Annotated in this window: 55 protein-coding genes (1 of these 55 cut by a window edge); 20 read left to right on the forward strand and 35 right to left on the reverse strand. The window is 72.5% G+C overall.

Going from position 1 to position 55744, the window contains the following annotated elements:
• The 8 genes from TR49_RS43555 to TR49_RS05165 form a co-directional block, all read right to left on the reverse strand.
• Positions 1 to 486, reverse strand: a 486-nt coding sequence (locus TR49_RS43555) for a DUF5134 domain-containing protein (protein WP_160311537.1), incomplete at its 3' end; no start/stop codon positions are given.
• Complete coding sequence (locus TR49_RS05135) at positions 483 to 1457, reverse strand: hypothetical protein (protein WP_152627075.1); 975 nt, start codon at positions 1455 to 1457, stop codon at positions 483 to 485. The genes TR49_RS05135 and TR49_RS43555, both read right to left, overlap by 4 nt.
• Positions 1454 to 2743 (reverse strand): vWA domain-containing protein, encoded by a 1290-nt coding sequence (locus TR49_RS05140; protein WP_052434025.1) that lies wholly within the window; start codon positions 2741 to 2743, stop codon positions 1454 to 1456. The genes TR49_RS05135 and TR49_RS05140 overlap by 4 nt, the downstream gene beginning before the upstream one ends.
• Positions 2736 to 3671, reverse strand: coding sequence for an AAA family ATPase (locus tag TR49_RS05145; protein ID WP_084724572.1), 936 nt, complete (start codon positions 3669 to 3671; stop codon positions 2736 to 2738). Before TR49_RS05145 ends, TR49_RS05140 begins: the two co-directional genes overlap by 8 nt.
• Complete coding sequence (locus tag TR49_RS05150; RefSeq protein ID WP_236653225.1) at positions 3668 to 4672, reverse strand: XdhC family protein; 1005 nt, start codon at positions 4670 to 4672, stop codon at positions 3668 to 3670. Before TR49_RS05150 ends, TR49_RS05145 begins: the two co-directional genes overlap by 4 nt.
• The gene (locus tag TR49_RS05155) at positions 4669 to 7059 is read right to left on the reverse strand and encodes an aerobic carbon-monoxide dehydrogenase large subunit (RefSeq protein WP_042377550.1); all 2391 of its coding nucleotides are present in this window, start codon (positions 7057 to 7059) and stop codon (positions 4669 to 4671) included. Before TR49_RS05155 ends, TR49_RS05150 begins: the two co-directional genes overlap by 4 nt.
• Entirely contained in the window at positions 7056 to 7559 is a 504-nt protein-coding gene (locus tag TR49_RS05160; RefSeq protein ID WP_042377551.1) for a (2Fe-2S)-binding protein, read from the reverse strand. Before TR49_RS05160 ends, TR49_RS05155 begins: the two co-directional genes overlap by 4 nt.
• Before the next feature lie 2 nt (positions 7560 to 7561).
• Positions 7562 to 8464: an FAD binding domain-containing protein gene (locus tag TR49_RS05165; RefSeq protein WP_042377553.1), complete on the reverse strand. Its 903-nt coding sequence runs from the start codon at positions 8462 to 8464 to the stop codon at positions 7562 to 7564.
• Between the two features lie 183 nt (positions 8465 to 8647).
• On the opposite strand from TR49_RS05165, the gene TR49_RS05170 reads away from it, so the two are divergent.
• From TR49_RS05170 to TR49_RS05180, 3 genes are all read left to right on the forward strand, one after another.
• A complete protein-coding gene (locus TR49_RS05170) occupies positions 8648 to 9652 on the forward strand; it encodes a LysR family transcriptional regulator (RefSeq protein WP_042377555.1) in 1005 nt (334 codons plus the stop codon).
• A gap of 71 nt (positions 9653 to 9723) precedes the next feature.
• A complete protein-coding gene (locus tag TR49_RS05175) occupies positions 9724 to 10419 on the forward strand; it encodes an SRPBCC family protein (RefSeq protein ID WP_042377556.1) in 696 nt (231 codons plus the stop codon).
• A gap of 280 nt (positions 10420 to 10699) precedes the next feature.
• A complete protein-coding gene (locus TR49_RS05180) occupies positions 10700 to 11152 on the forward strand; it encodes a hypothetical protein (protein WP_042377558.1) in 453 nt (150 codons plus the stop codon).
• A gap of 4 nt (positions 11153 to 11156) precedes the next feature.
• On the opposite strand, the gene TR49_RS05185 is transcribed toward TR49_RS05180, so the two are convergent.
• Complete coding sequence (locus TR49_RS05185) at positions 11157 to 11882, reverse strand: SDR family NAD(P)-dependent oxidoreductase (protein WP_042377560.1); 726 nt, start codon at positions 11880 to 11882, stop codon at positions 11157 to 11159.
• Positions 11883 to 12091: 209 nt separating this feature from the next.
• Here TR49_RS05185 and TR49_RS05190 point away from each other — a divergent pair, with 209 nt between their 5' ends.
• The gene (locus tag TR49_RS05190; protein ID WP_042377561.1) at positions 12092 to 12352 is read left to right on the forward strand and encodes a hypothetical protein; all 261 of its coding nucleotides are present in this window, start codon (positions 12092 to 12094) and stop codon (positions 12350 to 12352) included.
• A gap of 13 nt (positions 12353 to 12365) precedes the next feature.
• Here the strand turns inward: TR49_RS05190 and TR49_RS05195 are convergent, their stop codons facing one another.
• Positions 12366 to 12680, reverse strand: a complete 315-nt coding sequence (locus tag TR49_RS05195) for a UBP-type zinc finger domain-containing protein (protein ID WP_084724574.1) — start codon at positions 12678 to 12680, stop codon at positions 12366 to 12368.
• 37 nt (positions 12681 to 12717) lie between these two features.
• On the opposite strand from TR49_RS05195, the gene TR49_RS05200 reads away from it, so the two are divergent.
• Positions 12718 to 13194 carry a hypothetical protein gene (locus TR49_RS05200; protein WP_042377566.1) on the forward strand — a complete coding sequence of 159 codons (477 nt, stop codon included), beginning with the start codon at positions 12718 to 12720 and terminating at the stop codon, positions 13192 to 13194.
• Positions 13195 to 13231: 37 nt separating this feature from the next.
• Here TR49_RS05200 and TR49_RS42455 read toward each other — a convergent pair whose 3' ends face one another.
• The 3 genes from TR49_RS42455 to TR49_RS05215 are packed head-to-tail and all read right to left on the reverse strand — an operon-like array spanning position 13232 to position 14378.
• Complete coding sequence (locus tag TR49_RS42455; RefSeq protein ID WP_042377570.1) at positions 13232 to 13486, reverse strand: hypothetical protein; 255 nt, start codon at positions 13484 to 13486, stop codon at positions 13232 to 13234.
• Positions 13487 to 13526: 40 nt separating this feature from the next.
• Entirely contained in the window at positions 13527 to 13763 is a 237-nt protein-coding gene (locus TR49_RS05210; protein ID WP_042377571.1) for a hypothetical protein, read from the reverse strand.
• A gap of 48 nt (positions 13764 to 13811) precedes the next feature.
• Positions 13812 to 14378, reverse strand: coding sequence for a hypothetical protein (locus TR49_RS05215; protein ID WP_236653226.1), 567 nt, complete (start codon positions 14376 to 14378; stop codon positions 13812 to 13814).
• Positions 14379 to 14772: 394 nt separating this feature from the next.
• Between TR49_RS05215 and TR49_RS05220 the strand changes: the two genes are divergently transcribed.
• Positions 14773 to 15987 carry a M23 family metallopeptidase gene (locus TR49_RS05220; RefSeq protein WP_439654076.1) on the forward strand — a complete coding sequence of 405 codons (1215 nt, stop codon included), beginning with the start codon at positions 14773 to 14775 and terminating at the stop codon, positions 15985 to 15987.
• Between the two features lie 12 nt (positions 15988 to 15999).
• Here TR49_RS05220 and TR49_RS05225 read toward each other — a convergent pair whose 3' ends face one another.
• The 7 genes from TR49_RS05225 to TR49_RS05255 all read right to left on the reverse strand — a co-directional run bounded on the left by TR49_RS05225 (position 16000) and on the right by TR49_RS05255 (position 25691).
• Positions 16000 to 17280 carry a phenylacetate--CoA ligase family protein gene (locus TR49_RS05225; protein WP_042377574.1) on the reverse strand — a complete coding sequence of 427 codons (1281 nt, stop codon included), beginning with the start codon at positions 17278 to 17280 and terminating at the stop codon, positions 16000 to 16002.
• Positions 17281 to 17364: 84 nt separating this feature from the next.
• Positions 17365 to 19893 carry an acyl-CoA reductase gene (locus tag TR49_RS05230; RefSeq protein ID WP_042377575.1) on the reverse strand — a complete coding sequence of 843 codons (2529 nt, stop codon included), beginning with the start codon at positions 19891 to 19893 and terminating at the stop codon, positions 17365 to 17367.
• Positions 19890 to 21062 carry a LuxE/PaaK family acyltransferase gene (locus TR49_RS05235; protein ID WP_042377577.1) on the reverse strand — a complete coding sequence of 391 codons (1173 nt, stop codon included), beginning with the start codon at positions 21060 to 21062 and terminating at the stop codon, positions 19890 to 19892. Before TR49_RS05235 ends, TR49_RS05230 begins: the two co-directional genes overlap by 4 nt.
• Positions 21059 to 22204, reverse strand: a complete 1146-nt coding sequence (locus tag TR49_RS05240) for a GNAT family N-acetyltransferase (RefSeq protein ID WP_042377578.1) — start codon at positions 22202 to 22204, stop codon at positions 21059 to 21061. Before TR49_RS05240 ends, TR49_RS05235 begins: the two co-directional genes overlap by 4 nt.
• Before the next feature lie 382 nt (positions 22205 to 22586).
• The gene (locus TR49_RS05245) at positions 22587 to 24104 is read right to left on the reverse strand and encodes an FAD/NAD(P)-binding protein (RefSeq protein ID WP_084724576.1); all 1518 of its coding nucleotides are present in this window, start codon (positions 24102 to 24104) and stop codon (positions 22587 to 22589) included.
• Between the two features lie 34 nt (positions 24105 to 24138).
• Positions 24139 to 24708: a cysteine dioxygenase family protein gene (locus TR49_RS05250; RefSeq protein WP_439654077.1), complete on the reverse strand. Its 570-nt coding sequence runs from the start codon at positions 24706 to 24708 to the stop codon at positions 24139 to 24141.
• A gap of 77 nt (positions 24709 to 24785) precedes the next feature.
• Positions 24786 to 25691, reverse strand: a complete 906-nt coding sequence (locus tag TR49_RS05255; RefSeq protein WP_042377876.1) for a LysR family transcriptional regulator — start codon at positions 25689 to 25691, stop codon at positions 24786 to 24788.
• 234 nt (positions 25692 to 25925) lie between these two features.
• Between TR49_RS05255 and TR49_RS05260 the strand changes: the two genes are divergently transcribed.
• Positions 25926 to 26567: a DUF4230 domain-containing protein gene (locus TR49_RS05260; RefSeq protein ID WP_042377579.1), complete on the forward strand. Its 642-nt coding sequence runs from the start codon at positions 25926 to 25928 to the stop codon at positions 26565 to 26567.
• Here the strand turns inward: TR49_RS05260 and TR49_RS39645 are convergent.
• The gene (locus TR49_RS39645; RefSeq protein ID WP_084724577.1) at positions 26554 to 27147 is read right to left on the reverse strand and encodes a DUF3515 family protein; all 594 of its coding nucleotides are present in this window, start codon (positions 27145 to 27147) and stop codon (positions 26554 to 26556) included. The genes TR49_RS05260 and TR49_RS39645 overlap by 14 nt on opposite strands.
• Before the next feature lie 630 nt (positions 27148 to 27777).
• Here TR49_RS39645 and lexA point away from each other — a divergent pair.
• Together lexA and TR49_RS05275 are read left to right on the forward strand one after the other, a co-directional pair.
• A complete protein-coding gene (lexA, locus tag TR49_RS05270; RefSeq protein WP_042377881.1) occupies positions 27778 to 28509 on the forward strand; it encodes a transcriptional repressor LexA in 732 nt (243 codons plus the stop codon).
• Positions 28510 to 28650: 141 nt separating this feature from the next.
• Positions 28651 to 29328 carry a lysophospholipid acyltransferase family protein gene (locus TR49_RS05275; RefSeq protein WP_042377580.1) on the forward strand — a complete coding sequence of 226 codons (678 nt, stop codon included), beginning with the start codon at positions 28651 to 28653 and terminating at the stop codon, positions 29326 to 29328.
• Between the two features lie 89 nt (positions 29329 to 29417).
• Here TR49_RS05275 and TR49_RS05280 read toward each other — a convergent pair whose 3' ends face one another.
• Positions 29418 to 29840: a VOC family protein gene (locus tag TR49_RS05280; protein ID WP_042377588.1), complete on the reverse strand. Its 423-nt coding sequence runs from the start codon at positions 29838 to 29840 to the stop codon at positions 29418 to 29420.
• 175 nt (positions 29841 to 30015) lie between these two features.
• Here TR49_RS05280 and TR49_RS05285 point away from each other — a divergent pair, with 175 nt between their 5' ends.
• Entirely contained in the window at positions 30016 to 30744 is a 729-nt protein-coding gene (locus tag TR49_RS05285; RefSeq protein ID WP_042377590.1) for a class I SAM-dependent methyltransferase, read from the forward strand.
• A 130-nt stretch (positions 30745 to 30874) separates the two neighbouring features.
• On the opposite strand, the gene TR49_RS05290 is transcribed toward TR49_RS05285, so the two are convergent.
• From TR49_RS05290 to TR49_RS05305, 5 genes are all read right to left on the reverse strand, one after another.
• Entirely contained in the window at positions 30875 to 32317 is a 1443-nt protein-coding gene (locus TR49_RS05290; RefSeq protein ID WP_042377593.1) for a hypothetical protein, read from the reverse strand.
• Positions 32299 to 32547 (reverse strand): hypothetical protein, encoded by a 249-nt coding sequence (locus tag TR49_RS05295; protein ID WP_042377595.1) that lies wholly within the window; start codon positions 32545 to 32547, stop codon positions 32299 to 32301. The genes TR49_RS05290 and TR49_RS05295 overlap by 19 nt, the downstream gene beginning before the upstream one ends.
• A 606-nt stretch (positions 32548 to 33153) precedes the next feature.
• Positions 33154 to 33309 carry a hypothetical protein gene (locus tag TR49_RS43560; RefSeq protein ID WP_160311538.1) on the reverse strand — a complete coding sequence of 52 codons (156 nt, stop codon included), beginning with the start codon at positions 33307 to 33309 and terminating at the stop codon, positions 33154 to 33156.
• Between the two features lie 237 nt (positions 33310 to 33546).
• Positions 33547 to 34044, reverse strand: a complete 498-nt coding sequence (locus tag TR49_RS05300) for a hypothetical protein (protein ID WP_152627077.1) — start codon at positions 34042 to 34044, stop codon at positions 33547 to 33549.
• A 163-nt stretch (positions 34045 to 34207) separates the two neighbouring features.
• On the reverse strand, positions 34208 to 34402 hold the full coding sequence (locus TR49_RS05305; RefSeq protein WP_042377600.1) for a hypothetical protein: 195 nt from the start codon (positions 34400 to 34402) through the stop codon (positions 34208 to 34210).
• Between the two features lie 324 nt (positions 34403 to 34726).
• Here TR49_RS05305 and TR49_RS05310 point away from each other — a divergent pair, with 324 nt between their 5' ends.
• Positions 34727 to 35383, forward strand: a complete 657-nt coding sequence (locus TR49_RS05310) for a DUF4360 domain-containing protein (RefSeq protein WP_042377601.1) — start codon at positions 34727 to 34729, stop codon at positions 35381 to 35383.
• Between the two features lie 120 nt (positions 35384 to 35503).
• Here the strand turns inward: TR49_RS05310 and TR49_RS05315 are convergent, their stop codons facing one another.
• The gene (locus TR49_RS05315; protein ID WP_042377602.1) at positions 35504 to 36205 is read right to left on the reverse strand and encodes a hypothetical protein; all 702 of its coding nucleotides are present in this window, start codon (positions 36203 to 36205) and stop codon (positions 35504 to 35506) included.
• Between the two features lie 181 nt (positions 36206 to 36386).
• Positions 36387 to 37559, reverse strand: a complete 1173-nt coding sequence (locus TR49_RS05320) for a low temperature requirement protein A (RefSeq protein WP_160311539.1) — start codon at positions 37557 to 37559, stop codon at positions 36387 to 36389.
• Positions 37560 to 37923: 364 nt separating this feature from the next.
• On the opposite strand from TR49_RS05320, the gene TR49_RS05325 reads away from it, so the two are divergent.
• The 4 genes from TR49_RS05325 to TR49_RS05340 are packed head-to-tail and all read left to right on the forward strand — an operon-like array spanning position 37924 to position 42299.
• The gene (locus tag TR49_RS05325; protein ID WP_201776149.1) at positions 37924 to 38943 is read left to right on the forward strand and encodes a GlxA family transcriptional regulator; all 1020 of its coding nucleotides are present in this window, start codon (positions 37924 to 37926) and stop codon (positions 38941 to 38943) included.
• Positions 38940 to 40673, forward strand: a complete 1734-nt coding sequence (locus TR49_RS05330; RefSeq protein WP_042377606.1) for a thiamine pyrophosphate-binding protein — start codon at positions 38940 to 38942, stop codon at positions 40671 to 40673. Before TR49_RS05325 ends, TR49_RS05330 begins: the two co-directional genes overlap by 4 nt.
• On the forward strand, positions 40645 to 41298 hold the full coding sequence (locus TR49_RS44885; RefSeq protein ID WP_042377607.1) for an SRPBCC family protein: 654 nt from the start codon (positions 40645 to 40647) through the stop codon (positions 41296 to 41298). The genes TR49_RS05330 and TR49_RS44885 overlap by 29 nt, the downstream gene beginning before the upstream one ends.
• Complete coding sequence (locus TR49_RS05340; protein WP_042377608.1) at positions 41295 to 42299, forward strand: 3-oxoacyl-ACP synthase III family protein; 1005 nt, start codon at positions 41295 to 41297, stop codon at positions 42297 to 42299. The genes TR49_RS44885 and TR49_RS05340 overlap by 4 nt, the downstream gene beginning before the upstream one ends.
• Positions 42300 to 42317: 18 nt before the next feature.
• Here the strand turns inward: TR49_RS05340 and TR49_RS05345 are convergent, their stop codons facing one another.
• The 6 genes from TR49_RS05345 to rhaI form a co-directional block, all read right to left on the reverse strand.
• Positions 42318 to 43100: a LutC/YkgG family protein gene (locus TR49_RS05345; protein ID WP_236653228.1), complete on the reverse strand. Its 783-nt coding sequence runs from the start codon at positions 43098 to 43100 to the stop codon at positions 42318 to 42320.
• Positions 43097 to 44539, reverse strand: a complete 1443-nt coding sequence (locus tag TR49_RS05350; RefSeq protein ID WP_042377610.1) for a lactate utilization protein B — start codon at positions 44537 to 44539, stop codon at positions 43097 to 43099. Before TR49_RS05350 ends, TR49_RS05345 begins: the two co-directional genes overlap by 4 nt.
• Complete coding sequence (locus TR49_RS05355) at positions 44536 to 45312, reverse strand: (Fe-S)-binding protein (protein ID WP_042377611.1); 777 nt, start codon at positions 45310 to 45312, stop codon at positions 44536 to 44538. Before TR49_RS05355 ends, TR49_RS05350 begins: the two co-directional genes overlap by 4 nt.
• 41 nt (positions 45313 to 45353) lie before the next feature.
• Positions 45354 to 46895: a rhamnulokinase gene (locus TR49_RS05360; RefSeq protein ID WP_042377885.1), complete on the reverse strand. Its 1542-nt coding sequence runs from the start codon at positions 46893 to 46895 to the stop codon at positions 45354 to 45356.
• 41 nt (positions 46896 to 46936) lie between these two features.
• Positions 46937 to 48976 (reverse strand): bifunctional rhamnulose-1-phosphate aldolase/short-chain dehydrogenase, encoded by a 2040-nt coding sequence (locus tag TR49_RS05365; protein WP_042377613.1) that lies wholly within the window; start codon positions 48974 to 48976, stop codon positions 46937 to 46939.
• 90 nt (positions 48977 to 49066) lie between these two features.
• On the reverse strand, positions 49067 to 50233 hold the full coding sequence (gene rhaI, locus TR49_RS05370) for an L-rhamnose isomerase (protein WP_042377615.1): 1167 nt from the start codon (positions 50231 to 50233) through the stop codon (positions 49067 to 49069).
• Between the two features lie 232 nt (positions 50234 to 50465).
• On the opposite strand from rhaI, the gene TR49_RS05375 reads away from it, so the two are divergent.
• From TR49_RS05375 to TR49_RS05395, 5 genes are all read left to right on the forward strand, one after another.
• Positions 50466 to 51986: a sugar ABC transporter ATP-binding protein gene (locus TR49_RS05375; RefSeq protein ID WP_042377617.1), complete on the forward strand. Its 1521-nt coding sequence runs from the start codon at positions 50466 to 50468 to the stop codon at positions 51984 to 51986.
• The gene (locus TR49_RS05380; RefSeq protein WP_042377618.1) at positions 51983 to 53068 is read left to right on the forward strand and encodes an ABC transporter permease; all 1086 of its coding nucleotides are present in this window, start codon (positions 51983 to 51985) and stop codon (positions 53066 to 53068) included. The genes TR49_RS05375 and TR49_RS05380 overlap by 4 nt, the downstream gene beginning before the upstream one ends.
• Positions 53061 to 54140 carry an ABC transporter permease gene (locus tag TR49_RS05385; protein ID WP_084724580.1) on the forward strand — a complete coding sequence of 360 codons (1080 nt, stop codon included), beginning with the start codon at positions 53061 to 53063 and terminating at the stop codon, positions 54138 to 54140. The genes TR49_RS05380 and TR49_RS05385 overlap by 8 nt, the downstream gene beginning before the upstream one ends.
• Before the next feature lie 147 nt (positions 54141 to 54287).
• On the forward strand, positions 54288 to 55397 hold the full coding sequence (gene rhaS, locus TR49_RS05390; RefSeq protein WP_042377620.1) for a rhamnose ABC transporter substrate-binding protein: 1110 nt from the start codon (positions 54288 to 54290) through the stop codon (positions 55395 to 55397).
• A 182-nt stretch (positions 55398 to 55579) separates the two neighbouring features.
• Positions 55580 to 55744: the 5' end (the start) of a LacI family DNA-binding transcriptional regulator gene (locus TR49_RS05395; protein WP_042377622.1), read on the forward strand. 867 nt of this gene lie beyond the right edge of the window; the window shows 165 of its 1032 coding nt (coding positions 1–165); it begins with the start codon at positions 55580 to 55582; its stop codon lies off the right edge, out of view.

The following is a 55744-nucleotide window of genomic DNA, read 5'->3' on the forward strand; positions in this document are numbered from 1 at the left end:
GTCCAGGACGGTGACCGCGTAGCCGCACAGGAACAGCGCCAGCAGCAGGGCCGCGGTGGGATACCGCGCGGCGGAGGCCGAGGCCGTGCCCATCCCCGTCCCGGCGCCTCCCGAGCCTGCGGCGCCGCCGGGAGCCGCGACGTACATGTAGAGCATCGCGCCGGACAGGACCAGGTGCGGCAGATGGCGCCGGAGCGACGCCGCGCGCCCGCCCGGCTCCGAGCGGTGCCACACCAGGACCGTGCGCGCGGTGAACCACAGCGCCGTCGCGGCGAAGACACCCGTCCAGACGGCTCCGCCCAGCGGGTCCAGGCCGGGGACCAGCATGCCGGCCATGGCCACGCCCGTGAGCACGTGCACGACGTCGATCTCGTGCTCCACACTCCGGCCCAGCCGACGGGCGAGCAGCAGCCGTCCCACGCAGTAGGCCGCGGTGACCAGCATGACGGCGGCGAAGCCGTCCGCGAGCCAGAAGGGGATGGTCACGACGCCGCCCTCCCTCGGCCTACGGGCACCCGAACCGGCGCTGGAGCGGCCGAGGCGCCGGGCCAGTACGCCAGGGCGATCAGGGCCAGCAGCGGACCCGAGTCGGGATCGGTGGCTTGGCCGCCGATCATGCCGCCCAGGCCCTCGCCGACGACCCAGACCAGGGCGGCGACCACCACGGCCACGACGATCAGGACGCGATGCGCGCTCGCCGGGAGCAGCACCGCGACGGCGACCGCGACCAGCAGCGCCGCCAGCACGAGGGAGGCGGCCAGGCCCCGGTGGGCCGTCAGCGCGGCGGCGTGGTCCATGACCGAGCCGAGCCAGCCCGGCCGGTCCGGAGCCCTGTCCGCGATGACGTCGTGCAGGTACTGCGGCGCGGTGTCGGCGGGCTGCAGGGTGAGGAACGCCAAGCCGCCCCAGAGCAGCAGCCACAGCACCCGCGCGGCCGTGACGCCCACCGCCCGCGCCGCCTGGAAGGGACCGTCCCGGTCCGTGGGCCACACCAGCACCGCGAGCAGCGCGTACAGGACCACCGCCCCCGGCGCGCCGGACAGCACGCCGGCCCGGCCGGTCAGCACGCTGCCGAGCCCCTCGCCGAGCCACCACACGGTCAGCGACCACGCCACCGACGCCGCCAGCGCCACCCGGACGGTGGGCCGCCACGCGATGCCCAGGCCCAGCAGCAGTTGGCCGACCGCGAACGCCGCGTTCAGCGCGGCCGGATGGTGGCCGACCAGCGCCGCCGCCCACAGGACCGGCACCGCGACCGGCCCCGGATTGCCGTGTGCGGCGGGCGCCAGGACCTGCGTCGCGAACGCCCGGCTGAACATGAAGGGCTGGAGCTGCAGCAGCCCGTCCAGCAGCCACAGCGTCGCGAGCGCGAGCTGGAGCGCGCGGCGCGCGTCGGCGGGCCGCCGACCGGTCCTCGGGCGGGCGGCGGCGTCCGGGATCCGCACCGGGCCGGTCATGGCCGTCGCCCCGCCCCCTGCGGGACCGAGGCTGCGCGTCCCTGCGGCCAAGGGCTCCCCGGATCGGCGATCGCCGCCATGACCTCCCCCAGCGCAGCGATCGTGTGCCCGCTCACGAAGGCGTCGCAGTACGGCAGCGCGGCAGCCATGCCGCCGGTGAGCGGGGCGTAGCCCGGGGCCGCCTTACGGGGGTTGACCCAGACGATGCGGTGCGCCAGGCGGCGCAGCCGAGCCATCTGCTGCCCGACGCCCGCCGGGTCCGCCGCCTCCCAGCCGTCGGAGAAGATCACCACGACCGCGCCTCTGGCCATGCCGCGGGGACCGAACCCGTCGATGAACGCGGCCAGGCAACGGGCGATCAGCGTGCCGCCGGACCAGTCCGAGGCGGTTCGGCCGGCGGCCCGCAGCGCCGCGTCTGGGGTGGTGTGCCGCAGGACGGGTGTCAGCCGGGTGAGCCGGGTGGCGAAGACGAACGACTCGACGGCGATCCGGCCCCCGGCCCGGGCGGTGGAGCCGAGCTTCGCGAAGAACAGCAGATAGGCGCGGGTGTACGGCTCCATGGAGCCGGAGATGTCGCACAACAGGACCAGCGGACGCCGCCGCATCCGCCCGTGCGAGCGGGCCAGGGTGAGCGTCTCCCCGCCCGTGCCGAGGCTGCGGCGCAGACTGCGCCGCAGATCCACGCTGCGCCCGTGCGGGTCGCGCTGCCGGCGCCGGGTGCGCCGCAGCGGCAGCCGGAACGCGAGGGAGTCCAGGAGCCGGTCCAGATCGGCGACGTCGTCCGCGCCGAACGTGCCGAGGTCCCTGTGGGCGAGGAGCTCCTCGCGACTCCCGAGCAGCCGGAGCGCCGCCCCGGTTTCCGTGCGCTCACGGGCCGCGGCACGCTCCTCGGACCGGTCCGCGCGCGGCACGCCGTGCGGCAAGGCGGAGGTGGCCAGGCCGGGTGGGGGAGCCGTGGGGGCGCGGTCGGCCGAGGCGGGCGGTCCCGGCTCCTGCCCGGGCAGCAGGACGTCGCCGACGCGCGCGGCGGCGTCTCCGGGCCCGCCGAAGAGCCGCGCGAAGACCCGGTCGAACGGCTCGATCTGCTCGCGGCCGGTGACGAACGCCAGTCGTGCGCTCCAGTACAGCGCCGTGCGGTCGACGGGGGGAAGCAGACGCGACGCCTCCTGGAACCGGGCGGCACGCTCCGGGTCGGCCGGCAGGCCCGCCCGGCGCAGCTCCGCTCCGAGCCGGGCGGCGAACTCCGCCCGGTCGAAGGCCGGTGGGGCGACGTGGGACTCAGTCATCGCCGGTGCCGACCAGCCAGTCCAGGCCCCGGGCCCGCACGAGGTCCTGGTCCTCGCGGTACTTCACGAGGAGTCCCAGCGTGCGGTCCGCGGCGGCTGCGTCGACCTGTTCCACGCCCAGCAGGGTCAGGGCGCGGATCCAGTCGATGCCTTCGGCGATGCCGGGCGCCTTCTGGAGCTCGGGCAGGCGCAGCCGGCGCACCGCCGTCGCGACGCCGGACGCGAGCGTGAGCGGGCTGTCCGGGACGCGGCGGCGCAGGATCTCGGCCACCCGCTCCACGTCGGGGTAGTCGATCCAGTGGTAGATGCACCGGCGCTTGAGGGCGTCGTGCAGGTCGCGGGTGCGGTTCGAGGTCAGCACGATGACCGGGGTGACGGTCGCCCGGACGGTGCCGCGTTCGGGGATGGTGACGGCGGCCTCGGCGAGCACCTCCAGCAGGAAGGCCTCGAAGTCGTCGTCGGCCCGGTCGATCTCGTCGATCAGCAGGACGGCCGGCACCGGGCCGGGATGGGTGAGGGCGGCGAGGATCGGGCGGCGCAGCAGGAAGGCGTCGGAGAACAGGTCGGCCTCGGCCAGGGGCGTCCCCCGGCTCTCGGCGAGGCGGATGTTGAGCAGTTGCCGGGGGTAGTTCCACTCGTACAGCGCCTCGGCGACGTCCAGCCCGTCGTAGCACTGAAGGCGGATCAGCGGGGTGTCCAGAGCGGCCGCGAGAGCCTTGGCGGCCTCGGTCTTGCCGACGCCGGGCTCGCCTTCCAGCAGCAGCGGCTGGGGCAGCCGCAGGGCCAGGTAGAGGGCCGTGCACAGCCCCGTGTCGGTGAGGTAGCCGACGGAGTCGAGCGAGGCCCGCAGGGTCTCCACGTCCGGTGCGGCGCGGGCGACGGCCACCCGGGCGTCCAGGCCCGGGGCCGACCGGACGTCGTCGGTCATGGCGAGCCCGGGTACCCGGCCGGGTCGGCGGCGAAGCGGTCACGGCACCCGGTGGAGCAGAACCAGCGCGTCGCGCCCGCCGCGTCCGAGGCGGGGGTGTCCGCGAGGACGGCCACGGTCATCCCGCAGACCGGGTCGACCGCGGTCCGCGGGCCCGGCCGCCCGGTGTCGCCCGTCCCTGCGCTGTCATCAGTGGCGTCGGCGCTCTCGCCCGACGTCACGGGCACCGCGTGCCGCGACGCGACCAGTTCGGCGAGGATCGAGATGGCGATCTCGCCCGGCGTTCGCGCGCCCAGCCACAGGCCGGCCGGTGTGTGGATGCGCGACCGCTGCCCGTCGGTCAGGTCCAGCCCGGCGAGCACCGCGGCGCCGCGCCTGTGGCTGGCGACCAGCGCGACGTAGGGCACCTCGGCGCGGGCCGCGAGCGTCAGCAGCTGCTCCTCGTCGCGGCCGTGGGAGGCGACCACGACCGCCTCGACGTCCTCCAGCCGCTCGGGCGCGACCTCCTCGGGCGTGAGACCGCGCAGGTCGTAGTCCAGCCCCGGACCGAGCGCCAGCAGCGCCTGCGCGATGGGCGTCCGGCCGAGGACGAGGACGGTGGGCGCGGGGCGCAGCGGTTCCAGGAAGATCTCCAACTCGCCGCCGGACAGGCAGGGGTTGGTCACCACCAGAGCGCCGTCGTCGGAACCGCGGACTTCCTCGGAGTCCGCGCCCACCGGGGTCGGCGTCGGCGGAGGCGGCGCCTCGGGGGCGTCCGGGGAGATCCGCAGCAGCAGCGACTCGCCGCTGGTGAGCAACCGCAGCGCCTGGAGGCGCACCGTCGCCTCGGTGCACACACCGCCGACGAAGCCCTCGATCCGGCCGTCGCCCAGCACCAGGGCGGTGTCCCCGGGCCGTGCGCTGGCCGGCCGCCGGGTGCGCACCACGGTCGCCTTCACGAACGGCACGTGATGGGCGATCAGATCCGCCATCCGCGCGTCCAGGGCCGCTCCGGGTCTCACTGCGGCGCTCCCACTCCGCCGTGCATGGCCTGCCAGACGCGGCCCGGGGTGAGCGGCATGTCGGCGTGGCGCACGCCGATGGCGTCCATGACCGCGTTGACGACCGCAGGCGGCGAGCCGACGGTGGCGGACTCGCCGATGCCCTTCGCGCCGATGGGGTGGTGCGGGGAGGGGGTGACGGTGTGGTCCAGCTCCCAGGCGGGCACCTCCAGGGCGGTGGGCAGCAGGTAGTCCATGAAGGACCCGGAGAGGCAGTTGCCGTCCTCGTCGAAGGCGATGATCTCCATCAGGGCCATGCCGACGCCGTCGGCGAGGCCGCCGTGCACCTGGCCCTCGATGATGGTCGGGTTGATCCGGGTGCCGCAGTCGTCCACCGCGACGAACCGGCGGACCTTCACGACTCCCGTGCCCGGGTCCACGTCGACGACGCAGATGTAGGCGCCGTAGGGGTAGGTGAGGTTGGGCGGGTTGTAGACCGTGGTGGCCTCCAGATGCCCCTCCACGCCCTCGGGCAGTTCCAGGGCGCCGTGCGCGGCGAGTGCGATCTCCGGGATCGTCTTCGCGTTGCCCGGGTCGCCCTTGACGAACCACCGGCCCTTCTCCCACTCCAGGTCCTCGGGGGAGATCTCCAGCATCGCCCCGGCGATGATCCGGGACTTGTCGCGGACCTTGCGCGCCACGACCGCCGCCGCGGCCCCGGACACCGGCGTCGAGCGGCTGCCGTAGGTGCCGAGCCCGAACGGGGTCTGGTCGGTGTCGCCGTGCACGACCTCGATGTCCTCCGGCGGGATGCCCAGCTCCTCGGCGACGATCTGCGCGAACGTCGTCTCGTGGCCCTGGCCCTGGCTCTGCACGCTGATCCGCAGCACCGCCTTGCCGGTGGGGTGGATGCGCAGCTCGCAGCCGTCGGCCATGCCGAGCCCCAGGATGTCCATATGGGCGCGCGGTCCGGCGCCCACGGTCTCGGTGAAGAACGAGACGCCGACGCCCATCAGCTCGCCGCGCGCTCGCCGCTCCGCCTGCTCGCGGCGCAGCTCCGCGTACCCGGCGACATCCAGGGCCTTGCGCAGGGTGGCCGGGTAGTCCCCCGAGTCGTACTCCCAGCCCGTCTTGTTGTGGTACGGGAACTGCTCGGGCCGCAGCAGGTTCTTCATCCGCAGCTCGGCCGGGTCCTCGCCCAGCTCGTCCGCCAGGCAGTCCACCATCCGCTCGACCAGGTACACCGCCTCGGTGACGCGGAACGAGCAGGCGTACGCGACGCCGCCGGGCGCCTTGTTGGTGTAGACGCCGGTGACCTTGCAGTGCGCGGCCTCGATGTCGTAGGAGCCGGTGAAGATGTGGAAGAAGCCGGCCGGGTACTTGGTCGGCTGCGCGGTGCCGTTGAAGGCGCCGTGGTCGGCGAGCACGTTGACCCGCACGGCCAGGATGCGGCCGTCGCGGCTGGCCGCGATCTCGCCGTGCATGTGGTAGTCGCGGGCGAAGGAGGTGCTCATGAGGTTCTCGGAGCGGTCCTCCACCCACTTGACGGGCTTGCCCGTCAGGATCGAGCCCACGACCGCGCAGACGTAGCCCGGGTAGATGCCGACCTTGTTGCCGAAGCCGCCCCCGATGTCGGGGGAGACCACCCGGATCTTGTGCTCCGGCAGACCCGCGACCATCGCGTACAGGGTGCGGTGGGCGTGCGGCGCCTGCGTGGTCTCCCACAGCGTCAGTTTGCCCTCGACCGGGTCCATGTCGGCGACGCAGCCGCAGGTCTCCAGCGGCGCGGGGTGCACCCGGGGGTAGAGCATGTCCTGGGCGACGACGACGTCCGCGCGGGCGAAGACCGCGTCGGTGGCCTCCCTGTCCCCGGCCTCCCAGTCGAAGATGTGGTTGTCGGTGCGCCCCTCCTGGTCGTCCCGGATCACCGGCGCACCGGGGTCCAGGGCGTGCCGGGCGTCGATCACCGGGTCCAGCGGCTCGTACTCGACGTCGATCAGCTCGACGGCGTCCCGCGCCGCGTAGTGGTCCTCGGCGACGACGAACGCGACCTCCTGGCCCTGGAAGCGCACCTTGTCGGTGGCCAGCACGGCCTGGGTGTCCATCGACAGCGTCGGCATCCAGGCCAGTCCCAGACCCTCCAGCGCCGCGCCGGTGATGACGGCCTTGACCTTGGGGTGCGACTCGGCCGCCGAGGTGTCGATCGACACGATCCTGGCGTGCGCCAGCGGACTTCGCAGCACCGCGCCGTGCAGCATGCCGGGCAGCTGGATGTCGTCGACGTAGTGGCCCTTGCCCCGCACGAACCGCGGGTCCTCCTTGCGCTTGAGCCGGCCGTAGCCGATCGGGCGCTCCTCGGGCGCGGACGCCGGCTCGGGTGCGGGCGCGCTCTCCTCGACGGTGGTCATGCCGCCCTCCCCGCGTTCTGGGCAGGCGCCTCGGCGGGTGCTGCCGGATGCTGGGCGGCCCACTGGACCGCGCGGACGATGTTCAGGTAGCCGGTGCACCGGCACAGCTGCCCGGAGATGGCCTCGCGGATCTCGTCCTCGGACGGGTCGGGGTTGCGGTCGAGCAGCGCCCGCGCGGTCATCATCATGCCGGGGGTGCAGAAGCCGCACTGCAGCCCGTGCTTCTCGACGAAACCCTGCTGGACCGGGTCCAGACCGTCGGGCCCCTCCAGGCCCTCCACGGTCCGCACCTTGTGGCCCGCGGCCATGGCGGCCAGGACGGTGCAGCTCTTGACGGGCTCTCCGTCCATCAGCACCACGCAGGTGCCGCAGTTGCTGGTGTCGCAGCCCCAGTGGGTGCCGGTCAGGCCGAGGTCGTCGCGCAGGAAGCGCACCAGCAGGTGTCGCGCCTCCACGTCGGCGCTGTGGTCCTCGCCGTTGACGTTGATGGTCACCTGCATGGTCAGCCGTCCTCTCCGGCCGCTCCCGCTGCGAGCGCGGCCACGGCGGCGCGGTCCGCCGCCCGGCGCAGCGCCCGCCTGGTGAGTTCGTCGGCCAGGTGGCGTTTGTATTCGGCGCTGCCCCGCCCGTCGGTGACCGGGTCGCAGTCCTGTGCGGCGGCCCGCCCGGCTGCGGCGAAGGCCTGCTCGGTGGGTTCCTGCCCGAGCAGCGCCTGCTCCGCGCGGACCGAGTTGACCGTCGCGGCCCCCAGCGCCGCCAGCGCGATCCCGGCCTGCCCGATCCGGCCGCCGTGCAGCGACAGGGCGGCGCCCGCCGCGGCCACCGCCCAGTCCCCGGCCTTGCGTTCGACCTTCTCGTAGGCGCTGCCGGAATGCGGCACCAGGGGCAGCCGGATCTCCACCAGCATCTCGGCGGGGCCGACCGCGGTCTCGTAGGGGCCGCGGTAGAACGCGGCCATGGGGATGGCGCGCGTCCCACCCCGGCCCCGGACCACCAGCGTGGCCCGCAGGGCGGCGCACACCGCCGAGAGGTCCTCGGACGGATCGGCCTGGCACAGCGAGCCGCCGATGGTGCCGCGGTTGCGGACCGGCGGGTCGGCGATGACCCGCTCGGCGTCGTGGAAGATCGGGAAGTGGCTGCCGACCAGCTCCGACTCCAGCAGGCTGCGGTGGCGCGTCAGCGCGCCCACGCGCAGCTCCCCGCCCTCGACCCGCAGGTAGTCCAGGTCGCTCAGGTCGTTGATGTCGATCAGGTACTCCGGCCGGGCCAGCCTGAGCTTCATCATCGGCAACAGGCTGTGGCCGCCCGCGACGACCCGTGCCTCCTCGCCGAGCGTCTCCAACAGGGCGAGCGCGTCCTCGACGCTCGACGCGCGCCGGTACTCGAATGCCGCGGGAACCTGCACGGCCGCCTCCTCGTCCTCGGCCCGTGACCGGGCCGATCGGTGCCTGGCGTTGCTGCCGCTTGGTCGCACTGTGACCCCGGTGAACCCGCCGGTCAACGGTGACTGAAGTGAATGCTTAAGAGGCTCGGCGCAGACTGGAAGAAGCGGCGCCCCGGAGGCGGTGGCGGTGCTGCGGGAGGCGGCGTGACTCTCACCCAACTGCGCGCGTTCGTCGCGGTGGCCCGACTGGGCTCGGTCAAGGCCGCTGCGGTGTCCCTGCGCGTCAGCGAGCCCGCCGTCTCGGGCGCTGTCGCCGCGCTGCGGCGCGAGCTCGGCGACCCGCTCTTCGTCCGCGCCGCGGGCGGGATCGCGCTGACGCCCGGCGGCCGACGTCTCGCCGCCGGAGCGGCCGAGATCGTGGGGCTGGCCGAGGACACCCGCCGACGCGTCCGCGAAGCCGGGACCGGCAGCTCCTACCTGCGGGTGGCGACCACCGAGTCCAGCGCCGAGCAGATCGTGCCGCCGCTGCTGGAGGCCTTCGTCCGGCGCCAGCCCGACGTGGACACCACCACCATCGCCATGCCCGCCGCCCTGCTCGACCAGGTCCTGCGCGACCGTGGCGCGGACGTCGTGATCGGCGCCGCGAGCGAGGCCCTGCCGACCGACGAGGCCGTCGAGCGCGTCCCCTTCCTCCGTTTCCAGCTCGTCGTCATCGCCTGCCCGGCCCATCGGGGGGAGCGTCCGCCCGGGCCGGGCACGTCCCGGGCGGGCGGCGGGCGGCCGCGCCTGCTCGACAGCGGGTTGCCCAGGGAGCACTGGCTGCTCGGGCCGGGCGGCCTCGACCCTGGCACCCCGGCCGGGGCGTTCCTGGCCCGGCACGGCGTCGGCGAGGCGTGCGCGTCGATCTTCCCCAGCGCCACCGCCGCCTGGAACGCCGTCGCCGCGGGGGACGGCGTGTCGATCGCCCCCGTGCACCTGGTCCGCGACCAGTTGCGACACGGAGCCCTCACCGTCGTCGACGTCCCGGGAACGCCGGTCGACGGCCTGCACTACGCCGCCGCGCTCGGCGGGGACCGCCGCTCCCAGGCGGCCTCCGCGCTCTGTCGCTTCGTCACCACCCCGGCCGCGCTGGAGAGCCTGCTCACCCGGGCCACCGGCGTCCCCGTGGGCCACTACCGGCCGACCGTCCACGTGACGTTGTGGAGCTGAGCCCGGGAGTGGCCGCAGACATCAGCACACCGTGAGGACACACACCGTGAGGACAGGAGGCGCCTTCCGCCATGGAGTTCAGCAACGAGTTCCGCGTGAGCCTGCCCGTCGAACCTGCCTGGGACCTGTTCACCGACGTCGAACGGCTCGTCCCGTGCATGCCCGGCGCGCAGCTCACGGAGACCGACGGGGACGTCTTCCACGGCACGGTCAAGGTGAGGGTGGGACCGGTGACCGTGCAGTACAAGGGCGTCGCCTCGTTCGAGGAGGTGAACGCCGAGGACCGCACCGTGCGGATCAAGGCGTCCGGACGCGACACCCACGGCCAGGGGAACGCCGACGCCCACGTCACCGTGAAGCTGCGCCCCGACGGCGACGGCACCGGTGTCACCGTGAACACCCGGCTCAGCGTCACCGGGAAGGCCGCGCAGTTCGGCAAGTCGGTGATGGAGGACATCAGCAGGAAACTGATCGCGCAGTTCGTCGACTGCCTCGAGAGCAGGCTGGCGCAGCCGCAGGAGGCGCCCTCGCCTCCGGCCGAGGAGCAGCCGGCCGAGAGCGGGCCGGTGGTCGAGCCCGGGACCGCGGAGCGCGCACCTGCGGCCGGGCCGGAGGCGACGGGCGGGTCCGAGGCGATCGACCTGCTCGGTCTCGCCCGGGGGCCGGTGCTGAAGCGCTTCGCCCCGGTCGCCCTCGGCGGGCTCTGCCTCCTCGGCTTGCTTCTGTGGCTGAGGCGGCGCCGAAACTGCCGGAAAAACAGGCACTGACCTGGGCTTTCTTGGGACGGCAGCCCGGCGCGGCGTCGTCTGCGGGTCTCACCGTGTGCGATCGACCCCTTGCTCCCCGGCGCATCATGTCTTGCCATGTGGGACAAACGGGAGGGACGTGGCGTACGCCACATAAGCCCCATACCTTATTCGAACGGGCACGACCGACCCCGGAAGTCGGCCACCAGAGGGTCCCAGCGCGCGCATGGCGCGGCACCGCATTCAAGGCGGTGCGCCACACGAAAAGCCCGCCGTACGCGCACTCAGAGGAGTACGGACCATGCTCTCCACCAAGATCGTCGGACTGGCGCTGTTCAGCGCCGCAGCCGCTGTCACCGCCGTCGCGGCCCCCGCGCTCGCGGCACAGCCCCACCAGGCCCCGGCCACGACCGCCGTCGTCCTCGACTGCGCGGGCCAGGCGCAGACCCAGCCCGGCACGTTCCTGGTCGCCTGCGGCGACGGCAACAACTACCTCTCCGGTCTGCACTGGACCGACTGGGGCAGCGCCACCGCCACTGCGACGGGCACCGACAACGCCAACGACTGCACGCCGAACTGCGCCGCAGGAGCCTTCCACCAGTTCCCGGCGACCGTGACGCTCACCAAGCCCGAACCGTGGGCCGGACACCCCGGAAGCACCCGCTACACGGAGCTGGACGTGCACTACACCGGCGCACGTCCGACCGGCCTCCCGGCGGACCTCGCCGTCCACCTGATCGCGCCGCCCGCCTGAGCCGTCACAGCTCGGTGTCCGTCTCCTCGGCCAACGCCCGGACGAGGCGTTCCTGGAACGCCTCGTCATGGACGGCGTGGTGCGGCTCCTGCCGCTGCCGGTGGTACCAGTACCCGCCGGAGGTCCGTGCCTCGGGCTCGTCGCTGACGGCCAGCCACTCCTGCGTCCGGTGGCCGAGTTCGAGGTCGTCCGGGGCGTTCGGCCCGCCCATCCGGGTCGGCACCCAGCCGGGATCGACGGCATTGCTCAGCACCCCGGGGCGCAGGCGCGCCACCGCGGCCGCCAGGGCCGTGACGAACAGCTTGCTGTCCGCGTACGAGCCCGTGCTCCGGCCCCGCCAGTCGACCCCGGCGACCGAGGGACGCCCGCCGAAATGCGAGCCGCTGCTCAGGTACACCAGCCGGCGCGGCCCGGGAAGCAGGGCGGTCAGCAGGTAGGGCGCGACGATGTTGACGGGCATGACCGCCCGTCCGCTCCACACGCCGGCGTTGTGGATCACCGCGTCGAACGGCCGCCCGTCGCCGAGCTCCGCGGCGCAGCGTCGCACGGCCTCCCGGTCGGCGAAGTCGCCCACGACGATGCCTGCCCCGCGTCCGACCAGAGCGTCCAGGCTCGCCGCGCGCTCCTGACTGCGGGCGTGCACCACCACGTCGTGACCCGCAGCCAGCAGCGCCTCCGCCGCAGCACGGCCCAGCCCCTCCGTGGAACCGGTCACCAGGACCCGACTCATGCTCGCTCCACTTCTCGTTCGTGCGCGGCCCCGCCAGGAGCGCCGCCCAGTCGAAGCGTAGGCCCCGCGCCGGCTGCGCACCCCCGCGCCGACCCGTCGGCCGCGCCGGCGCAAGCGATGCGCCAACGATGCCGAGGGAGGCGTCGAGGGGGGCCCGTCACGCTGGACGCATCGAGGAACCACATCGGGAGCACGCCCGGGAGGAAGCCATGACCGGTCACGTCGTCCCCGCATCCCAGGCCCCGCGGCAGGTCCGGCCTCCGGGCCGCCCGGAGGAACTGGCCCGCCCGGAGGAACTGGCCCGCCCGGAGGAGACGCCCGAGTGCGAGTCCTCCACCTGCGGGGGGATCTCCGTCCACGACCCGGTCCACCAGCACGACGTGTGGTGGAACTGGGTGGGACTGTTCGGCCTGGCGGTCCTGGTGCTGGGCACCGTCGGATTCATGATCGGACGGATCATCGCCTGGTGAATGTCACGGGAACTCAGCCCTGTTCCAGGAACACCTCGTCGACGTAGCACCACCCCCACGTCCGACCGGCCTTCAAGGTGCGGGCCAACGGGTGTCCCGTGCCCGCGAAGTGCTCGTACGCGTGCCGGCCCGGCGAGCTGTCACAGCAACCCACCGCACCGCACTGCAGGCACGCCAGCAGGTTCACCCAGGAGCCGCCCGAAGTGAGGCACCGGGAGCATCCGGCGACCTCGACCGGCCGGGCGAGCCCGACGTGACGGCACGTTCGCTCACGCGCCGCACCAGGAGGCTGTGTCACCCGCCATGTCGCGGATCCTTCGCTCACCATCACTCCATCATGCCGCCCTCGCCGTACGGAGGACGCGATGCAGCAGCTGAACGGCAGACCCGGAGCGCGACGCCTTGCGCTGCCCCGCGCACGGCCCCGTCGAAGGCCCCGACCCCAGGGCGCGCTGCTCCTGCTGTGGCGCGTCGCCGCCGTCTTCTTCCTGGCGTTCTCCTCGGTGTCCGCCGCCTTCCAGGCCGCGTCGTCGGTCGAAGGCGGCCTGGGCGGCCCGGGAGCTGCCCTCGGCACGGACGCCGTCGTCCTGGGAGCGGCCGCGGTCGTCGTCGCGGTGACCGCTCGACGAGAGGCGCGTCTGGGGGTGGCCGTGGTGGCGGCCGTCCAGCTCGCCGCCGTCGCGACGGCGCGGGAGGCGGGCGGCCTCTCTCTTGTCGGGCCCGGCGACAACGGGGAGCAGGTCATCCGGCTCCTGTGCGGCGGAGCCGCCGCGGTGGTGAGCCTGGCGCTGCTCGCGTGGCTCGACGGGCGCGAGAAGGGTGCGTCCGGCCAGGGCGCCTGAATCCTCTTCGCGGGGGCGCTCCCCGGCCGCCGCCCGGTCAGGGATCGGGCTCGCGCGGGCTGCCCTCCGCCCAGACCTGTTCCAGCGCCTCCATGTGGGTCCAGCACTCCCCGCACCGGCGCGGCGGCGTGATCGCGTGGGCGTCGGTGATCGGCCGAGTGACGGTGGTCAAGGGGAAGACGCGGCCGCACAGTGCGGAAGCCGAGCCCTGCCGGACGACGTGCCAGCTGACGGCCTCCGGTCCGGCCGGATCGGCGGGCCGCTGCCGGGCCCGCAGTTCGTAGCCGCTCATGCCGGCCTCCTGTCTGTCGCCCGGCTGCCGTCCGCCCGGATCAGTGCCACACCTCGGGGCCGCCGCCCTGCCACTCCACCAGCCGGGGGTCGTCGAGGTCGCCCTCCTCGAGCCCGGCGCGGCGGATCAGGTCCAGGACGTCCTCCAAGCGGTGCGCGACGCCGACATGCGCGGTGACGATGTCCACGCGCCGGAACGGCTGCTCGTCCGCGTCGGTGACGGGGTGGACGACGACGTGCGCGGCATGGCCGCGCGTCTCGGGCCGTGGCTCGCTCATACGTCCAGCCTGCGGCCACCGGCACGCCCGTGCATCCGCGGCGGCGGCTCAGCGGGCCGGTCCTGCGGCGAGCCGCTGCCGCCCGTGGTCGGCCGTCACCTTGGCCAGCTCGTGCCAGAAGGGGACGGCGGTCAGGTAGGCGCCGAGACCGGACAGGATGCCCAGCGAGAGGTCCACGCTGACGCGTCCCTCCTTGGCCCAGTAGACGTCCTGGAGGTCCAGCAGCAGGGCGAACTCGTCGGCGATCAGTGCCGTGCCCACGCCGTAGGCCGCGCCGACCCCCGGGTGGCCGGTGAACTTCGCGTCCCCGCGGACGGCGACCAGCCCGACCCCCGCGAGCGTGGCGATGCCGATGTTGTAGTGGTGCAGATGCCTGCCCCCGGCGGAGATGTTCCCCCATGGCAGCCAGCCCCCGCGGATCCCGTGCGTGATCAGGCGGACGGCCCCGAACGTCACACCGAACGACAGCCACGTCGCCAGCAGCGACCGCTGGACGGGGGAGGTGTGCCGGTCCAAGGTCCCCCGCCAGCGAGCCGGCAGGCTCGAACCGGCAGAGTGCTCCTGCGCCCCGGGCGCACCCGATCGCCGCCGGTCGTCCCCGGCCCCGTCCGCCATGACGCCTCCCTGTACGCGCGGGCATGCCCTGCTCCGATCGTCCCCCCACCCGCACGGATCCGCCCACGTACCCGGGCCCTCCTGCCACCTGCGCCTCCGCCTCGGCGTCGCGCGGCGTCGAGACCCGCGAAGGGGTGCCGTGGGTACAGGGTGAGGCCGGGAATCACCTCGCCGTGTACCGCCACCTGGCTGACGCTGCGTCAAAGACGAGTGTCGTCGGACCGACGGCGCGCCGGAGGCCGCGCATGATGGCGGGACGAGAGGCGGCCGTCCTCCGATGAGGGTGCCGTCTCCCGTTCGGCGCCGACCGGTCGGCGTCCCGGCCGCGGCCTCCGCCCAGGAACAAGGCTTCCGCCCAGGAACAAGGGGTGTCATGCATCGCCTGATCAGTCGCATGCTCAGCGTGACTCTGACAGCCCTGACGGTGGCGGCGACGGCGGTGGCGCCCGCCCACGGCGGCGTGCCGCGCGCCCTGCCGCCGGGCACCGCGTTCACCCCGCTCACCGCCTCGCTGATCACCACGCCCGCACCGGTGAAGGCGGTGGACGGAAGGATCCACCTCTCCTACGAGCTGTTCGTCACCGACGCCGTGCCGGCGCCGGTCCGGCTCGACCGGGTCACGATCCGCGACGCCCGCACCCACCGCGTGCTCGCGTCGCTGAGCGGCGGCACGCTCGCCTCGTCCGCCAACCCCGTCGGGAACCTGCCGCCCGGCGAGGGCACGGACCTGGCGCGGACCATGCCCCACCCGCCCGTCGTCCGCAGCTCCACGCAACTGGTCGTGTGGATCGACGTGGCGCTCGCCGCGTCGACGCGCCTGTCAGGACAGGTCGAGCACGAGCTCGACGGAGCGCTCCTGCTCCCGTCCGGGGGGTCGCCGTTCCGGGAGACCGTGGCCCGTACCCCGCTCGCAGCGCGGGCGCCGCTCGACCTGCTGGCGCCGGTCCGCCCCGGCACCTGGTACGTGAGCGAGGGCTGCTGCGGCAACACCCACCACCGGCGCGGCCTCGCGCCGGTCAACGGGGTCCTGGACGTTCCCCAGCGGTTCGCCGTCGACTGGTTCAGGGTGGGGCGCGGGAACCGGACCTGGGAGGGCGACCCTGGCAGGCTGACCAGCTATCTGAGCTTCCGCCAGCCCGTGGCGGCCGCGGCGGGAGGGCGGGTCGTCGAGGTGCAGGACGGGATCGCGGACAATCCGCCGCCGGTGCCGCCCACCGTCCCGCCGATCCAGGACACCGTCGGCAACCACGTGACCCTGCAGGTGGCCCCGGGCCTCTACCTCCTGTACGCGCACCTGGAACGTGGGTCCGTCAAGGTCCGGTACGGGCAGCGGGTGGCGCCGGGGCAGACACTCGGCCTGATCGGCAACAGCGGCAACTCGACCACTCCGCACCTGCACTTCCAGGTGATGACGACGCGTGAGTTCTTCCCGACCGACAGTCCGCCGTTCACCTTCCGCAGCTTCGTCCTGCTCGGTCAGGTGAGGCCGCGGATCTGGGACGACAACCTGGGCCTGCAACCGACCGGTGTGCTGCCGGTCGCTCCGTCGCCCTTCCAGGGTCGCCACCGCGACGAGATGCCCCTGGACCGCGAGGTCATCCGGTTCTGAGCTCCGCCGCGGTCAGCCCATGCGCTCGTCGAGGAGGCGGACGAGCTTGCCGGTGCGCGGGTTGACCGTCAGGTCCGCGGCGGTGACCCACTCCACCGCGAGGGGGTGGATGAGGCCGCGGCGGACGTGGTCGTCGAACATCGGGCGGGTCGTGGTGAGGCGGTGGGCGATGTCGTGCGCCAGTGCCTGGCGGTCCCCTTCGCCCGGGGTGGTGTCGGCGAGACGAAGGACGAGTTCGTCGAGTTCGTCGCGGTGGCGCAGCACGATCTGGAGGTCCGCGACCCGGTGGTGCGGGTCGGCCGCGGCGACGACGGCGCGCAGGTCCTCCAGGTAGATGGTGACCGGGCCGACGCGGGCGCCCTCCTCCGAACGGCCGAGCAGGCGGAACCGGCGCCGGGGGAAGTCCGTCCACTCCGCCAGGTCGCCGACCGGGTAGCGGATGACCGGCATCAGCCGACGGGCGAGGTCCGTGGCGACCACGCGGCCGGGGCGGCCGGGTTCCACGATCGGTTCGCCGGTGACCGGGTCCAGCAGCTCGACGATCTTGTCCGTGGTGAAGACCTGGTGGATCCGCGCGTCGGACTCGCCCGACACCGGTCCGGCCAGGACGCCCGCGTCGACGCTGGCGTAGCCGATGGAGCGGACCTGGGCGGCGGGGAAGGCCCGTGCCAGCAGGGCGAGTTGGTCGCCGTAGAAGGCCTCGCCGCTGAAGAGGACCAGCCGCACGTCCGGCAGCGTGCCCGGCCCGGCGACGACCTCGCGGGCCAGTCGGCACAGCGAGGTGGGCGGGGCGGCGAGCACGGTGGCGGAGAAGTCGCGCAGGGTGGAGATGGTGGTGTCCAGCGGCGCGGCGCCGCCGATCGGCAGCTGGACGGTGGGGATCGGCGCTTCCTGGAGCAGGTTGAGCGTGAAGACGAAGCTGGAGTACAGCTCACCGGCGTAGAAGAGGTTGGCCACGCGGTCGCCCGGGAGCAGCCCGGCGGCGGGCAGGCCCTCGCCGAAGCGGTGGCACATCGCACGCCACTCCTCGCGGGTGTAGCGGGAGACGCGCGGCGCGCCGGTGGTGCCGCCGGTCTTGAAGACGATCCCGTCGTCGTGGGGCCCGGTCAGGACCTGGCTGTCGGTGGTGCCGTGGGCCTGCCAGAAGGCCGTGTGGTCGACCAGGGGAAGGGCCGTCAGATCGGCGGTCGCGGCGGGCAGACCGGCGTAGAGGTCGCGGTAGAAGGGCGAGTGCTGCCGCACGAAGGCGATCAGGTCCGCCGTCGTCCGGTCATGGTTCTGCTGAGGGTTCATCGGTCCGGGTCTCGTCCGTGTCGTCTCTGGGATGGGTCGGCGCCCGGGTCGGACGGCACAGGGCCGGTCCGACCCGGGCGGCGGTCAGCGGTTGCGGATCCGGCGCTCGACCACGGCCGGGAGCTTGCCGCTCGCGGCGGTGCGCTCGAAGGCGTCCGAGGCGAGGCGCTCCACGAACAGGTCCACCAGCTGGTCCCGCACCACCGCGGCGGCGAGCTCGGGGTAGCCGTCCAGGAAGGCCTGACGTTCGGCGTCCGCAGACAGGTGCTCCCCGGCCCCGGCCTCGGCCTCCAGCCGCACGGTCAGCGACTCGCTGGTGGCGTCCTCGTCCAGCACGATCTGCAGGGCGCCCCGGTGGCCCAGGGACTCCTCGGCCACGGCCACGAACCGGCGGACGTTGAGGAAGTGGCTGCCGCTGCGGAAGATGTCCCCGAACCGGCCCAGCAGCTCGAAGCGGGGCGTGCGACGGCCGCACGGGCAGTCGCCGGGCGTCCAGCGGCCCAGGTCGCCGATCTCGTAGCGGTCCAGGCGCTGCCCGCGCCGGGTGTGCGCGGTGAAGACCAGGCGGCCGGTCTCGCCGACGGCGGCGGGACGGTCCTCGTCCAGGGCGAGGATCTCCAGCGTCTGCAGGCCGCTGAACAGGTGGTGCACCCGGTCCGGCGCGTCCGGGCACTGGTAGCCCAGTGGCCCGGCGTCGACGCTGCCGTAGGCGGCCGAGCGGATCACCTCGACGCCGAACTCGGTGCGCAGCCAGTCCCGCTGCGCCTGCGGGAAGTGCTCGCCGCCGTAGAACACCTTCCGCACGCCGCGGTAGGCGCGCAGCTCGGCTTCACCGGCCGCGAAGACGCGCAGCAGGTAGTTGGGCATGCCGAACAGGGTGTTCACCCCGTGCTCGACGATCGAGCGGGCGACCAGCGCATGGTCCTCCTGCGCGGCCATCGGGTACTGCACGGCCTGCAGGGTCTCCAGCACCGAGAAGAAGCTGGAGAAGCCGCCGTAGAGCAGACCGCCGAAGAAGAGGTTCATCGCGCGGTCGGTGCGGACGTCGAAGCCCGCCGCGAGCAGCCCCTCGGCGCCGGAGCGCATGTGCTCGTGGTAGTCGTCCCAGGTGAACGCGGACAGCTTCGGCGCGCCGGAGCTGCCGCCGCTGCGGAAGAACACCTCCGCGCGGCTGAGGTCGTCCTGGAGCAGCTCGAAGTCGCTCTTGGAGACCACCTCGACCTTCGGCGGCGCGAGTTCGCGGGCCGCGACCAGGTCGTCCAGGCACGCGTCGCCGGTGAACCTGTCGTCCAGCTGGACGTCGACGCGGCGGCTGTAGCGCTGGAGCGCGTAGACGCCGTCGTGCGGCTCGCCGTCGTAGCTGTCCAGCATCCGGCCCGGCACGGTGACGCGCTGCGCGCCCGCGGCGAGCACCGCCTGGGCCAGTTGCGCGGTGTCGGTGCGCGAGGCGCCGAGGCCGACCGTCTGCAGGTAGCGGCGCATCGGCCGCAGCACGTCCACGATCCGCGTGCGCGGCAGCGGTTTCACCCACACCGTGCGGTGCAGCGGGGAGGCGCGCAGCGCGCTGCGGGTGTCGGCCAGCACCCGCCAGGTGCCGTCGGCGCCCTCGTGCACCCGGGTCAGCCCCAGATGCTCCTCCAGCCGGGCGACCAGCACGGTGTTGCTGATCTCGGCGCGCTCCAGCAGCTCCGGGCGGGCCGGGTCGAGCGTGGCCACGACCTCGCCGAGGACGGCGGCGAACCGCTCGGCGAACGCGAAGACCTGCTCGTCGTCCTCGGTGTCGAGGTAGACGACCTGGGGGCTGGAGCAGGCCTGCTGGTCCAGGCGGCAGATGTCCTCGGCGATGCCGCGCAGCGTCTCCGGCGAGGACCAGGCGTCCTTTGTCAGATAGCCGAAGGACAGCTTGGGACCCCAGTCGACCAGTCGGCAGCCCGGCGGCACCATGGCCGCCACCCCGGCGATGGCCTCCTCGCCGCCCCAGGCGGCGACCGCGTCGGCCTGCTCGCACATGCGGCGCAGCCAGTCGGTGCGGCTGGAGGGGAAGCCCAGCACGATGGTGCGCGCGGCGATCAGACCGCTCGGATCCAGCTCCGCGAGCTCGGCCAGCAGCAGCTGGGTGAACCGCGAACCACCGCTGGTCTTGGCCGCGTTGACGTTGCCCGCCAGCAGGCCCTCGACCACGCTGAGCGCGCCCGCGGCCGGGGCGTTGCCCGGAGCGACGTGGACCAGCAGGCCCACGGGAAGCCAGCCCTCGAAGATCTCGCGGCGGAAGTCGAAACGGGCCAGCCGGCCCGGGTCGATCCCGCCCAGTTCACGCATGAGCTTGGTCTCCAGCGGCTCCCGGCCCAGCGCCTCGGCCACGTCGTGCAGAGTGCGCGCGGCCTCGTGCGCGGGCACGCCCGACGCCTCCAACTCGGCCGCCAGACACTGCGACTGGGGGCTGGCGGAGTCGGCCAGGGCGGTGGAGAGGCGGTCACAGGCCGCCAGCACGACCAGCGGGCTGAGCTGCTGCCCGAGGGCGGTGCGCACGTCCTCGCCGAGCCGGTCCAGTCGCTTGTCGGCCTCGGCGTCGTCCACCCAGGCGCCCTGCCAGTAGTGCTGATCGATCGTCATGACGTTCCCTTGAGCAGTTCGGCGGCGGCGACGGCACAGCTGCGGTTGCGGCTGACCCCGGCCCGGCCGTGGACGGCGAACCAGGGGGTGGGCAGCCCACAGCCGCACTCCTCGGGGGAGTGCTGCGAGACCAGGTCGCCCATGAGCACCGACTGAGCCGGCACCGAGGTGATGTAGGGGGAGACGAACTGGGCGTAGCCGCGCTCCCCGTAGGGCAGCGGCTCCAGCGTGCCCACGTCGCGGACCAGCATCCGCGACCAGGTCGGCACGTGCAGACGGTGGTTGGCGCACTCCATGTACAGCACCGAGTGCTCGACCGCGCCGTAGCCGTCACGGATCCGCTCGTCGGGGATGCCCAGCTGGTCGTGGATGCGCCGGTAGAGCTCCGGCTTGGCGACCTGCTTGTCGGCGTGCCCCTTCCAGCCGCCGCCGAAGACGACCAGCGAGCGGGGGTCCAACTGCACCGGGGGCAGGCCCAGGTCGCGCATCCGGTCCAGGGTGAACGACAAGAACGCGGGGAAGCCCAGGATGCGCACCGGGGCGCCCTCCTCGGCGAAGCGCAGCAGCGCCCGCGCGCAGCCGAACGGGTCGAACTCGTGGCTCGACCCGGTGTGCTTGAGCGCGTACTCCACGGAGCGCACCGGGGCGAAGTGGCACAGGTACTCGTCCGTGAACGAGGTGCCGAGGTTCAGGCCGGGCCGGGGCTGGTAGTTGGAGAGCAGGTAGTTGACCGGCTCGTCCTCGCCCAGCCAGCCGTAGGAGTCGAAGACCCGCGCGACCATCCGCTGCCCGTTGCGCAGTGTCCACTGGTCGAAGAACATCTGCGACTTCTGCCCGGTGGTCCCGGACGAGGTGACGTGCAGGGCGACGTCCTGCTCCGGGACGGAGACGACCTCGTGCGCCTTGAAGAAGTTGGCGTGCACGTACGGCAGCCGGTGCAGCTCGTCGATGCCGCCGAGCGGCGCTCCGCCGGTGGGCCCGGCTTCGAGAAGGCGGGCGAAGAACGGCGACCTGGCCGCATGCCAGGCGTTCGACTCGTTCATGGCCCGGACGAACAGCTCGTCCAGCTCGGGGCCGACCGCGTACGGCTCGGCGATGTCGCACAGCTGCTGGACGTGCGCGAGCGCGGCCGGGTCCGGGACCTCGACCGGTTCAAGATACTGGCTCACTGGAAAATCCCGTGGGTGTTGAGGTACTGCTGCTTCCACAGCTCGATGTACTGCTCGGTGAAGGGGCGGAAGGCGGCGTCGATGGCGAGGCCGCGGAAGTCGAGGGGCTTCATGGTGCGCGCCATCACCACGTAGTCGCGGTAGCCCTCGCCCTCCCGGCGCATCGCCGGGTAGGCGGCGGCCGGCAGGAACCCGTTGCCGAGGAGCAGGGTCAGGTCGGCGTAGGCGTCCAGCGGCAGCAGCATCTCGATGTGCAGCGCGCCGTGGTCGGACAGGGTGCTGATCACCGCGTCGAGGTCGCGGCCGCGCTCCGACAGCCCGGGAGCCGTGGCGACCAGGGCGCAGTAGCCGTCACCCCGGTTGAGCTGGGCGTAGACCTCGAAACCGCCGTCCTCGGCCGTCAGCAGCACGTTGGGTGTGTGGAACGGGTAGAACCGCGCCTCGGGGTCGGGCACCGCCTCGGCGAACCGGCGCTTGACGAACGCGGGCGCGTCCACGAGCTCGAAGCCCGATGCGGCGGCGGGCCCGACGGGGTCGGGCGAGGTCCGCTCGTCCACCAGGGGCCGTGGCGCGTCGGGCAGGCCGACGGTCTCGTGCACCGCCTCGACCAGGCCGCCCAGCCCGGCCGGCACCCGGGGCACCGGCAGGCGCTGCTCGAGCACGCCGGGGCGGTGACGGGCCAACAGCACCATCGTCTCGTGGCGGTCGGACTTGCGCAGGTTCGGGAAGACGCCGAGCGCCCGGAACCCGCTCTGCAGGCAGATCCGCTGCGGTGCCGTCGAGTTGGTGCGCGCCGTGGCGTAGACGGAGTCCACCGTCTCCTCGTCGAGCAGCCGGTCGCTGAGCTCGCGCACCGCTTCCCGGGCGATCCCGCCGCCGCGGGCGTCGGGGTGGACGGCCAGCCCCTGGAGCTTGCCGAGCCGCTCCTGCGGCGAGACGGTGCCGAGAATCGAGGCGACCAGCTGCTGCTGCGGGCCGGTCCGGGCCACCAGCCAGGTGGTCGTGGGGGAGTCGATCTCCCGCGCCATCACCTCCCGGTCGGTGCCGAGAGGCAGGGTGTACGAACTGCCGTAGACCGCCCGATAGAGCGTCAGCAGTTCGTCGATGTCGTCCGTGCAGGCAGCACGGAATTGCGCAGCCAATGTACCTCCCCAAAGTCCCCCCGGGTCACCGGGGTTCGCCCGGGACCGGATTTCACACCCTCCCCATCGGAACGGTCCCTGGATGAGGTGTCCGTAGGTGGTGGATCCTGCACGAAGCAGGCCGTGCCGCACCCCGAATGGCGTCTTGGCCAGCGGGGCGGCGGACCGAAAGGAGGGGTCGGATCCGCGCTGCGAGCGGACCGACAAGATCCACTGTAACCCGTCACAAGGGGCGGTAACGACACGTCAAGTGTCTTTTCCTGTACGGACGACATGAATGGGACGAGGATCACATAGACGGCGAACGGTCGGGGAGTGGCAGGCGACGGGCAGTCGAATCAGCGATGTACACCGCACACGATGTGGACGGCGGCAGCAGTCCTCAGGATCTGTGGGTGCCCCCTTGCTCAGCGTGCCCGCGGGCAGCCGCGACGCCGCTCGGGCTGAGCAGGGTGCGGGCGATGCTGTCGGCCTGACGGCGGATCTCGGGGATCGCGGTGGATTCGAGGAGGTCGCCGCGGCGCAGACTGCCCAGGGTCCACAGCGGGGCCCGCGTCCGACCGGGGGCCGGGAGGAGCGCGCCGGAGGAGCCGGTGCGGAAGCCGCCGAGCGGGGCGGCCTGGGCGAAGCCGGAGCGGAGCAGGGAGGTGACGAGGGGGTCGTCGACGCGGGTGAGGTCGGTGCGCGAGCCGGTGCAGTTCACCACCGCCGTCACGGACAGCGTGCGGGCGTCGTCGAGGACGACGCGGATGCCGTCGGAGGTGGCCGTGGCCTGCGTGACGGTGCCCCGGCCGAGGCTGACCCGGCCGGCGTCGACGGCGGCCTGGAGTGCTTCCGCGCTGCTCGGCGGGATCCGGTGGCGGTGGGTCTCCCAGTGCCGGAGGTCCTCGCGCATGAACCGGGCCTGGTCGTCGGGGGAGAGCCGCTGCCACAGCGCGGTGGTGTCCGCCCGCAGGCTGTCCATGCCCGGACGCCAGTCGCCGTGCGTCCGGCGGCACCGCGACAGGTGACTCAGCACCGCCCGGCGCAGTTCGGCGAGGCCGGTCGGGCCCTCCAGGTCGGGGCGGTCCGCCGGTGGCACGAGCGGGTCGCTGTGGCGCTGGGGGAGGAGCCCGTGCCGGGAAACCGCGTGGACGACCCGGCCCGGCCGTTGGAGGGTGTGGGCGATGTCGACCATCGTCAGGCCGGTGCCGACCAGCAGCACGTCGCCGGTGTCGCCGACAGCGGCGCTCAGCCCCGCGACCCACGGATCCGGGAAGAACCCGACCGCGTCGCGGAGCGCGGGCGGCGCCCAGCTGTCGTCGGGCGGGAAGTTGCCCAGCGCGAGCACGACGGCGTGGACGCTGAGAACCTGCCCGGTGCCGAAGGTCAGTTCCACCGGGGCCGCGCGGTCGTCGTCGCGGTCACCGTCGACATGACCGACGGAGACGACACGCTCGTGCAGGCGCAGCAGCTGGGGTGCGCCGGGCAGTGCTGCCGCCTCGTCCAGGCTGTCGGCGAGGTAGCGGCCGTAGCGGCCGCGGGGGACGAAGCCGTCGCCGTGTCCGTGCCGGGAGAGCCACTGCACGAAGTGACCGGGCTCGTCGACATGGGCGCTCATGTTGGTGGCCGGGACGTTCAGCAAGTGGTGCGGTTCGTTGGTGGAGAAGGCCAGGCCGAGCCCGGTCGGGGCCGGGTCGATCAGCCAGACGCGGCACGCGGGCGCCCGGTGCTCGGCGGCGTTGCGCAGCAGGCGCATCGCCGTCAGCGTGCCTGCCGCCCCCGCGCCGACGACGGCGATGTCGCGCACGGTCGCGGAGCGGCCCGAACGGGCGGAGCGGGTGGGATCCGTGGAGTGCGGGGAGCGCGTGGAGTGCGGTGCCGAGACGCGTCGCGCCTCGGTTGTGAGGGTCTCGGCCATGCCGTTCGTCTTCCTGGTGCGGGGTGGTCCGCCGTCACGTCTCGTCGTGCGGCGCGGGGTAGGTCCTGCGGACGCTGGTGCCCAGCCGGGATATGTCCGCGCCGTAGATGTGCAGCGAGATCGCCTTGGAGGAGCCGGTGTTGCACACCTGGTGGATGTCGCCGGGCGGTGCGATCGCCGAGAGCGCGCCGGTGGGGTTGACCAGGCTGCGGTCGCGGACCAGTTCCGTCGCTCCGCCGTCACCGGTGAGCCGGTAGCGGTGCTCGGTCTCCTGGCCCTGGTGGACTCCCGCGACGCACCAGCAGACGTGGTCGTGGATCGGGGTTCGCTGGCCGGGCAGCCAGACCAGCGCAACGACCGAGAAGCTGCCGTCGGGCTCCCCGTGCAGCAGGTGCTGCCGGTAGGTCTGCGGATCCCCCTCCTGCTGCGCGGCGGTCAGCAGGTCGGGCCGGCCGAGCGAAGGTCTGAGCACCTCGGCCACCTGGCGCGCCGTCATGAGGGGCGTCAGGTCGCGTCGGAGGACCTCCCGGATCCCGGAGGCGAGGTCGACGATCCACGGCGTCGTCGTGACGCCGGTCGCTTCGTATGCGGCGGAAGAAGGCACGGGCCCACTGTGCGCGCCGTGACGGGACACGTCCAACAAGCGTTGCTTGTGCCCTGCCAAGCGCTGCTTATGCGGCGTCAGGCGCTCGCGTGGGAACGGGCGACGTCGCGGAGCACGTCCAGGACCAGCGCGATCGACGGGATATGGGTGTGCTCGCGCAGCGCGTAGGCCGCGATCCTGCGGCGCGTGAGCGGCTCCACCGGGCGCGCGGCGACCTTGTCGTGGCGCAGGAAGCCCAGCACGAGACCGGGCATCAGGGCCACGCCCGCACCCACGGAGACCAGGTTCTGCACGGCCAGGTTGTCGTCCGTCGCGAAGACGACGTCCGGAGCGAACCCCTGCTCCGCGCAGGCGTACAGCAGGTTCGCCTGACATCGCGGACAGCCCGCGATCCAGCGTTCGGAGGCCAGGTCGCCCAACCGGACCGCGCTGTGCCGGGCGGCCGGATGGCCCGCCGGGAGCAGCGCCGTCACGGGGTCCTCCATGAGCGGGTACTCGACCAGGTCGGCGGCGTCGCCGACCTGGAACCCGGGATAGCTGAAGGCCAGCGCGATGTCGCAGTCCCCCTGCGGGACCCGGCGCAGCGAACCGGGAGGCTCGTCCTCCTGCAACTCGATCCGGATCCCGGGGTGTTCCGCCAGCAGGCGGGCGATCACAGCCGGCACCAGGGTGGCGTTGGCGCTCGGGAACGCGCAGATCCGCACCCGTCCCAGCTGCAGCCTGGCAAGCGCCCCCAGTTGCTGCTCCGCCGCCGACAGCTGATCGAGGATCAGCCCGGTGTGCCGGGCCAGCGCCTGGCCCGCCTCCGTCAGTCTCAGCCTGCGTCCCGCCCGGACGAACAGCGGCATGCCGACACTGCGCTCCAACGCCTGCATCTGCTGGGTGATCGCGGGCTGGGTGCAGCCCAGGGACCGTGCGGCGGCGGAGAATGTGCCGGCGTTCACCACTTCGTGAAATGTGGCGAGATGGCGTGAGTCAAGCACCATCGGATCATAAGCGGAAGTTGGGGGCTGGAAACCCGCGACGGGCGCTCTCTGCGCGAACACGCGGACCCTGCGCCCGGATCGGCGACGGTCCGACGCCAGGCCGGCGTACGCAGGAGTCCCGGCGCGCGCCCGGCACCCACCGTCATCACTGAATCCGCCGCCACCGGGTAGAAGCGCTGCGGGTGCGGTCGACGCCGCCCCGTTTCAGGTACTTGCCCAGGGGAGGGTGGCGTGGACGTGAACAACCGGCGCCGGGTGCCGTGGTACCTCAGCATCCCGATCACCTTCGCCGTGATCGTCGCCCTTTTCCTGGCCGCAGGCCGCTTCCACTGGCTGCCGGGCCTGCCCAACCCCTTCGGCGAACAGGCGGTGGACCGCAGCGGCCCGGCGGTCCTCCAGTCCGTCCAGAACATGAGCCGCTTCGACGGCGCAGCGGGCAACTTCCAGATCGTGGTCGACCTCGACAAGGAGGCCACCTTCCTGCCCTCCGCGCTCCTCGGCAGCCGGACCCTCTACGTCGCCGCCGGAAGCGTCGACTCCTACGTCGACATGTCGCGGGCCAAGGTGAGCGTGACCTCCGACCGCCTCTCCGCCACCATCGTCCTGCCGCACGCCCAACTGGCCGGCGCCGCGCTGGACGCCAAGCGCTCCTACGTCTTCGCCCAGCAGCGCGGCCTGTTCGACCGCATCGGCCAGTTCTTCTCCGGCAACCCGGGCGACCAACAGGCCCTCAACGTCCTGGCGGTCAACCACATCCAGTCCGCCGCAGCGGCAAGCGGCCTGACGACGCGAGCCCAGCAGAACACCACCCTGATGCTCCAGGGACTGCTGAAATCCCTCGGCTTCACCAAGGTCACCGTCACGTACCAGTGAAGGGCTGGTCGTCGTCCGCGGACGAGCAGGCGAAGCGCCGGGTGGGGTCGGCAGGGTCGGTCCGGGTCACGAGGGAGGCGAGGCGGGGGAGCGGCGACTCGGCTCCGTCGTACAGCTGGGGCACGTGCAGTTGGAGCGTGATGCGCTGTTGGACGGTGGCGAAGGTGTAGGGGTGCGGGTGGGCGTCCGCGAGCCGTTCGACCTCGTCGACCAGCCAGCACACGCCGCCCGCGTCGAACGCGGTGCTCCTCTTTCCGGCCGGATCGTAGGACGGGGACGTGGGATCCAGCTGCGGCGGCAGCGCGGTTGCGCACCACAGGGTGACGGCCGGGTCGCCCCACGCCGTGACCAGGTCGCTCGCGGGTGAGGTGGCGCGGCGGTGCAGTCCGAGCAAGGTCTGCGGGAGCAGCCGTTGCAGCGCGGCGCAGCTGCGGTGGAGCCCCACGGGAACCGTGCCCGGCCGGACCACCAGGGCCCCCGAGGATCCACTGCAGGCGCCCAGCAAGCAGGCGGCGGCCAGCGGCAGCAGGACGCGGCGGACCCGGGGGATCCGGCGAGTCCGAAGGCGACGACTGTTCATGATCGCGGATTCTCGCACCCGGTCAACTCGCTCCGCCGACCGGTTCCTCCGAACGCGCCCCGGTGCGTCAGACGGCTCGGGGGTCGCTGCGGAGGGCCCTGCGGGCCCGGCGCGCGGCGGTGGCGCTGACCACGCCCGCGACGAAGGCGGAGGTGAGACTCAAGGTCATGACCACGTTACCGGCGACCGTGCCGGGGTTGTGGGAGATCAGGTTGAGTGTGAGCTTCCCGGCCGCAGCCCTGACGCGGGCAGACGAGACAGGCGGAACCGCGTCCGACCGGAGCCGACGACGACTACGTCCGCAACCCGTGCGTCCTGCACCCGGAACGCGTCACCGACTACCCGAGCTGGGACCTGCCCGACGACCTGACCTGTGGGCTCCGAGCGAGGTGTGACCCGGTGGCGGAGCGGACCGGGTGGCCGTACTGGTACCACCTGTCCGTGTCGGACGGCATCAAGGTCGGCGGCTACCCGACCTGGACGCAGGAGCCGGACCGGCTCGCGTGTCCTGCGTGCAGTGCCCCCATGACACACCTGCTGGCGATCATCAGTGCGAACCGACAGCCAGACGGCGAAGCCACCGGACACGCCTCGCCAGCGGCGGAGCAGCAGGGTAGCCTCACGGCCACGATGAACCAGACCAGGGAGGACCCGCTGATGGAGGCACAGCCCTCGCGTGGCCGGCCCGCCGGAACGGCTCGTAGTGCCCGTGGACTGACCGCGCGCCAGGAGGCGGTCCTCGAGGCCATCGACACCTGGGCGGCCGAGCACGGCTACCCGCCCTCGCTGCGCGAGATCGGCAAGGTCGTGGGACTCGCCTCCACCTCCTCGGTCTCCCACCAGGTCCGCTCCCTCGAACACCTCGGCTACCTGCGCAAGGACCCGCACCGGCCGCGCTGCTACGCACTGACCGGCCTGGCCCGTGACGAGGAGCCGCTGCTCGGCGGGCACGCGCACGAGGCACCGGAGGGCGCGGACGTCGCGCCGGTGCTGGTGCCGCTGGTCGGGCAGATCGCCGCCGGTGTGCCGATCACCGCCGATCAGCACGTCGAGGAGCTGCTGCCGCTGCCGCCCGCCATGCTGCCCGCCGGAGGGGAGTTCTTCGCGCTCCGCGTCGTCGGTGACTCCATGACCGGCGCGCGGATCCTCGACGGCGACACCGTCGTCGTCCGGGCTGCCCAGGCCGCCGACCACGGCGACATCGTCGCCGCCCTCATCGACGACGAAGCCACCGTCAAGCGCCTGCACCACGGCGGCCGCACCGGAAGCTGGCTCGTGCCCGCCAACGACGCCTACACCCCGATCAGCGCCGCGGACGCCCGGATCCTCGGCAAGGTCGTCGCAGTGCTGCGCAAGGTGTAGAGAGTCGCGGGCAGGGCCGGATCACTGGCCGCCAGTAGATCTCGATGCTGTCCTCGCTCGGGCCTGACCGTGCGTTGTTGAGTACCTCGCTGAGTACGCGAGCTCAGGCGCGGCCTCGCTGCCGCAGGCGATGATCGCCGCATGCTCAGTGACTTCGCCCGCCGTGTGGTGCCCGTGCTGGGGCGGTTTCGTGTCGGTCCCGGATCACTGCCCGAGGGCCCGTGCATCGTGGCGGCCAATCACAGTTCGCTGATCGACCCGGGGGTGGTGCTGGCGGCGCTGCGGCGGCTGGGGGAGCCGCGACCGGTGGTGCTGGCGGCGGCCGGGCTCTGGCGTGTTCCGCTCCTGGGACGCATGCTCCGGGCGGAGGGTCACATTCCCGTGCACCGCGGCACGGAGCGCGCCGCAGCCGCCCTGGAGGCGGCGGAGCGCGAACTGCGACAGGGGAGGGTCGTGGTGATCTACCCGGAAGGCCGCCTGCCCCGCCGCTCCGATTCGCGCGATGGCGCACCGCAGGAGTTCCGCAGCGGCCTGGCCCGCCTCGCACTGGCCACCGGCGCGCCCGTGGTGCCCCTGGGCCAGGCCGGCGCCCGGCGGATCACATCGGGGAGCGTCCTCAAGCAACTGGCCGGCGTGACCACCGCGCCGTTGCGCCGCCCCCGGATCCACGTCGCCCTCGGCGCCCCGGTCCGTCTCGACGGCTCGGTGGCGGAGGCGACGGCCCAGGCCCACACCGCGGTGACCGAAGCATGGCAGCTGGCGGTGCACGGACTCGGCACCGGCCGGCGGACCGACGAGACGTACCGGCCCGCGGCATAAGCTGCCTTGTTGCCACCCGGGCGCAGGCCAGGACCGGCTCGACCGGTCCACGGCAACGCTGCCGTCAGGGATCGACAACGGGACGGCGGTCAGTGCGTGGAGTTCCAGGCCTTGTGTACGAACTCGAGGCGGTTGCCGTCGAAGTCGGCGACGTTGGCAGCGTAGTAGCCGGGGGCGAAATACGTCCGGTCCGCCGGACGGCCTTCGTCGATGCCGCCGGCGTTGATCGCGGCAGCGTGGGCGGCATCGACGGCCTCGTTGGTGTCGCACACGATCCCGAGATACAGCCCCGTCTCCCCGGGCTTGCGCTGTCGCAGCCAGATGCTCGATCCGACTCCGCTGCCGGAAAGGTAGGTGTCGTCGCCCAGGCCGAAGAGGTCAGGAACGCCGTCAGGACCGGACGTGGAGTCGTAGCGTCCACATGAGTCCCAGCCAAGGGGCGTCAGCGCCTCACGGTAGAAGGCCAGCGATTTCTCGATGTCCGTGACCGAGATGTAGACATGATCGATCATTTCGGGGAGTCCCTCCGCTCAGCGCTGCTCCTACGGCCGACCCTACGGGGTGCGGCTCACACCAGCTGACTTCGCAGCGACGTCCGGACGCCGTGTCGGTCGGCTCCCGATCGCTGTCCGCGAAGCGGAGCTTCGACGGAGTCGGGGTGAGAGGTTTCTGCGTACGCTCACAGGTATGTCCACCCCTGCGCTGTCCTTCGGTTCCGCTGCTCGGCTCTACGACTCGATCCGGCCCACCTACCCGATGCGGGCGGTCGCTTGGGCCATCGGCACCACGCCGCTACGCGTCCTGGACCTGGGGGCGGGCACCGGGCTGCTAGCCGGTGTACTGCGCGCCGTCGGCCACGACGTGATCGCGGTCGAGCCCGACGAGCAGATGCGCGCCGTGGCCGCCGAACGCCACCCCGGCACGCAGCTGCTCGCCGGCAGCGCCGAGGACATCCCGTTGCCGGATGAGTCCGTCGACGCCGTCGTGGTCGGGCAGGCATACCACTGGTTCACTCCGCAGGACGCCCTGCCGCAGATTCACCGCGTGCTGTGCAAGGAAGGCGTCTTCGCCCCTATGTGGAACATCCGTGACGACCGGACCCCATGGGTGGCCGCGCTTTCCGGCATCGTCGGCAAAGAGGGATACGGCCTGGAAAGTGCCTGGCAGTACGGGCCGGTGACGCCATGGTTCACCGAACCCGAACCTGCCTTGATCGAGCACACCGTGACCGTCCCGACGGATCGGCTGATCGATCTGGTGCGGTCCCGCTCCTCCTACCTGACCGCCAATGCCGCCGAGCAAGCACGCCTGGACCGGGAGGTCGGCGCGTTGGCCGCCACCGACCCGGCCCTGGCCGGCCGCGACAGTGTCGAGATGCCGCACACGACCTGCGTCTACCGGATGCGGCGGCTCTGATTCCTGGCCAGAAGTTCCGGCGAAGCGCAGCGACGTGGTGCCCGCGAGGTCGCGCTCGCTGCTCGTGGGGCGCCCCCGCACACCGCTGTGCCGCCGGGCCTCTGGGGTCCGGCGGCACTGGGCGTTGCGATCAGATGTGCTGCGCCCGTGCGCGACGCCGGGTGATCATGACCACGGCCGAGCCCAGACCCACCGCGGCAGCGCCGCCAAGGCTCAGGGGCACGGCGAGCGCTCCGCCACCGGTGTGGGCCAGCCCTCCACCCGAGCCACCGGTGCCGCTCGCGCCGCCCGTGCCGCCCGTCCCGCCGGATCCGGTCGACGGGGAAGCCGTGGCCGAAGGCGTCGCGCTCGGGGAAGTCTGCTGGGCCGGGCCGTTGAAGACGATCGGCGCCACGTAGCCCGCCGTGCTGTTGTCCCACGGGAAGGTGGCCGGCTTCCCGGTCATGTCGGCGGCCATGTTGGTGAGCGCCGCGGTGCCACGCGCATCGGTCAGCTTCGTGTCCAGGTGCACCCGGAAGGTGTAGAGCACCTGGTAGCCCGGCATCTGGGCGTAGCTGGCGTTGCACTCGTAGGGGCCGTGGCCCGCGACCCCGTGGCGACGGGTGTCCACCTCGCAGCCGTTGGGGACGGTGGTCACCGTGGTGCCGGCCGGGAAGTCGACCCGCAGGGAGTCCGTCGCCTCGCCGCCGCTCCGGTCGAAGATCGCGGCCGGGCCGTTGTTGCGCATCCCGACGGTGACGGGGACCGTCTTCCCCTGCGCGCCGTTCGCGCTGCCGCCGACCGCGGAGTAGTGCGCGGTGTTGTCGGCGTGGATGTCCAGCTCCGTGTAGGCGTCGTTCGGGTTGATGTCCACGACCTTGGCGTGGGTGCCGGTCGTCGCGGTGGTGGCGTCGACCGCCGTCAGCTCGGGCCCGGTGCCCGGCGTGGCGTCGCTCAGGTGCGCGAGGGCGGCGTTGGCCTGCGCGCCGGGCGGCATGACGTCGACCGACATGAGCGCGTACCAGGCCTGGCGGGTCACGCTGAGCTTGATGTCCTGCGCCAGCCGCAGGGCATGGCCCGGCGCCAGCGGGGTGTTGATCGTGCACACCGCCGTGACGTTGTTCAGGGAACCGGTGGGCTTGCCGTACTTGCAGTTGCTGAAGTGCTGCTGGAAGTCGAGTCCGGCCATGGTGCTCAGCGTGATCACCGTCGACGGCGCGGTCTCGTTGCCCGTGTTGCTCCAGTGGATCGGAGCGGTCACCGTGGAGCCGACCTTCACGTGGTTCAGCTCGGGAAGCTGCTGGACCGTCAGGTCCGGCCCGGAGCCGACAGAGATGGTCTGCGGCACCTCGTACGAGCTCAGCCCCGGTGCCGTGGCCTTGAGGTCCACGGTTCCCGAGGCGCCGTCCTTGGCGCTCGGGGCGGCCTTCAGTCCGAGCCCCAGGTAGACCGGCTGACCGGGGTCGCCGAGCGTCCAGACATGGGTGATCGTGCAGGTTCCCACAGTGCCGGTGTGCGTGCAGGCGCTGGGCCAGACCACGTCCGCGACCCCGGTCAGACCGCTGACGTCGATGGTCAGCGTGGCGCTCGGCACGTGCCCTGGAGGTCGTGGGCGACGTTGATGTGCAGAGTCTTGAGGACGGCGTTGCCGTTGACGGCCTTCGGCAGCGTCAGGTTGTCCTCCTGCACGTTGATGTGCAGCGAATCGGCGGCGAAAGCGGGGCCTGCCTCGCCGAAATCCGCACCTCCGTAGGCGATATGACCGAGCGAGCGCAGGGTCTCGTACCAGAACTGGACATCGCCGGGAAACATCAGCTCCTCCATCGAACCTCTCCGTAACGTCGCGAGGAATGCTGAAGCCAGACTGCTTTTTGGCACCGTCCACCTTCCAGACCAGTCAGGAGGCCGTGGCTGTCCATGACGGTCCGACACCGTCCACTTCCACCGCCGCCGGCGGGCCCGAACATGTGGCCGTCAGTACGAAGCAGTCCTGTTCGCCGTCAGGCGGGGTGTCGTAGGGGCCTGTCCGGCCTCGGCGGGCGGACCATGTCGGTATGGGAAGACGTCGCCGCCGTGCCGCCCGAAGCCTCGAGAAGCGTCGGGAGGCTCTGTTCCACGCGCTGGCAGGGACGGGCAGGCCGGCAGCAGCACGGGCCGCGGTCCCGGTGGCGCAGGCGGCCGTGGTCCCGCAGGCGTCGAGGCCCACCGAGCCGTCCTGCTGTCCGGTCGAGCGCCATCGGGAACGGGTGGGGCAGACGGTCTTCGTGATCGCGACGCACAGGGTCGACTGCCCAGCGTGGTCGACGCGCTGAGAGGCGGTCGGCGCGGGGTCGGGGTTCGGCGCGCCCGCTCCGACCGGCATGAAGTGGTGCCGGAACGCGAAGACGGGCCGTCACCGTGGTGTGGTGGCGGCCCGTCTCCGGGGCGACGTCATGCGTGCAGGCGGGTCAGAGCCTGCCGGGCACGCCGTTCGGCGCGCTCGGCGCGGTTGGTGAGCTGGGCGGCGCGGGCGAGGCGGAGCTGCTTCGCCTCACGCAGGCGCTGGTCGATCGTCGCCTGTGTCGCGGCTTCGAGCTGGTAGGTCATGACAGTTCCCCCTCGGTGGCCGGGCGATCCGTCGGCATCCTTGTGATGCCAAGCCCGGAGGCCCTTATGGCTACGATTGTAGCACCAAGGCATGGACGCTGTCTTTTATTTAGTGGTCACATTGGCACGTCTGCCTGGTGATCCAAGCCTGACGCTTGGCTGTGGCGTCCTTTCGCGGGGTGCGGCCCGATGCTCGCCCCCACGGATCGTGCCTGGCTGCCCCGGGGGAACGCCTGGTCACCCGGCCGGGGAGGCTCCGGTCGTGGGCGGTGCCACGGGCGAGGGTGCCGACGGGTCGCTCGGGAAGGTGCCGATGTTCCCCAACCGCCAGGAGTGGGTCGACCCGGGGTTCGCCAGGTGGATCTCCAGCGCATCGCGCGCGCCGTCGGCATAACGGATTGTCACCTCCGCGTCGGCGCTGTCCGAGGGGTTGGCCGCCAGCGTGACGGTGGCGACTCCGTCGGCCGCATCGGCGCTGTGGGTGAAGTCGACGGCGGAGAACCCGGCGGGCCCGGCGTTGTCCGCAGCCGGAACCACCGCACGGAGCTCGCTGTCGCTGTGGTCGGCGAGCGCACGCAGGTAACAACGGATCAGTCCGGCCTGGTCCGCGTCCGCGTGCTCGATCCGGGCGGGCCAGGAACAGGACGGTGCGGACGCGTCCGGTCCGGCGAAGGCGTTTGCGACCTGCCGCCATCCCGCAGGAAGGGCCCATGTCCCGAACAGCGCCAATGCCACCGACGCCGCTAGCGTGGCGAGCCTGCGCGCTCGGCGTCGTGACGCCCCCGCGCCGGCTGTGCCCCCGTCACTGCCCCTCACCATGTCGTCCCCCGTTTCCGTCCTGCACCGTCGAACGGCGCGTGTCGACGATCACTGCCCTGACAGCGGGCCGGCCATGACCTCAGCAACTGCCGGAGTTGTGCAGGGTGTGGCTGTGCGTGATCCCGCTGCTGTGAGAAGAGTGGCTGCTGTGGTGGTGATGGCTCCGGCTCGGTGCCAGCGTCGTGGCCGCGCAGGCCGGGCTGTTGTTGCAGGCCGCGACGCCGACCGAGGTGGTGAGGGTGAGCGCGACGGCCAGGGCGATGCGACGGATCAAGATTGCTTCCTCTCAAGCGGGCGGGTGAATCCTCTCAGCTGGACGACATCCCGAGGACCGCAGTTCCCTCGCGCCGAGCCCGTCCGTGCCTCGGCCTCGGTCGCGCCGGCGGTCGTACCCGTTCGCGTCGGAGCAGAGGACGGCGTGGCCGCGCCCGTCGAACGGCCAATGGTGGGGCCAATCGAGCCCACTTCGGCGGTATGCAGGAGGCGGCCGTACCTGGTGCTGTGCGCTTGCTGTTCAGAAGCTGTGGATTGCGCTAGCTTGAGCTCTGATCGGTACATGACAACTCCGTCGATCGTCCCTACGGCGAGAGGAAGTTCCATGATCCGCTCCATCGCGAAGGCTGCCGTCGCCACCGCACTGCTCGCCGGCTCCATGGTGTCCGGCACCGCGGCCCACGCCTCAGGCCGACAAGCGCCCCCGCCCGGCGGCTTCACCATCGGACTGGTGAGCGCCAACGGCTCCGGCTGCCCGGCCGGGACCGCGGCGACCACGGTCTCGCCCGACGAGACGGCCTTCACCGTCACCTACAGCAACTACCTCGCCCAGGCCGGTGGCAACTCCGTGCCCACCGACTTCCGGAAGAACTGTCAGCTCACCGTCCAGATCAACGCTCCGCAGGGCTTCACCTACGCCATCGCCGAAGCGGACTACCGCGGCTACGCCTACCTCGCGCCGGGGGCGAGCGGCATCGAGACGGCGAACTACTACTTCCAGGGCCAGGCGCAGACAGGCAGCCTCAGTCACACGTTCAACGGGGCCATGTCGGACGACTGGCAGGCCACCGACACGGCCTCGGTGGCCTCACTGGTCTGGGCCCCCTGCGGCGAGATCCGTGACCTGAACATCAACACGCAGCTGCTGGTGCGGCCCGGTTCCCAGTCGCCGGGCCAGACCAGCTTCATGACGATGGACTCGACCGACGGCAGCCTGACCACGATCTACCACCTCGCGTGGGAGCAGTGCCCCACGGGCTGACCCCCCGACTCGGCCGACACCGCGCGAGGCACCCCCCGCCTCACCCGTGCCGGCCGACGCGGCCGGCCCCATCCCCCCTGGGGCCGGCCGCGATCCCCGAGGGCTCGTGCGGTCGACCGGTCACACCAGGTAGGAGAGGTTGACCATGACCGCGATGTACGCGATCCCCGCAATCGTCACCACCACTGCGAACAGCACCTCATGAAGGTGCCGCCACGCCACCTTGACCCCGGGGAACCGCTGCAGCAGTCCCTTCCAGCCCAGCGAGCCCTGTTCGGTGAACGGCACGCCGAGGGCGCCCCACAGCTCCTTGAGCGATGCCGCGTCCCACAGACGCGGATCGATGAGCAGCGGCTTCCCGGCCGTGGACGTGACCACGACCCGGTGGCGGCTCGGTCCCTGGTACGGCAGGGCGACGGTGTGGAGCCCGGTCAGGGCGCTCAGCTGGGAGCGCAGGACGCAGCGTCCCCACACGTTGCGGACCGTCAGCTCCCCGTCCTCCAGACGGATGCCGGCGTTCGCCCAGCGCATGCCGATGTAGAGGACGACCCACAACAGCGGCAGTGCGACCAGGACGAGCCCGGCCACCAGGCCGAACAGGCCCTCCCCTGGCGAGGTGCCACGTCCCCGGGCCAGGAGCAGGCCCATCCGCAGCGTGCCGATGGCGATCACCGGCGCGCTCCGGAGCAGCGGGGCCACCAGGGCCCTGCTGTCCGGGCGCACCAGCACCCAGTCCGGGAACGCGGCCCCGTCGGCGTCCCCGTCCGGTCCCCCGTCCTCGCCGGCCTGCAGGAACCCGGCATCTCCCCGTGATCGTTCCATCCGGTCGTCCCCCTCGTGCTGTCACCGGTGGTACGCAGCCCGTCATGCGCCGACCGGGCGGTGGGCGGGTGCTGCCGGTGATCCTCCCGGACGGCCGGGGCACCCGCATCGGGGGAAACACGCAGATGCACACGTAGCCGGGACGTGTGCCGGACCGCCCGGCCGCCCTTCACCCCCGGGTTCAACCCGGCGCCGCGCGCTTGGCGGCCTTGGCTCTGCGCAGCTTGACCAGTTCGGTCAGCCCCAGCACCAGGCCGGCGGCGACGGCCACCGCCGCCCAGGCCGGCCAGGCCAGCGCGGCGGGGAGAAGAGCGCCGAGGACGAGCGGGAGGCACGGCAGGTACCAGCCCAGCACGGTCCGCGCCTGGTCGCCGTAGCGCAGTGAGATCGCGGCGTTGGCGCTGTAGAAGGCGAGCACTCCTCCGCACAGCGCCCAGCAGGCGCCGGTCGGGAGCACGTGTCCGGGGGCGGCGACGGCCGTGCCGAGCGCGGCGGCGAGTGCGGTGATGCCGGTGACCAGAAGGAACGGCAGGTACATCACGCTGTCGCGGATCGCCTCCAGTGCGCCCCCGAGCTGGGCCCGGGACAGGCCGCGGACCGCCGAGGAAGTGCCCCAGACGAAGAACACCGCGCCGAGCTGGGCGACCACCAGGAAGCCCAGCAGCGCGGCCAGGGCCGAGCCTTCGGTGAAGTGCGCGGCCAGGGTCACCACGATGGTGAAAACGCTCTCGCCGAGCACGATCACCACGAATCCGCCGATCCGTTCGACCATGTGCTCGACCGATAGCAGCCCGTGCACCAGCGCGCGCTCCGCCTCGCCGCGGACCACCAGCAGCACCACCTCCAGGCCGATCGCCACACCCCACAGCACGAACCGCTCGGGGTTGGGCAGTGCGGCCGAAGCGGCCCACAGTCCCGCTGTGACCAGCCCGTAGAGCACCGGCCGCCACAATGGGACGGGCACCGCGCGGCTGCGCACGCGGCCCCACCAGAGCAGGAAGTACACCAGCCGCACCCACGCCGCTCCGAGCGCGTACGCCCAGGCCCGGCTGCCGAGCCCGGCCGGCCCGGCGGCCGCCATCAACCCGAGGCCGGGCATCGCGGCGACCAGCATCGTCTGGATGCGGGGGCCGGCCGATCCGAACATGTTCACGGTCAGCATCAGGTTGACCCACGCCCACCAGGCCGGGAAGAAGAGCACCAGGAACGTGCCGAAGGCCGCCGGGCCGGGGTCGCCGTGCAGCCCGGTGGACAGCACGCTCACGATCACGACGAAGACCAGGTCGAAGAAGAGCTCGAACCAGTCGGCCCGCTGCGCCTCCTCTGCCACGTCGGACCCGAGCGAGCTACTCATCCGTACCGGACGGCCGTCCGGCGGCTGCGGGCAGCGGTGCGACTGTCTTCCATGACGGGTCTCCGCTCGTACGGGTTTCGGCAGGGGGCTGCTTCGTGTCCACTGTGGAGCACGCGGTCCAGGGCGCTCGGACGCTTCGGAACTGACACGCTGTCGGTTCACACAGGCGGTCGCCGAGCTCGGGCCGGGCACGACCGTCACGCGCGGCTCCGCCCATCTGCTGAGTGTGGACATGACATTTTTCACAGTCGGGGGAAGAGATCGCCGTCTGCCCAGCTCAGAGCGGTACTCGGGGGTCGGCATGGCCTGATTCGCCACTAAGTCGTCATTGCTGCCAACGAGACCGTCGATACACGCTGTGACGGTGCCTCAGCGACGTGTTGTAGTGGTCATCTATTCGGGGGTCCAGGCTCTCGACATCGCAGGGCCGGTCGAGGTGTTCGACACGGTCAACCGCCTGCTGGCCGACGGTCTGGACCTCGGCTACCGGATCGGGTTCGTGTCACCTGACGCCCCGCGGGTGCGGACCTGTGCGGGCATGGTGGTCGAGGCGGACCCTCCGGAGGCGGGGGAGGGGCCGATCGACACCCTGCTCGTGCCCGGTGGGTGGAGTCTCAAGGAGGCCCTCGGTCGAGGGGAGTTGGTGTCCTGGATCGGCCGGGCCGCAGGGAGGGCCCGGCGGGTCGTCTCGGTGTGCGGCGGGGCGTTCCTGTTGGCCGAGGCAGGGCTGCTGCAGGGACGGCGCGCCACCACGCACTGGGCGTTCTGCGCGGAGCTGGCCCGACGGTACCCGGAGGTGGCGGTGGAGTCCGAACCGATCTTCGTCTGGGACGGGCGGTTCGTGACCTCCGCAGGGGTGGCGGCCGGGATCGACATGGCCCTCGCCCTGGTGGAGGCGGACCACGGTGCCGCGTTCGCGCTCGAGCTGGCGCGCTTCCTGGTGCTGTTCTTCAAGCGCAACGGCGGGCAGTCGCAGTTCAGTTCGATCCTGGAGACGCAGTTGGCCGACCGGCCGCCGATCCGCACGGCGCAGGAGTGGATCTCGCAGAACCTCGAGAGGCCGCTGCCGCTGCCCCAGCTGGCCGAGCGCGCCAACATGAGCCTGCGGAACTTCGCCCGGGTGTTCCGGCGCGAGGTCGGCGTGCCGCCCGGTCAGTACATCGAGCAGCTGCGGATCGCCCGGGCCCGCACGCTGCTGGAGAGCACCGACCTGCCGGTCACGCAGATCGCCCACCGTTGCGGCTTCGGCGCACCGGAGACGTTCTTCCGCTCGTTCGGCCGTGCCCTGGAGCTGACCCCGGGCGAATACCGCCACCGTTTCCAGGCCCTGTCTCCCGCCGGGCTGATGGTGCCGTCCGGAGCGGCCGAGGGGAGGGTGGGATGACCGTCAGGATGCGGCTGGTCGACTACCTCGCCGGAGAACTGGCCCGGCTCGGGGTGAGCCATGTGTTCGGGGTCGGCGGCGCGAACATCGAGGACTTCTACGCGGCCCTGCACACCGTCGGCGGACGTGTCCGGGCCGTGGTGTGCAAGCACGAGTTCTCGGCGGCCACCATGGCCGACGGTTACGCCCGGACCACCGGGCGGCTCGGGGTGGTCACGGCCACCTCGGGTGGCGGTGCGGTCAACCTGGTGCCGGGGCTGGCGGAAGCGTACGCCTCGCGTGTGCCGCTGCTCGCGCTTGTCGGGCAGCCGCCCACCACCGCCGAGGGGCGGGGGGCGTTCCAGGACACCAGCGGCAAGGCCGGATCCTTCGCCGCGAAGGAGCTGTTCGCGCCGGTGAGCCGTTTCTGCGCGCGGGTCGAGTCCCCGGAGGCGATCCCGGAGCTGCTGGCGGAGTCAGTAGCTGCGGCCTGCGGTCCGGTACGGGGACCCGCGGTCCTGCTGCTGCCGAAGGACGTCCAGCGTGCCCCGGTCGCGCCCCGCCGGGTGTCGCCGCTTGCCAAGGACGCTCCCGGCGCAGCCGTTGCGGACCGGCTGCCGGAACCGTCCCGGCTGGAGCAGGCTGCGGATCTGCTGCGCCGTGCCCGGCGTGTGCTGGTGATCGCGGGTGAGGGCGTCGCCGCTGCCGACGCCCGGGCGGAGCTGGCCGAAGTGGCAACGCGGTTGGGGGCCTGGGTCGCGGTCAGCCCCGACGCCAAGGACGTCTTCCGCAACGACGACCATCGGTTCGCGGGCGTCGCCGGCGTCATGGGCCACCGCAACGTGCAGCAGTGCCTCCGGCAGGCGGACGCCTGTCTGCTGGTGGGTACGCGGTTACCGGACCTCGCCCGGGCGGGGCTGGACGAGGCGCTGGCCGCCGTCCCGGTGGTCTGCGTCGATCCCGAGCCCGCGTACGTCCCCGCGCTCGCGGTGCTCGGCCCGGTCCGTGAAGCGCTGCGCGCGCTGGCCGGTCGGCTCGGCCCGCCGCGGTCGGCCCCGCAGCACGCCGGGCCGGTGCCGACACCCACCCCGCCACCCCGTTCCGCGGCGCGCTCGGGCGTCCTCGGCCACGCGGCGGCTGTCGCCGCCGTCGAGGCCGCGCTGCCGTCCGACGCTCATGTCTTCGTGGACGCCGGCAACGCCGGTGCCAGCGTGATCCACCGACTGCCGGCGCCGACGCACGGCCGGTTCGTGGTCGCCGTCGGCATGGGGGGCATGGGGTACACGTTCGGCGCCGGGATCGGCGCGGCGCTGGGCACCGGAAAACGCACCTACGTGCTGGCCGGTGACGGCTCGTTCTTCATGCACGGGATGGAGATCCACACCGCGCTGGAGCAGCGGGCTCCGGTGACGTTCGTGATCTTCAACAACAACGCGCACGCCATGTGCGCCACACGCGAGCGGCTCTTCCTCGGCGGCCCGCACCCGAGCAACCTCTTCCACCCCGCCGACCTCGCCGCCGGCATGGCGGCCATGTTCCCCACCCTGCGCGTCACCCGGGCCACCGACCCGGACCGGCTGCACCAGGCCCTGCTGCGCGCCAACAGCGGCGCAGGACCGGCCTTCGTCGCCGTCGACCTCGACCCCGCCGAGCTGCCTCCGTTCCTGCCCTTCCTCCACACCCTCGACCACACCCTCGACCCCCAGCACCAGGAGAGCCCCCATGGCCACGCACACGCCCACGCTGGCTGAGATCCCCGGCCTGATCCGGGTGGAGCACACCGACCAGGAGCAACTGCTCTCACTCTGCTCCGAGCTGACCAAGCCCTCCTACACGCACCAGGAGGTCCACGGGCAGTACTGCACCATCCAGACCCACGTCGACTGCCCTCCCGACGACGTGTACGACTACCTGCGCCAAGGCCACCACCTGGAGGAATGGACGTTCAGCCTGCGCGGCTTCCGGCCGACGGGCTCTCCCGGCCTGTGGGTCGGCAGCGACCTGCTGGAGCAGGACACCCCGATCTACTGCCGGGTCGAGGCCGCCCCCCAGGCCCGGACGGTGGACTACCACTGCGCCTGGGACCAGGGCGAAGAACTGTGGATGGTCTACCTCATGCGCGTCATCCCGGCCCAGGTGGTGCTGAACCGGCCGGGGTCGGTGATCACCTGGACCAACTGCCGCCACCCGTACTACGACCGCAACCCGCACCCCGAACTCGCGCCCCGCCCCGACCGACCGTGGGTCGGCGACTACTGGCCCCTCTTCTACGCCGGCCACACCGTGGAACTGGCCAATCTCAAAGCCATCCTGGAACACCGGCACCGCACCGGGCAGCCGGTCTCCTCCGCGCCGCGCGCCGCGGAGGCCCAGTGACCACGGTCAGCCTGACGGACGTCGCCGGGTACCTTCCGGGCGCCGGGGTACCGGCCGAGTACTACACCCGGTACCCCGGCGCGGAGGACAAGCTGCGCCACAGCCCGATGTTCCGGGTCCCGGCCATGCGCCACCACGTGGCCCCGGGCCAGACCAACGTCGACCTGGTGGAGTCCGCGGTACAGCCGCTGATCGAACGCCACGGGCGAAGGGAGATCCGGTCGGTCGACGTCCTGCTCGTGCACAGCCAACTGCCCGACACCCCGTTCGTCGGCGCGGGCACCGAGGTCGCCAGGCGCCTCGGCCTCCGGCCGCGCTGGCTGATCGACGTGGCCAATGCGGGCTGTGCCTCGTTCGTCCAGATGCTGGAGCTGGCCCGCACCCTCCTCACCAGCACGGACGCCCGCACGGCACTGATCTGCAACGCGCAGAGCGCCGCCGGGCAACTGTTCACCCAGTCCGAGGTGCGGGGCCTGGCCCAGGCGGCCATCCCCGGGGACGGCTGCGGAGTCGGCTACCTGACCACCTCGGCCGAGCGGCCGGTGCTGGGCGTCGTGACGCGCCATCTCCCGGAGTACGGAGGCGACATGGTCGCCGAACTGGAGGACGGACGCAGGTACTGGGAGCCGGGAACCTCCCAGCTCCGGATCGGCTTCACCGAGAAGGGCGTCACCCAGGTCATGGAGCGCGGCAACCGGCTGGTGCCCCAGGTGATCGGCGAGCTGTGCGGCCGACTCGGCGTCCCCACGGACGGGATCGACGCGCTGATCACCAACCAGCCGAACCGGGCCTTCCTGCAGAACTGGCGTGAGGCCGTTGGCGTGCCCGCGCACCGCCACCCCGACACGTTCGACACCTGCGGCAACCTCTTCGGGGCGGCGATCCCGGTCACGCTCGACCAGTCCCTTCGCTCAGGACGGATCAGCCCCGGCGACCTGGTCGTCCTGGCCGGCTTCGCCCACGCCGGAGACTTCGCCGCGGCTGCGGCCGTGCGGTTCTGAGGAGCCGCGGCCTGTCGGTCATTCCAGCAGCACGACGTCGAGGGTGCGGGGGCCGTGGACGCCCTCCACCCGGTCGAGTTCGATGTCGCTGGTCGCGGACGGCCCGGAGATCCAGGTGAGCGGGCGGGCCGGGTCGAGCCGGGGAAGGGCCTGAGGCAGGGACGCGACGACCTGGTCGGCGGTGCGGACGACGCAGATGTGGTGGTCGGGGACGAGGGTGAGAGCGCGGCGTCCCTGGCCCGGGCCGGCGTCGAGGACGAGGGTGCCGGTCTCGGCGACGGCCAGGCGGCAGGTGGTGACGACACTGTCGATCCCGTCGAGTTCACGCGCCGTCAGCGGCGGCTCGTCCGGGTGTTGCCGCACCTCGCCCGTCTCGGCGAGCCAGCCGTGCGGCAGGCCCGGCGGCACGGCGACGCTACGGGAGCCGTGCTCGGCCAGCAGCCGGGCGAGGAGGGCCGGGAGCGCGGCCTCGGTGCAGCGGTGCACGTGGGCGCGGTAGTCGGCGAGGTTTTCGGCCAGCAGATCGATGACGGCGACGTGCTCGTCCGGGACATGCGCAGCAGGGACATGCCGGCCCGCCGGGACATGCCCGGTCGACGCGTCTGCGCCCGGGACGTGTCCGACTGGGACGTCTGCGCCCGGGACGTGTCCGACTGGGACGTCTGCGCCCGGGACGTGTCCGACCGGGACGTCTGCGCCCGGGACGTGGGCGGTGCGGTAGTCGCGCACGACCGGATCCGGCTCGGGCGCGTCGGCGAGCGCGGCACGGATACGGGCGAGGACGGCGTCGCGGCTGCTCACTCTGCGGGCTCCTGACGGGTCGTGCGGTGCTGCTTCCACCAGGCGCGAAAGGGCGCGGCAGGCAGCTCGGGCAGGTCGCGGCTGTCGGTCCAGGCCTTGGCCGGGCGAAGCGGCAGAGTGCGGGGGTGCACGGCGCGGGTGGCGGAGGCCGCGCGCTCGGCGGCGGCCAGCGCGGCGGGGTGGTCGAAGAGCCATGCTGCCGCCTTCATCGCGGCCCGCTCCGCGCCGTGGCCGGGCTGGGCTGCGACCTGTTCGCGCAGGTGGACGAGGACCTCGGGGATGTCGATGGCGACGGGGCAGACGTCGTAGCAGGCCCCGCACAGCGACGAGGCGAACGGGAGCGAGGCGTCGACCTCGCTGGTGGTGCCGCGCAGTTGGGGCATGAGCACGGCGCCGATGGGCCCGGGGTAGGGGGACCCGTAGGCGTGGCCACCGGCCCGTTCGTAGACGGGGCAGACGTTGAGGCACGCGGAGCAGCGGATGCAGCGCAGCACCTGCCGTCCCACCTCGTCGGCGAGCGTGGCGGTGCGGCCGTTGTCGAGCAGCACGAGATGGAAGTCGCGGGGCCCGTCGCCCGCCGTGGTGCCCGTCCACATCGTGGTGTAGGGGTTCATCCGCTCGGCCGTCGAGGAGCGGGGGAGGAGCTGCAGGAACACCTCCAGGTCCTGCCAGCTGGGCAGGACCTTCTCGATGCCGACCACGGAGATCAGGGTCTCGGGGAGGGTGAGGCACATCCGGCCGTTGCCCTCGGACTCGACCACCACCAGCGTTCCGGTCTCGGCGATCATGAAGTTGGCGCCGGAGACGCCCACTTTGGCGCGCAGGAACTTCTCCCGCAGGTGCAGCCGGGCCGCCTCCGCCAGATCGGCCGGGCGGTCGGTCAGCCCCTCCGGCGCCGGGCGGCCCCAGCGACCCATCTGCGCACGGAAGATGTCCCGGATCTCGCCGCGGTTGCGGTGGATCGCGGGGACCAGGATGTGGGAGGGCAGGTCGTCGCCGAGCTGGACGATGAGCTCGGCCAGGTCGGTCTCGTAGGCGTTGACGCCCTCCGCCGCGAGGGCCTCGTTGAGGCCGATCTCCTGCGTGGCCATCGACTTGACCTTGACGACCTCGGTCTCGCCCGTGGCGTGCACCAGCGACGCGACGATCCGGTTGGCCTCGGCGGCGTCGGCGGCCCAGTGGACGGTGCCGCCGGCCGCGGTGACGCGGTCCTCCAACTGGAGCAGGTAGGTGTCCAGATGCCGCAGGGTGTGGTCCTTGATGCGCTTGCCCGCCTCCCGCAGGAGCGCCCAGTCGTCCAGCTCGCCCACCGCGCGGGCGCGTTTGTCGCGGATGGTGTGGGTGGCGTGGCGCAGGTTCGCGCGTAGCCGCTCGTCCTTGGTGGACGCCTTCGCCTCCACGGGGAAGGCGGGCATGCCGAGGTAGGTGCGGCCGCTCATGCCACGCTCCAGGGGTCGGCCTCGGTGGGGGCGAGGATCTCGGCGAGGTGCACGGTCCGCAAGGGCGCGTCCCCGCGGCCCCGGCTCTGCCGTCGCAGCATGCCGTCCAGGTGCAGCAGGCAGGAGTTGTCCGCGCCGCACAGCACCTCGGCGCCGGTGGAGCGGGCGTGGGCGATCTTGTCGGCGCCCATGGCGGTGGACACGTCGGGGTTCTTGACCGCGAAGGTGCCGCCGAAGCCGCAGCACTCCTCCGCGCCCGGCAGCTCGACCAGCTCCAGGCCCTCGACCGCCCGCAGCAGCGCCAGTGGGCGGGTGCCCAGCCCCAGCACGCGCAAGCCGTGGCAGGACGGGTGGTAGGTCACCGTGTGCGGGAAGTACGCGCCCACGTCCGTCACGCCGAGCACATCGACGAGGAACTCCGTCAGTTCCAGCACCCGCGGCGTCAGGGAGGCCGCCGCGGCCGCCAACTCCTCACCGCGGCCCTCCGCGCGGGCCTTCGCGCCGATGCGTGGGTAGTTGTCGCGGACCATCGCCACGCAGGAGCCGGACGGTGTCACCACGTACTCGTAGCCGTCGAACGCCCGAGCCATGCGCCGCACCAGCGGTTCCGCCTGCCGCCGGTAACCGGTGTTGTACTGCGGCTGCCCACAGCAGCTCTGCTGTTCGGGGAAGTCCACCTCCACGCCCAGCCGTTGCAGCAGCCGCACGGTCGCGATCGCGGCGCGGGGCAGCACGGCGTCGTTGACGCACGTGGCGAACAAGGCGACTCGCACGGCGGCGGTCCTCCTGACGGTCTCTCGGTCGAGGGCGGCACTCACGTCAGCCCCAGCCGGGCGGCGGCAGCCTGCCAGGGTTTCGGTGACCCGCTGGGATCGTAACGACGCAGCGGCTGCGTGTCCGCGACGAGCCGACGCAGATCCTGACGGGATTCGAGGACGCCGTGCGCGCGGGCCTGGACCAGGATGTTCCCGAGCGCCGTGGCCTCCACCGGCCCGGCCACCACCGGCAGGCCCAGCGCGTCGGCGGTCAGCCGGCACAGCAGCCCGTTGCGGGCGCCGCCGCCGACCAGGTGCACCGTGCGGAGCTCCCGGCCGGTCAGTTCCGCGGCCTCGGTGAGGGTGCGGGCGTGGGCCAGCGCCAGCGCCTCCAGGATGGTGCGGACCACCGACCCGCGTGACCGCGGCGGCTGCTGACCGGTGCGGCGGCAGAAGGCGGCGATCCGGGCGGGCATGTCCCCGGGAGCGGCGAAGTCCGGGGCGTCCGGGTCGATCACGGCGGCGAACGCGGGCGCGGCCTCTGCCTGGGCGACCAGGTCCGTGTGGTCGGCGTGCGCCGCAGTCCCGTCCTCGCGGACCCAGGCACGTCGGCACTCCTCCAGCAGCCACATGCCCATGATGTTGCGCAGGAAGCGGATCGTGCCGTCGACGCCCCGCTCGTTCGTGAAGTTCGCACGCCGAGCCGCTTCGGTCAGCACCGGCCGCTCCAGCTCCAGGCCGGCCAGCGACCAGGTGCCGCAGGAGATGTAGGCGACGGTCCCGTCCAGGGCGGGGACGGCGGCGACGGCCGAGGCGGTGTCGTGCGAGGCGACCGCAGTCACCGGCAGCCGCCCGCCGGACAGCCCGATCTCCGTCAGGACGTGCGGCAGCAGCTCCCCGGCGGACGAGCCCGGTGGGCGCAACGGCGGCAGCAGCGACGGGGCCAGGCCCAGCGCCCCGGTGAGGCGCCGCGACCAGTCGCCCGCGCGGGCGTCGAAGAGGCCGGTGGTCGACGCGTTGGTGGCCTCTGCACCGATGCTGCCGGTGAGCCAGTAGGTGAGCAGGTCCGGCAGGAGCAGCAGATGCCGGGCGCGGGCCAGGGCGGCGCTCTCCCGGGCGGCGGCGAGCTGGAAGACGGTGTTGAACGGAAGGTGCTGCAGCCCCGTGACCCGGTACAGCTCCGCCGCGTCGACGTGCCGCCACACCGCCTCGGCGGCGCCCTCGGTGCGGCGGTCGCGATAGTGGAACGGGGCGCCGACCAGCGTGCCGTCGGCGTCCAGAAGCCCGTAGTCGACGGCCCAGGAGTCGATGCCCACCGACGCCAGGGGTGTCCCGCGCGGCGTCAGCGTGGCCTGCCGCAGCGCCGCCTGCCGCAGCCCCGCCAGGACCTCCCGGTACAGGCCGAGCACGTCCCAGTGCAGCCCGTCGGGCAGCAGTACCGGGGTGTTCGGGAACCGGTGCACCACCTCGTGGGTGAGGCTTTCGCGGGTGACATGACCGACGACCACGCGGCCGCTGGTGGCGCCCAGGTCCACGGCGGCGAACGCGCTCGGCGGCGTCGGGGTCCCGCCCGGGAGCGGGCCTGGGGCGGTGGAGGACACGGCGATCACCTCGAAAGGAGCAGCGGCAGGATGAGGTGGGGTCAGCGCAGGAACGCCGCGGCGACGCCCGCGTCGACGGGGATGTGGAGGCCGGTGGTGTGGGTAAGGTCGCCGCCGGTCAGCGCGAACACGGCGTTCGCGACATGCTCGGGCAGCACCTCGCGGCCCAGCAGGGTGCGCCGGGCGTAGAACGCGCCGAGCTCGCTCTCGTCGATCCCGTACGTCGCCGCGCGCTGGGCGCCCCACCCGCCCGCGAAGATGCCCGAGCCGCGCACCACACCGTCCGGGTTGACGCCGTTGACGCGGATACCGTGCTCGCCCAACTCGGCCGCCAGCAAACGAACCTGGTGGGCCTGGTCGGCCTTGGCGGCCGAGTAGGCCACGTTGTTCGGCCCGGCGAAGACCGCGTTCTTGGAGGCGACGAAGACGATGTCCCCGCCGAGCCCCTGCTCGATCATGATCCGGGCGGCCTCGCGGGAGACGAGGAAGGAGCCGCGGGCCATGACGGCGTGCTGCAGGTCCCAGTCGCGAGCCGTGGTCTCCAGCAAGGGCTTGGAGATGGAAAGCCCGGCGTTGTTGACGACCAGGTCCACCCCGCCGAAGGCCAGCAGGGCCTGCGCGAACGCGTCGGCGATCTGCGCCTCGTCGGTGACGTCGACGGTGACCGCCACCGCCTTGTCGGGGCCGCCGAGCTCCTCGGCGACCGCCGCCGCGCTGTCGGCGTTCACATCGGCGACGACCACGCAGGCGCCCTCGGCGACGAGCCGGTGAGCCACGGCCCTGCCGATCCCTGAGCCGGCCCCCGTCACCAGGGCCACGCGCGTGGCCAGCGGCGCAGGCCCCGGCATCCGCCGCAGCTTGGCCTCCTCCAGCGCCCAGTACTCGATGCGGAACTTCTCCGCCTCCTCGATCGGCGCATACGTGGACACCGCCTCGGCCCCCCGCATCACGCCCACGGCGTTGACGTAGAACTCGCCCGCCACCCGGGCGGTCTGCTTGTCCCGGCCGAAGGAGAACATGCCCACCCCGGGAACCAGCACGACGGCCGGGTCAGCGCCACGCATCGCGGGGGAGTCGGCCGTGGCGTGGCGGTGGTAGTAGGCGGCGTACTCCGCGCGGTAGTCGGCATGCAGCTCCCGCAGGCGGGCAGCGACCTCGTCGAGGGGAGCCGTCGGCGGCAGGTCGAGCACCATCGGACGGACCTTGGTGCGCAGGAAGTGGTCCGGGCAGGAAGTCCCGAGCGCCGCCAGGCGCGGATGCTCCACACGGGCCAGGAAGTCCAACACGGCCTCGGAGTCGGTGAAGTGGCCGACCACCGGCTGATCGGTGGACGCCAGCCGCCGCAGCAGCGGGGCGAGTGCGGCGGCCCGCTCCCTGCGTGCGGCCTCCGGCAGCGGCCCGTAGCCCGCCAGCAGCGGGCCGAACGGCTCCGGCCTGCCACGTTCGGCCAGGAACGCCTCGGCGGTGCGGATGATCTCCAGTGAGCGGGCCTCGGCCTCCTCGCTCGTCCCGCCCCAGGCGGTGATGCCGTGACCGCCGAGGACGCAGCCGATCGCCTGCGGGTTCTCCCGCGCGATCGCGGCGATGTCCAGGCCCAGCTGGAACCCGGGGCGCCGCCACGGCACCCACACCACCCGCTCGCCGAAGCACTCGGCCGTCAGCTTCGGCCCGTCGGCGGCGGTGGCCAGGGCGATGCCGGAGTCCGGGTGCAGGTGGTCCACATGGGCGGCGTCGACCAGAGCGTGCATGGCGGTGTCGATGGACGGCGCGGCGCCGCCGCGCCCGTGCAGGCAGAAGTCGAACGCGGCCACCATCTCGTCCTCGCGGTCGACCCCCGGGTACACCCCGGCCAGCGCGCGCAGCCGGTCCAGGCGCAGCGCGGCCAGGCCGTCCGCGGCCAGCGTGCCGAGGTCGCCCCCGGATCCCTTGACCCAGACCAGCTCGACGACCTGACCCGTGGCCGGATCGCGGTCGGTGCCCTTCGCGGAGGTGTTGCCGCCCGCGTAGTTGGTGTTGCGCGGATCCGCACCCAGACGGTGGGAGCGCGCCAGCAGAGCCTCGACGGTGGGGTGGTGTGTCATCGTGTCCGTCCTCGGGGGAGAAGTCGGTCAGGCCGGGCCCTGGGGGCGTTCCTCGGCCGCAGGTTGGGGAGGGAATCCTCGAAGAGGGCCCTAAGCGCCCCAGCCGGCCTGGAGGCCGCCGACCCGTTCGGCGGTGATCCGCTCCTGCCGTCCGGAGCGCCGGTACGCGGCGACCGGATCCGGGGCGAGCCCCCGCTCCTCGCGGAGCTCGCGCAGCAGCGGGCGGACGTCCGTGTGGTAGGCGTCCATCAGCACCGCGTTGGCGGCCAGCACGTCGCCCTCGAGCTGGGCGGCGCGCAACGCGTCGAGGTCCACCAGCAGCGCCTTGGCGGTGGCCTCCTGCACGTTCATCACCGAGCGTATGACGGCGGGGATCTTGGCCTCGATGTTGTGGCACTGGTCGAGCATGAAGGCGACCTGTCGGTCGGGCCGGAAGCCGTCGTTCTTGGCCACCTCGTGCAGGATCCGGAACAGCTGGAACGGGTCGGCCGAGCCGGCCATCAGGTCGTCGTCGGCGTAGAAGCGGGAGTTGAAGTCGAACGCGCCGAGCCGGTCCTCGCGCAGCAGGAACGCCACGATGAACTCGATGTTGGTGCCGGGTGCGTGGTGGCCGGTGTCGACCACGACTCTGGCCTTGGGACCGAGCCGCAGGCAGTGGGCGTAGGAGGTGCCCCAGTCCGGGACGTCGGTGGTGTAGAAGGCCGGCTCGAAGAGCTTGTACTCCAGCACCATCCGCTGGTCGTCGCCGAGCCGGGCGTACACCTCGGCCAGGGCCTCGCCGAGCCGGTCCTGGCGGGCGGTGATGTCGTCCTGGCCGGGGTAGTTGGTGCCGTCGGCGAACCAGAGCTTGAGATCGCGTGAGCCGGTGGCGTCCATGATGTCGACGCATGCGAGCAGGTGGGCCAGCGCCTTGCGGCGGACGGCCCGGTCGGGGTGGCAGACGCTGCCGATCCGGTAGTCGTCGTCCTGGAAGGTGTTGGAGTTGACCGCGCCGAGCTCCAGGCCGCGGTCCTCGGCGTACCTGCGCAGTGCGGCGTAGTCGTCCACCGCGTCCCAGGGGATGTGCACCGAGACCCTCGGCGCGACCCCGGTGAAGGCGTGCACCGCGGCGGCGTCGTCGAGCTTCTCGAACGCGTCGCGGGGGACCCCGGGCTGCGCGAAGACCTTGAAGCGCGTGCCCGAGTTGCCGTAGCCCCAGGACGGGGTCTCGATCACCTGGGTCCTGAGTACGGCCTTCACCGCGGACAGGTCGGTCACGGCAGCCCCCTTCCGGTCGCTAAAAACGATTCAACCTGGCTGCGGTGACGATAGGCAGGACGAGTCGGGCCGGTCAAGAGCCGAGCGGGAGGCTGTGGACAACTACCCCTGTCCACACTTCGGTGCGCGGTCTATTGACGTTCCGAAGCCTCCCGGTCTAACGTCCCGGCAATCGGGTTGAAACAATTCATCCGGCCGGTGGCAGTGCCCGGCGAGCCTAGGAGCGACCTCGATGACCCACTCAGAGCCGGACGGTGTGCCGGTGCTCGCCCTCGAGGGGGTGAGCAGATCCTTCGGCGCGGTCCGCGCCCTCCAGGACGTGTCAGTGCGGCTGTTCCCCGGTGAGGCGCACGCCCTCGCGGGGGAGAACGGCGCGGGCAAGTCGACGCTGATCAAGACCCTGGCCGGGGTGCACCGGCCCGACAAAGGCCGGGTGCTCCTGGACGGCCGGCCGGTGGTGTTCCACGGCCCCGCCGACGCGAGGGACGCCGGGGTGGCGGTCATCTACCAGGAGCCCACGCTCTTCCCCGACCTCTCCGTCGCGGAGAACCTCTTCATGGGCCGTCAGCCGCGCCGCTCGCTCGGCCGGGTGGACCACGCCGCGGTCCGCTCGGCGACGGCGCGCCTGTTCCAGCAGCTCGGCGTGGACCTCGACCCCGACCGGCCCGCCCGCGGCCTGTCCATCGCCGACCAGCAGCTGGTGGAGATCGCCAAGGCGCTCTCCTTCGACGCCCGTGTGCTGATCATGGACGAGCCGACCGCGGCCCTCACCGGCAGCGAGGTGGCCCGGCTGTTCCGGGTGGTGCGGACCTTGCTGGAACGCGGCGCCGCGGTGCTGTTCATCTCGCACCGCCTGGAGGAGGTCTTCGCCCTGTGCCAAAGGGTCACCACCCTGCGGGACGGGCGCCTGGTCTCGAGCGAACCCGTTGCCGGGCTCACCGAGGACGGCCTGGTGCGCCGCATGGTCGGCCGCGACCTCGACGAGCTCTACCCCAAACAGCCGGCCGAGCTCGGCGAGGTGGCCCTGAGCGTGCGGCGGCTGACCCGCGAGGGCGTCTTCACCGATGTCTCCTTCGACGTGCGCGCCGGGGAGATCGTGGGGCTGGCCGGCCTGGTCGGCGCCGGTCGCAGCGAGGTCGCCCGCGCGGTCTTCGGCGTCGACCGCTGGGACGCGGGCGAGGTCCTGGTCGACGGCGTCGCGCTGACCCGTGGGGCGCCCAGCAAGGCCATCGCCGCAGGCATGGCCCTGGTGCCCGAGGACCGTCGGGCCCAGGGCCTGGTCATGGAGATGTCCATCGCCCGCAACATCGGCCTCACCGGCCTGAGGGCGACCACGACCGCCGGACTGATGAACCGGGGCGCCGAACGCGACCGCGCCCTGGACTGGGCGGTCAGGCTGCAGGTCAAGTTCGCCCGGCTCGCCGACACCGTCGGCACGCTGTCCGGCGGCAACCAGCAGAAGGTCGTGCTGGCCAAGTGGCTCGCCACCGGCCCGCGCGTGCTGATCGTCGACGAGCCCACCCGCGGCATCGACGTGGGCACCAAGGCGGAGGTGCACCGGCTGCTGTCCCACCTGGCCGGCCAGGGCGTCGCCGTCCTGATGATCTCCTCCGACCTGCCCGAGATCCTCGGCATGGCCGACCGGGTGCTGGTCATGCACGAGGGCCGGATCACCGCCGAGATCCCCCGCGCCGAGGCCACCGAGGAGACGGTCATGACCGCCGCCACCGGCCGGGAGAGGAGCGCGGCATGACCACCGCCCTCGGTGGCTCCGCCCAGCAGGACGCGCCCGCCGGTTCCGGCCGGGCCGGTCTGCTCGACCAGGTGCTGAAGATCCGCGAACTCGCCATCGGCGCCGTCCTGGTGCTGATGCTCGCCGCCACCGAGCTGGACAACGGCTCCTTCCTCTCCGTCCAGGGGATCAAGGACCTGCTGCTCAACGCGAGCATCCTGGTCCTGGTCGCGACGGGACAGGCGCTCGTCGTCATCACCCGCAACGTCGACCTGTCCGTCGGCTCCGTCCTCGGCATCACCGCCTTCGCGGCCGGTGACATCCTGCAAGGCGGCGGGAACCCCGTCCTGGCGGTGCTCGCCGCGGTCGGTCTCGGCATCGCCTTCGGGCTGCTCAACGGCCTGCTGGTGAGCATCGGTCAGGTGCCCGCCCTGGTCGTCACCCTGGGCACGCTCTACATCGTCCGCGGCGTCGACTCCCTCTGGGTCGGCTCCCGCGAGATCACCGCCAACAACCTCCCTGCGTCCTACTCCGGGTTCGGCCACGACGGCCTGTGGGCGATTCCCTACCTCGGGTTGCTAGCGGCGGCCGTGCTCGTCGTGGCCGCCCTCTACCTGCGCCACTACCGCAGCGGCCGGGAGCTGTACGCGCTCGGCTCCAGCCCCGAGGCAGCCCGCCTGGCCGGCGTCCCGATCCGGCGACGCGTGCTCACCGCCTACCTCCTGTGCGGCGCCCTCGCGGGCCTGGCCGGAGCCCTCTACCTGGCACGGTTCGGCAACGTCGACTCCGGCACCGGCACCGGCTACGAGCTCACCGTGGTCAGCGCGGTGGTCGTCGGCGGCGTCGCCTTCACCGGCGGCTCCGGCAGCGTCCACGGCGCGGCGCTGGGAGCCCTGCTGCTCACCTCCATCAACAGCGTGCTGCCCGCCATCGGCGTCAGCTCCGTCTGGGTCCTCGCCATCGACGGCGTCCTGCTGCTCGCGGCGATCACCGTGGACCGGCTGACGGCGCTGCGGGTGGCCCGGCTCCTGCGCAACCGCGCAGCAGCGACAAGGAGCCTGCGCGACCACCCCGCACAGACAAGGAGCCTGCGCCATGGCTGACCTGACGGGCGCCGACCTGACCGCAGCGAAGGCGCAGGACGACGTCGCGGCCCCGCCCTCCGCCACGCGGCGCGGCGGCGCGGCCGGCCTCGTGCGCTGGGACACCGTCGTCGGCGCGCTGCTCGCCATCCTGCTGCTGTGCTCCTTCGGCTTTGTCGGCGACTTCGGCCACACGCTCAACCTGTCGTTCCTCATCGGCAACACCCTGCCCATGGCCCTGATTGCGCTCCCGATGACGATGCTGGTGGCCGCGGGGGAGATCGACCTGTCCGTCGGCTCCGTGGCCGGCCTGTCCGGCGCCGTGATGGGCTCCCTGTGGAACGCCGGGATGGCCATTGAGACGATCATCCCCCTGTGCCTGCTGCTCGGCCTGGTCTGCGGGCTGGTCAACGGCCTACTGGTGACGCGCCTCGGACTGCCGTCCCTGGCGGTCACCATCGGCACCATGGCCGCCTACCGCGGCATCGCGCAGATCGTGCTCGGCTCGAACTCCGTCACCGACTTCCTGCAGCCGTACCTCGACTTCGGGTCCGGCCGGATCCCGGGGACGTTCCTGCCCTACGCGGCCATACCCTGGGCCGTGCTGGCCGTCATCGCGGTGCTGGTCCTGCACGCCACCGGCGTCGGGCGTTCGCTGTTCGCCGTCGGCGCCTCCGCGGAGGCCGCCTGGTTCGCCGGTATCCGCGTCAAGCGCCTGCGGCTGTCCATGTTCGCCGCGACCGGTGTGGTCTCCGCCCTCACCGGCGTGTTCTGGGTGCTGCACTACGCCAGCGCCCGATACGACAACGCCACCGGGCTCGAACTGTCCGTCATCGCGGCCGTCCTTCTTGGCGGCGTCGACTTCGACGGCGGCAAGGGCACCCTCGGCGGTGCGATCGCCGGGGTGTTCCTGCTCGGCACCCTGCAGAACACGATGAGCCTGGTCGACGTCTCGGCGCAGTCCCAGACCGTGGTCACCGGAGTCCTGCTGGTGGTCTCCGTCCTCGGCCCCCGGGCGGGCCGCCAGCTCGCCCGGACGGTGGCCAGGCGTCGCAGCGCCGGCTCCGGGAACGCACCCGTGACCTCCGGCTGACCAACCGTCGGCCCGCGCCCCCACCTCGTCACCGGCGTCACCTCGCGTCCTCGCCCTCTTCGCGTCGCCTCCTCGCGTCCTCGTGTCCTCGTGTCCTCGCCTCCTCGCTCCTCGTCACCTTCGTCACCCTCGAGACAAGGAACCCTCATGTCCCGCCTGCCCTTCGCGCACCGGCCCGCCAGACACCCCCTCGGCCGCGTCGCCACGGCGCTCGCACTGACCGCCGCCGTCGCCGTGACCGCGTCCGCCTGCGGCGGCACCACCAAGAGCTCGACCGACGCGGCCGGGGGCCAGACCGCCGCGACCGGCGCCGCGAACCCGAACGCCGCCACCAAGACCGGGCTCAAGGTCGCCTTCCTGCCCAAGCAGGTCAACAACCCCTACTTCACCATCGCCGACAACGGCGGCAAGAAAGCCCTGGACGCGCTCGGCGAGACCTACAAGGAGGTCGGCACCAGCAGCGGCACCGACACCGCAGGCCAGGTCTCCTACGTCAACACCCTGACCCAGCAGCAGATGAACGCCATCGCCGTCTCCGCCCAGGACCCGGGCGCCCTGTGCACCGCGCTCAAGCAGGCCATGAGCAGCGGCGTCAAAGTCGTCACCTACGACTCCGACACCGACCCCGGCTGCCGGCAGCTGTTCGTCTCCCAGGCCAGTTCGGAGGCCCTGGGCCGCAGCGAGGTCCAGCTCATCGCCAAGGAGATCGGCTACACCGGCGACATCGCGATCCTGTCCGCCGCCCAGACAGCCACCAACCAGAACACCTGGATCGGCTACATGAAGGACGAGCTGAAGAAGCCCGCCTACAAGAACATGAAGCTGGTCACCGTCGCCTACGGCAACGACGACGCGCAGACCTCGTTCCAGCAGACCCAGGGGCTGCTCCAGCAGTACCCGGGCCTGAAGGGGATCATCTCCCCGACCACCGTCGGCATCAAGGCCGCCGCCCAGTACCTGTCCGGCTCCCAGTACAAGGGCAAGGTCCAGCTCACCGGCCTCGGCACCCCGAACGACATGCGCGCCTACGTCAAGGACGGCACCGTCAGCGCCTTCGAGCTGTGGGACCCGGCCAAGCTCGGCGAACTCGCCGCCTACGCCGCCACAGCGCTCGCCTCCGGCCAGATCACCGGAGCCCAGGGCCAGAGCTTCAAGGCCGGCGACCTCGGCAGCTTCACCATCGGCGCGAACGGCGTCGTCCTGCTCGGCGACCCCACCGTCTTCAACGCCTCCAACATCGACCAGTTCGACTTCTGACCGCCCCGAGCACCGGTCCCCGGGTGCCCTCCCCGGCCGCCCGGGAACCGGCCCACCCGATCCGACGCGGGTGCGGGCCTGGCCGCGACCGAGGTGAACCTGCGCCGGCAGACGGGCATGGGAGACTTCTTCGAGCACCCCACCCGATCCGACCGGCCCGAACGAAAGGAACGCAGCCGAACGTGGCACGCACGGTAGGCATCAAGGACGTCGCCCGCACGGCGGGAGTCTCGGTCGGAACGGTCTCCAACGTCATCAACCGCCCCGATCTGGTCTCCGCCGACACCAGGTTGCGCGTCGAGGCCGCCATCACCAACCTCGGCTACGTCCGCAGCGAGTCCGCCCGG

The sequence above is a fragment of the Streptacidiphilus melanogenes genome (genome assembly GCF_000787835.1).
Lineage (GTDB): Bacteria > Actinomycetota > Actinomycetes > Streptomycetales > Streptomycetaceae > Streptacidiphilus > Streptacidiphilus melanogenes.

Coding starts and splice junctions, on each gene's coding strand:
- TR49_RS05310 (WP_042377601.1), top strand. CDS start 34,727: ATGATCCGCTCCATCGCGAAGGCTGCCGTCGCCACCGCACTGCTCGCC.
- TR49_RS05145 (WP_084724572.1), bottom strand. CDS start 3,671: ATGACCGACGACGTCCGGTCGGCCCCGGGCCTGGACGCCCGGGTGGCC.
- TR49_RS05225 (WP_042377574.1), bottom strand. CDS start 17,280: ATGAACCCTCAGCAGAACCATGACCGGACGACGGCGGACCTGATCGCC.
- TR49_RS05385 (WP_084724580.1), top strand. CDS start 53,061: ATGGCTGACCTGACGGGCGCCGACCTGACCGCAGCGAAGGCGCAGGAC.
- lexA (WP_042377881.1), top strand. CDS start 27,778: ATGAACCAGACCAGGGAGGACCCGCTGATGGAGGCACAGCCCTCGCGT.
- TR49_RS05275 (WP_042377580.1), top strand. CDS start 28,651: ATGCTCAGTGACTTCGCCCGCCGTGTGGTGCCCGTGCTGGGGCGGTTT.
- TR49_RS05375 (WP_042377617.1), top strand. CDS start 50,466: ATGACCCACTCAGAGCCGGACGGTGTGCCGGTGCTCGCCCTCGAGGGG.
- TR49_RS05195 (WP_084724574.1), bottom strand. CDS start 12,680: ATGGTGAGCGAAGGATCCGCGACATGGCGGGTGACACAGCCTCCTGGT.
- TR49_RS05210 (WP_042377571.1), bottom strand. CDS start 13,763: ATGAGCGAGCCACGGCCCGAGACGCGCGGCCATGCCGCGCACGTCGTC.
- TR49_RS05135 (WP_152627075.1), bottom strand. CDS start 1,457: ATGACCGGCCCGGTGCGGATCCCGGACGCCGCCGCCCGCCCGAGGACC.
- TR49_RS05330 (WP_042377606.1), top strand. CDS start 38,940: ATGACCGTCAGGATGCGGCTGGTCGACTACCTCGCCGGAGAACTGGCC.
- TR49_RS05350 (WP_042377610.1), bottom strand. CDS start 44,539: ATGAGCGGCCGCACCTACCTCGGCATGCCCGCCTTCCCCGTGGAGGCG.
- TR49_RS44885 (WP_042377607.1), top strand. CDS start 40,645: ATGGCCACGCACACGCCCACGCTGGCTGAGATCCCCGGCCTGATCCGG.
- TR49_RS43560 (WP_160311538.1), bottom strand. CDS start 33,309: ATGACCTACCAGCTCGAAGCCGCGACACAGGCGACGATCGACCAGCGC.
- TR49_RS05365 (WP_042377613.1), bottom strand. CDS start 48,976: ATGACACACCACCCCACCGTCGAGGCTCTGCTGGCGCGCTCCCACCGT.
- TR49_RS05175 (WP_042377556.1), top strand. CDS start 9,724: ATGGAGTTCAGCAACGAGTTCCGCGTGAGCCTGCCCGTCGAACCTGCC.
- TR49_RS05190 (WP_042377561.1), top strand. CDS start 12,092: ATGACCGGTCACGTCGTCCCCGCATCCCAGGCCCCGCGGCAGGTCCGG.
- TR49_RS05140 (WP_052434025.1), bottom strand. CDS start 2,743: ATGACTGAGTCCCACGTCGCCCCACCGGCCTTCGACCGGGCGGAGTTC.
- TR49_RS05380 (WP_042377618.1), top strand. CDS start 51,983: ATGACCACCGCCCTCGGTGGCTCCGCCCAGCAGGACGCGCCCGCCGGT.
- TR49_RS05285 (WP_042377590.1), top strand. CDS start 30,016: ATGTCCACCCCTGCGCTGTCCTTCGGTTCCGCTGCTCGGCTCTACGAC.
- TR49_RS05200 (WP_042377566.1), top strand. CDS start 12,718: ATGCAGCAGCTGAACGGCAGACCCGGAGCGCGACGCCTTGCGCTGCCC.
- TR49_RS05180 (WP_042377558.1), top strand. CDS start 10,700: ATGCTCTCCACCAAGATCGTCGGACTGGCGCTGTTCAGCGCCGCAGCC.
- TR49_RS05245 (WP_084724576.1), bottom strand. CDS start 24,104: ATGGCCGAGACCCTCACAACCGAGGCGCGACGCGTCTCGGCACCGCAC.
- TR49_RS05160 (WP_042377551.1), bottom strand. CDS start 7,559: ATGCAGGTGACCATCAACGTCAACGGCGAGGACCACAGCGCCGACGTG.
- TR49_RS05280 (WP_042377588.1), bottom strand. CDS start 29,840: ATGATCGATCATGTCTACATCTCGGTCACGGACATCGAGAAATCGCTG.
- TR49_RS42455 (WP_042377570.1), bottom strand. CDS start 13,486: ATGAGCGGCTACGAACTGCGGGCCCGGCAGCGGCCCGCCGATCCGGCC.
- TR49_RS39645 (WP_084724577.1), bottom strand. CDS start 27,147: ATGAACAGTCGTCGCCTTCGGACTCGCCGGATCCCCCGGGTCCGCCGC.
- TR49_RS05215 (WP_236653226.1), bottom strand. CDS start 14,378: ATGGCGGACGGGGCCGGGGACGACCGGCGGCGATCGGGTGCGCCCGGG.
- TR49_RS05230 (WP_042377575.1), bottom strand. CDS start 19,893: ATGACGATCGATCAGCACTACTGGCAGGGCGCCTGGGTGGACGACGCC.
- rhaS (WP_042377620.1), top strand. CDS start 54,288: ATGTCCCGCCTGCCCTTCGCGCACCGGCCCGCCAGACACCCCCTCGGC.
- TR49_RS05315 (WP_042377602.1), bottom strand. CDS start 36,205: ATGGAACGATCACGGGGAGATGCCGGGTTCCTGCAGGCCGGCGAGGAC.
- TR49_RS05220 (WP_439654076.1), top strand. CDS start 14,773: ATGCTCAGCGTGACTCTGACAGCCCTGACGGTGGCGGCGACGGCGGTG.
- TR49_RS05185 (WP_042377560.1), bottom strand. CDS start 11,882: ATGAGTCGGGTCCTGGTGACCGGTTCCACGGAGGGGCTGGGCCGTGCT.
- TR49_RS05320 (WP_160311539.1), bottom strand. CDS start 37,559: ATGAGTAGCTCGCTCGGGTCCGACGTGGCAGAGGAGGCGCAGCGGGCC.
- TR49_RS05295 (WP_042377595.1), bottom strand. CDS start 32,547: ATGGAGGAGCTGATGTTTCCCGGCGATGTCCAGTTCTGGTACGAGACC.
- TR49_RS05155 (WP_042377550.1), bottom strand. CDS start 7,059: ATGACCACCGTCGAGGAGAGCGCGCCCGCACCCGAGCCGGCGTCCGCG.